At 54.2% G+C, this 57,209-nt stretch carries 51 protein-coding genes, 1 tRNA gene, 2 rRNA genes and 1 pseudogene (1 of these 55 running past the window's edge); 29 read left to right on the plus strand and 26 right to left on the minus strand.

From position 1 onward, the window contains the following. The 4 genes from rrf (BUB06_RS19085) to BUB06_RS19100 all read left to right on the plus strand — a co-directional run. A 5S ribosomal RNA gene (gene rrf / locus BUB06_RS19085) occupies nt 1–90 on the plus strand; the annotation flags it as partial. Between the two features lie 18 nt (nt 91–108). After that, nucleotides 109–184 (plus strand) — tRNA-Thr (locus BUB06_RS19090). 37 nt (nt 185–221) lie between these two features. Further along, a 5S ribosomal RNA gene (gene rrf, locus BUB06_RS19095) occupies nt 222–337 on the plus strand. A gap of 301 nt (nt 338–638) precedes the next feature. Further along, complete coding sequence (locus BUB06_RS19100) at nt 639–1,919, plus strand: MFS transporter (protein WP_010305392.1); 1,281 nt, start codon at nt 639–641, stop codon at nt 1,917–1,919. Between the two features lie 108 nt (nt 1,920–2,027). Here the strand turns inward: BUB06_RS19100 and pssA are convergent, their stop codons facing one another. The 4 genes from pssA to trxC form a co-directional block, all read right to left on the minus strand. Then, the gene (pssA, locus tag BUB06_RS19105) at nt 2,028–3,383 is read right to left on the minus strand and encodes a CDP-diacylglycerol--serine O-phosphatidyltransferase (RefSeq protein WP_039475530.1); all 1,356 of its coding nucleotides are present in this window, start codon (nt 3,381–3,383) and stop codon (nt 2,028–2,030) included. 200 nt (nt 3,384–3,583) lie between these two features. Then, on the minus strand, nt 3,584–6,232 hold the full coding sequence (locus tag BUB06_RS19110) for a bifunctional acetate--CoA ligase family protein/GNAT family N-acetyltransferase (protein WP_039475529.1): 2,649 nt from the start codon (nt 6,230–6,232) through the stop codon (nt 3,584–3,586). A 32-nt stretch (nt 6,233–6,264) separates the two neighbouring features. Then, nucleotides 6,265–6,978 carry a tRNA-uridine aminocarboxypropyltransferase gene (locus BUB06_RS19115; protein ID WP_039475527.1) on the minus strand — a complete coding sequence of 238 codons (714 nt, stop codon included), beginning with the start codon at nt 6,976–6,978 and terminating at the stop codon, nt 6,265–6,267. A gap of 182 nt (nt 6,979–7,160) precedes the next feature. Further along, on the minus strand, nt 7,161–7,580 hold the full coding sequence (gene trxC / locus BUB06_RS19120; RefSeq protein ID WP_010305384.1) for a thioredoxin TrxC: 420 nt from the start codon (nt 7,578–7,580) through the stop codon (nt 7,161–7,163). Between the two features lie 249 nt (nt 7,581–7,829). Here trxC and BUB06_RS19125 point away from each other — a divergent pair, with 249 nt between their 5' ends. After that, nucleotides 7,830–8,981, plus strand: coding sequence for a tRNA/rRNA methyltransferase (locus BUB06_RS19125; RefSeq protein WP_039475525.1), 1,152 nt, complete (start codon nt 7,830–7,832; stop codon nt 8,979–8,981). Nucleotides 8,982–9,050: 69 nt separating this feature from the next. After that, a complete protein-coding gene (locus BUB06_RS19130) occupies nt 9,051–9,485 on the plus strand; it encodes a DUF3574 domain-containing protein (RefSeq protein ID WP_039475523.1) in 435 nt (144 codons plus the stop codon). 50 nt (nt 9,486–9,535) lie between these two features. Here BUB06_RS19130 and BUB06_RS19135 read toward each other — a convergent pair whose 3' ends face one another. The 7 genes from BUB06_RS19135 to BUB06_RS19165 form a co-directional block, all read right to left on the minus strand. Continuing rightward, on the minus strand, nt 9,536–10,720 hold the full coding sequence (locus BUB06_RS19135; RefSeq protein WP_039475519.1) for a NupC/NupG family nucleoside CNT transporter: 1,185 nt from the start codon (nt 10,718–10,720) through the stop codon (nt 9,536–9,538). A gap of 206 nt (nt 10,721–10,926) precedes the next feature. Next, nucleotides 10,927–12,462, minus strand: coding sequence for a multidrug efflux MFS transporter permease subunit EmrB (gene emrB, locus BUB06_RS19140; RefSeq protein ID WP_039475518.1), 1,536 nt, complete (start codon nt 12,460–12,462; stop codon nt 10,927–10,929). 17 nt (nt 12,463–12,479) lie between these two features. Further along, nucleotides 12,480–13,655: a multidrug efflux MFS transporter periplasmic adaptor subunit EmrA gene (emrA, locus tag BUB06_RS19145; RefSeq protein WP_010282662.1), complete on the minus strand. Its 1,176-nt coding sequence runs from the start codon at nt 13,653–13,655 to the stop codon at nt 12,480–12,482. 274 nt (nt 13,656–13,929) lie between these two features. Beyond that, on the minus strand, nt 13,930–14,445 hold the full coding sequence (gene mprA / locus BUB06_RS19150) for a transcriptional repressor MprA (protein ID WP_010305362.1): 516 nt from the start codon (nt 14,443–14,445) through the stop codon (nt 13,930–13,932). Between the two features lie 189 nt (nt 14,446–14,634). After that, the gene (gene ygaH, locus BUB06_RS19155) at nt 14,635–14,964 is read right to left on the minus strand and encodes an L-valine transporter subunit YgaH (protein WP_039475517.1); all 330 of its coding nucleotides are present in this window, start codon (nt 14,962–14,964) and stop codon (nt 14,635–14,637) included. Next, complete coding sequence (locus tag BUB06_RS19160; RefSeq protein WP_039475516.1) at nt 14,961–15,701, minus strand: AzlC family ABC transporter permease; 741 nt, start codon at nt 15,699–15,701, stop codon at nt 14,961–14,963. The genes ygaH and BUB06_RS19160 overlap by 4 nt, the downstream gene beginning before the upstream one ends. A 183-nt stretch (nt 15,702–15,884) precedes the next feature. Continuing rightward, nucleotides 15,885–17,105 (minus strand): MFS transporter, encoded by a 1,221-nt coding sequence (locus BUB06_RS19165; RefSeq protein ID WP_039475514.1) that lies wholly within the window; start codon nt 17,103–17,105, stop codon nt 15,885–15,887. Nucleotides 17,106–17,263: 158 nt separating this feature from the next. On the opposite strand from BUB06_RS19165, the gene BUB06_RS19170 reads away from it, so the two are divergent. After that, a complete protein-coding gene (locus tag BUB06_RS19170; protein ID WP_039475513.1) occupies nt 17,264–18,421 on the plus strand; it encodes a lactonase family protein in 1,158 nt (385 codons plus the stop codon). 60 nt (nt 18,422–18,481) lie between these two features. Here the strand turns inward: BUB06_RS19170 and proX are convergent, their stop codons facing one another. The 3 genes from proX to proV all read right to left on the minus strand — a co-directional run bounded on the left by proX (nt 18,482) and on the right by proV (nt 22,187). Beyond that, a complete protein-coding gene (proX, locus tag BUB06_RS19175; RefSeq protein ID WP_039475512.1) occupies nt 18,482–19,486 on the minus strand; it encodes a glycine betaine/L-proline ABC transporter substrate-binding protein ProX in 1,005 nt (334 codons plus the stop codon). Nucleotides 19,487–19,723: 237 nt separating this feature from the next. Further along, complete coding sequence (gene proW / locus BUB06_RS19185) at nt 19,724–20,992, minus strand: glycine betaine/L-proline ABC transporter permease ProW (RefSeq protein WP_039475510.1); 1,269 nt, start codon at nt 20,990–20,992, stop codon at nt 19,724–19,726. Continuing rightward, nucleotides 20,985–22,187 (minus strand): glycine betaine/L-proline ABC transporter ATP-binding protein ProV, encoded by a 1,203-nt coding sequence (gene proV / locus BUB06_RS19190; protein ID WP_039475499.1) that lies wholly within the window; start codon nt 22,185–22,187, stop codon nt 20,985–20,987. The genes proW and proV overlap by 8 nt, the downstream gene beginning before the upstream one ends. A 657-nt stretch (nt 22,188–22,844) precedes the next feature. Here proV and BUB06_RS19195 point away from each other — a divergent pair. Continuing rightward, on the plus strand, nt 22,845–23,429 hold the full coding sequence (locus BUB06_RS19195; RefSeq protein WP_039475492.1) for a hypothetical protein: 585 nt from the start codon (nt 22,845–22,847) through the stop codon (nt 23,427–23,429). 149 nt (nt 23,430–23,578) lie between these two features. On the opposite strand, the gene hpxZ is transcribed toward BUB06_RS19195, so the two are convergent. The 4 genes from hpxZ to BUB06_RS19215 are packed head-to-tail and all read right to left on the minus strand — an operon-like array spanning nt 23,579 to nt 27,194. Continuing rightward, nucleotides 23,579–23,962 carry an oxalurate catabolism protein HpxZ gene (gene hpxZ, locus BUB06_RS19200; RefSeq protein WP_039475489.1) on the minus strand — a complete coding sequence of 128 codons (384 nt, stop codon included), beginning with the start codon at nt 23,960–23,962 and terminating at the stop codon, nt 23,579–23,581. Beyond that, the gene (locus BUB06_RS19205) at nt 23,952–25,370 is read right to left on the minus strand and encodes an AtzE family amidohydrolase (RefSeq protein WP_039475485.1); all 1,419 of its coding nucleotides are present in this window, start codon (nt 25,368–25,370) and stop codon (nt 23,952–23,954) included. Before BUB06_RS19205 ends, hpxZ begins: the two co-directional genes overlap by 11 nt. Beyond that, on the minus strand, nt 25,367–25,564 hold the full coding sequence (gene hpxX, locus BUB06_RS19210; RefSeq protein WP_039475484.1) for an oxalurate catabolism protein HpxX: 198 nt from the start codon (nt 25,562–25,564) through the stop codon (nt 25,367–25,369). The genes BUB06_RS19205 and hpxX overlap by 4 nt, the downstream gene beginning before the upstream one ends. A 25-nt stretch (nt 25,565–25,589) precedes the next feature. Then, complete coding sequence (locus BUB06_RS19215) at nt 25,590–27,194, minus strand: gamma-glutamyltransferase family protein (protein WP_039475482.1); 1,605 nt, start codon at nt 27,192–27,194, stop codon at nt 25,590–25,592. 197 nt (nt 27,195–27,391) lie between these two features. Between BUB06_RS19215 and BUB06_RS19220 the strand changes: the two genes are divergently transcribed. The 7 genes from BUB06_RS19220 (at nt 27,392) to hpxK (ending at nt 34,311) form a co-directional block, all read left to right on the plus strand. Next, on the plus strand, nt 27,392–28,231 hold the full coding sequence (locus tag BUB06_RS19220; protein WP_039475480.1) for a MurR/RpiR family transcriptional regulator: 840 nt from the start codon (nt 27,392–27,394) through the stop codon (nt 28,229–28,231). A 642-nt stretch (nt 28,232–28,873) separates the two neighbouring features. After that, entirely contained in the window at nt 28,874–29,659 is a 786-nt protein-coding gene (locus tag BUB06_RS19225; protein ID WP_039475547.1) for a transporter substrate-binding domain-containing protein, read from the plus strand. Nucleotides 29,660–29,671: 12 nt separating this feature from the next. Continuing rightward, the gene (locus BUB06_RS19230) at nt 29,672–30,337 is read left to right on the plus strand and encodes an amino acid ABC transporter permease (protein ID WP_010306971.1); all 666 of its coding nucleotides are present in this window, start codon (nt 29,672–29,674) and stop codon (nt 30,335–30,337) included. Beyond that, complete coding sequence (locus BUB06_RS19235; RefSeq protein ID WP_029368898.1) at nt 30,337–30,990, plus strand: amino acid ABC transporter permease; 654 nt, start codon at nt 30,337–30,339, stop codon at nt 30,988–30,990. Before BUB06_RS19230 ends, BUB06_RS19235 begins: the two co-directional genes overlap by 1 nt. Further along, a complete protein-coding gene (locus BUB06_RS19240) occupies nt 30,971–31,714 on the plus strand; it encodes an amino acid ABC transporter ATP-binding protein (RefSeq protein WP_010306965.1) in 744 nt (247 codons plus the stop codon). The genes BUB06_RS19235 and BUB06_RS19240 overlap by 20 nt, the downstream gene beginning before the upstream one ends. A 93-nt stretch (nt 31,715–31,807) precedes the next feature. Next, nucleotides 31,808–33,052: a pyridoxal-phosphate-dependent aminotransferase family protein gene (locus tag BUB06_RS19245; RefSeq protein ID WP_039475478.1), complete on the plus strand. Its 1,245-nt coding sequence runs from the start codon at nt 31,808–31,810 to the stop codon at nt 33,050–33,052. Further along, nucleotides 33,049–34,311: an allantoate amidohydrolase gene (gene hpxK / locus BUB06_RS19250; protein ID WP_039475472.1), complete on the plus strand. Its 1,263-nt coding sequence runs from the start codon at nt 33,049–33,051 to the stop codon at nt 34,309–34,311. Before BUB06_RS19245 ends, hpxK begins: the two co-directional genes overlap by 4 nt. 35 nt (nt 34,312–34,346) lie before the next feature. On the opposite strand, the gene BUB06_RS19255 is transcribed toward hpxK, so the two are convergent. Beyond that, nucleotides 34,347–35,114, minus strand: coding sequence for an amidohydrolase (locus tag BUB06_RS19255; RefSeq protein ID WP_039475469.1), 768 nt, complete (start codon nt 35,112–35,114; stop codon nt 34,347–34,349). Further along, nucleotides 35,102–36,259, minus strand: coding sequence for a pyridoxal phosphate-dependent aminotransferase (locus BUB06_RS19260; protein ID WP_039475467.1), 1,158 nt, complete (start codon nt 36,257–36,259; stop codon nt 35,102–35,104). The genes BUB06_RS19255 and BUB06_RS19260 overlap by 13 nt, the downstream gene beginning before the upstream one ends. A 190-nt stretch (nt 36,260–36,449) precedes the next feature. Here BUB06_RS19260 and BUB06_RS19265 point away from each other — a divergent pair, with 190 nt between their 5' ends. The 9 genes from BUB06_RS19265 to BUB06_RS19305 all read left to right on the plus strand — a co-directional run bounded on the left by BUB06_RS19265 (nt 36,450) and on the right by BUB06_RS19305 (nt 44,762). Beyond that, a complete protein-coding gene (locus BUB06_RS19265) occupies nt 36,450–37,067 on the plus strand; it encodes a methylthioribulose 1-phosphate dehydratase (protein WP_039475464.1) in 618 nt (205 codons plus the stop codon). Continuing rightward, complete coding sequence (mtnC, locus tag BUB06_RS19270) at nt 37,064–37,753, plus strand: acireductone synthase (protein ID WP_039475461.1); 690 nt, start codon at nt 37,064–37,066, stop codon at nt 37,751–37,753. The genes BUB06_RS19265 and mtnC overlap by 4 nt, the downstream gene beginning before the upstream one ends. Next, nucleotides 37,750–38,295: a 1,2-dihydroxy-3-keto-5-methylthiopentene dioxygenase gene (locus tag BUB06_RS19275; RefSeq protein ID WP_039475458.1), complete on the plus strand. Its 546-nt coding sequence runs from the start codon at nt 37,750–37,752 to the stop codon at nt 38,293–38,295. The genes mtnC and BUB06_RS19275 overlap by 4 nt, the downstream gene beginning before the upstream one ends. A gap of 520 nt (nt 38,296–38,815) precedes the next feature. Beyond that, the gene (locus tag BUB06_RS19280) at nt 38,816–40,843 is read left to right on the plus strand and encodes a type VI secretion system Vgr family protein (protein WP_039475456.1); all 2,028 of its coding nucleotides are present in this window, start codon (nt 38,816–38,818) and stop codon (nt 40,841–40,843) included. Nucleotide 40,844: 1 nt separating this feature from the next. Beyond that, nucleotides 40,845–41,570 carry a DUF4123 domain-containing protein gene (locus tag BUB06_RS19285; RefSeq protein WP_039475453.1) on the plus strand — a complete coding sequence of 242 codons (726 nt, stop codon included), beginning with the start codon at nt 40,845–40,847 and terminating at the stop codon, nt 41,568–41,570. Continuing rightward, entirely contained in the window at nt 41,567–42,085 is a 519-nt protein-coding gene (locus BUB06_RS19290) for a membrane protein (protein ID WP_039475452.1), read from the plus strand. The genes BUB06_RS19285 and BUB06_RS19290 overlap by 4 nt, the downstream gene beginning before the upstream one ends. Before the next feature lie 117 nt (nt 42,086–42,202). After that, the gene (locus BUB06_RS19295) at nt 42,203–42,724 is read left to right on the plus strand and encodes a membrane protein (protein ID WP_039475544.1); all 522 of its coding nucleotides are present in this window, start codon (nt 42,203–42,205) and stop codon (nt 42,722–42,724) included. Next, nucleotides 42,721–44,436, plus strand: coding sequence for a DUF2235 domain-containing protein (locus BUB06_RS19300; RefSeq protein ID WP_039475450.1), 1,716 nt, complete (start codon nt 42,721–42,723; stop codon nt 44,434–44,436). The genes BUB06_RS19295 and BUB06_RS19300 overlap by 4 nt, the downstream gene beginning before the upstream one ends. A 59-nt stretch (nt 44,437–44,495) precedes the next feature. Further along, the gene (locus tag BUB06_RS19305; protein WP_039475447.1) at nt 44,496–44,762 is read left to right on the plus strand and encodes a type VI secretion system PAAR protein; all 267 of its coding nucleotides are present in this window, start codon (nt 44,496–44,498) and stop codon (nt 44,760–44,762) included. A gap of 59 nt (nt 44,763–44,821) precedes the next feature. Here BUB06_RS19305 and mtnA read toward each other — a convergent pair whose 3' ends face one another. Then, on the minus strand, nt 44,822–45,850 hold the full coding sequence (mtnA, locus tag BUB06_RS19310; protein ID WP_039475444.1) for an S-methyl-5-thioribose-1-phosphate isomerase: 1,029 nt from the start codon (nt 45,848–45,850) through the stop codon (nt 44,822–44,824). A gap of 136 nt (nt 45,851–45,986) precedes the next feature. Here mtnA and mtnK point away from each other — a divergent pair, with 136 nt between their 5' ends. Further along, complete coding sequence (gene mtnK / locus BUB06_RS19315; RefSeq protein WP_039475442.1) at nt 45,987–47,189, plus strand: S-methyl-5-thioribose kinase; 1,203 nt, start codon at nt 45,987–45,989, stop codon at nt 47,187–47,189. A 61-nt stretch (nt 47,190–47,250) separates the two neighbouring features. On the opposite strand, the gene yajD is transcribed toward mtnK, so the two are convergent. Together yajD and fadE are read right to left on the minus strand one after the other, a co-directional pair. Continuing rightward, the gene (gene yajD / locus BUB06_RS19320; RefSeq protein WP_010282592.1) at nt 47,251–47,601 is read right to left on the minus strand and encodes an HNH nuclease YajD; all 351 of its coding nucleotides are present in this window, start codon (nt 47,599–47,601) and stop codon (nt 47,251–47,253) included. A 96-nt stretch (nt 47,602–47,697) separates the two neighbouring features. Then, on the minus strand, nt 47,698–50,145 hold the full coding sequence (gene fadE / locus BUB06_RS19325) for an acyl-CoA dehydrogenase FadE (protein WP_039475439.1): 2,448 nt from the start codon (nt 50,143–50,145) through the stop codon (nt 47,698–47,700). A gap of 349 nt (nt 50,146–50,494) precedes the next feature. On the opposite strand from fadE, the gene lpcA reads away from it, so the two are divergent. Both lpcA and BUB06_RS19340 read left to right on the plus strand, forming a co-directional pair. Next, nucleotides 50,495–51,076, plus strand: a complete 582-nt coding sequence (gene lpcA / locus BUB06_RS19330) for a D-sedoheptulose 7-phosphate isomerase (protein ID WP_005975726.1) — start codon at nt 50,495–50,497, stop codon at nt 51,074–51,076. A gap of 233 nt (nt 51,077–51,309) precedes the next feature. Next, nucleotides 51,310–52,077, plus strand: coding sequence for a class II glutamine amidotransferase (locus tag BUB06_RS19340; protein ID WP_010306060.1), 768 nt, complete (start codon nt 51,310–51,312; stop codon nt 52,075–52,077). Here the strand turns inward: BUB06_RS19340 and dpaA are convergent. Both dpaA and BUB06_RS19350 read right to left on the minus strand, forming a co-directional pair. Continuing rightward, entirely contained in the window at nt 52,048–52,782 is a 735-nt protein-coding gene (gene dpaA / locus BUB06_RS19345; RefSeq protein WP_014916404.1) for a peptidoglycan meso-diaminopimelic acid protein amidase, read from the minus strand. The two genes, BUB06_RS19340 and dpaA, sit on opposite strands and share 30 nt — an antisense overlap. A 256-nt stretch (nt 52,783–53,038) precedes the next feature. Then, a pseudogene (locus BUB06_RS19350) lies at nt 53,039–53,821 on the minus strand (class I SAM-dependent methyltransferase); the annotation flags it as partial. 220 nt (nt 53,822–54,041) lie between these two features. Between BUB06_RS19350 and BUB06_RS19355 the strand changes: the two are divergent. Then, on the plus strand, nt 54,042–54,842 hold the full coding sequence (locus BUB06_RS19355) for a helix-turn-helix transcriptional regulator (RefSeq protein ID WP_039475436.1): 801 nt from the start codon (nt 54,042–54,044) through the stop codon (nt 54,840–54,842). Nucleotides 54,843–54,917: 75 nt separating this feature from the next. Next, nucleotides 54,918–55,976, plus strand: a complete 1,059-nt coding sequence (gene dinB / locus BUB06_RS19360; protein ID WP_039475433.1) for a DNA polymerase IV — start codon at nt 54,918–54,920, stop codon at nt 55,974–55,976. A gap of 66 nt (nt 55,977–56,042) precedes the next feature. Here the strand turns inward: dinB and pepD are convergent, their stop codons facing one another. After that, a protein-coding gene (gene pepD, locus BUB06_RS19365) for a beta-Ala-His dipeptidase (RefSeq protein ID WP_039475431.1) crosses the window boundary here: on the minus strand, nt 56,043–57,209 show its 3' portion. The gene runs 294 nt beyond the window's last position; only the last 1,167 of its 1,461 coding nucleotides appear in the window; the start codon falls outside the window, past its right edge — the gene reads right to left on this strand; its stop codon occupies nt 56,043–56,045.

Genomic DNA, 57,209 nt, shown 5'->3' on the forward strand with positions numbered 1-57,209 from the left:
ACCTGACCCCATGCCGAACTCAGAAGTGAAACGCCGTAGCGCCGATGGTAGTGTGGGGCTTCCCCATGTGAGAGTAGGGAACTGCCAGGCATCAATTTATACAGGTGCGCTGATATGGCTCAGTTGGTAGAGCGCACCCTTGGTAAGGGTGAGGTCCCCAGTTCGACTCTGGGTATCAGCACCAGTTATTTGGGTTAATGTTCGGCTTAAAAAAGAATTTACCTGGCGGCGATAGCGCGGTGGTCCCACCTGACCCCATGCCGAACTCAGAAGTGAAACGCCGTAGCGCCGATGGTAGTGTGGGGCTTCCCCATGTGAGAGTAGGGAACTGCCAGGTTTCAATTAAAACAAAAGGCCATCCTTAATAGGATGGCCTTTTGTTTATTTGTATTTCAGGATAGTAAATTCTTCCTTTTACCTGAATAGACTCGCTTATCTTCTTATTAACCCATCTCATAATAACGTCCTGTTTGTTACTGCTTTATTTATCCGTGTTTCTGTTGAGGGTAATAAGGCACAGCTTGCGTTGTTACATTAATAAATTATTACAATCAGGAACTTTTTGCCTCAGGGTTTAAGTGCTGCTTTACTATAGCGGGCATCGTTTTATGCCCGGAAAAACAGGAGAATAAAATAGGATGACTGATCTAACGGAAAATGCGAAAGATACGCGTCAGCGTATCCGAGCTATAGTTGGCGCTTCATCGGGTAATTTGGTTGAGTGGTTTGATTTTTATGTTTATTCCTTTTGCTCAATCTATTTTGCCCATATCTTTTTCCCTTCGGGAAATACCACCACTCAATTACTACAAACCGCAGGGGTTTTTGCAGCAGGCTTTTTAATGAGACCGATAGGCGGTTGGCTTTTCGGTTACATTGCAGACAAGCATGGTCGTAAAAATTCAATGCTAATTTCAGTCTGTATGATGTGTTTTGGATCTCTGGTTATTGCATGTCTACCGGGATATGAAACCATTGGCACCTGGGCTCCCTTTTTGCTGTTATTAGCCCGTTTATTTCAGGGACTTTCTGTCGGTGGAGAATACGGCACTAGCGCAACGTATATGAGTGAAGTTGCCGTTGAGGGAAGAAAGGGATTCTATGCTTCTTTCCAGTATGTCACGCTGATTGGCGGTCAACTGCTGGCGCTGTTAGTCGTTGTGATATTACAACAGATTCTGAGTGATGAAGATTTGCGGGCGTGGGGATGGCGTATTCCTTTTGCTCTCGGCGCTATTTTGGCGATTGTTGCGCTTTATTTACGTCGCTCTTTGAATGAAACGTCTGATAAAACGACTCGCGGACATAAAGATGCTGGCTCACTTGCGGGTTTATGGAAACATCGCCGCGCTTTTATTACCGTACTGGGTTTTACGGCCGGGGGCTCTTTAGCTTTTTATACGTTTACCACTTACATGCAAAAGTATCTGGTGAATACGGCAGGAATGGATGCGAAAACGGCTAGCGGGTTAATGACCCTCGCACTGTTTATTTTTATGCTGCTACAGCCGTTCTTTGGTGCGATGTCGGATAAGATTGGCCGTCGTAGCTCAATGCTCTGTTTCGGCGGACTTGCAGCATTGCTGACAGTTCCCATTCTGATGGTACTGCAGAGTGTGACGAGCCCTGTCATTGCCTTCTCATTGGTGATGCTTTCACTGATTATTGTCAGTTTCTACACGTCTATCAGCGGCATTTTAAAAGCAGAAATGTTCCCACCTGAAGTCCGGGCATTGGGCGTAGGCTTATCTTATGCGGTTGCTAATGCGTTGTTTGGTGGTTCGGCTGAGTATGTTGCACTTTCGCTGAAATCATTTGGTATGGAAACGGCTTTCTTCTGGTACGTATCAGTGATGGGGGCGATTGCGTTTATTGTGTCATTGACGCTGCACCGCAGAGGCAAGGGGATGAAGCTTTAGTTTTCAGACAATTGCCATAACGCATAGCCGGTGGTTGCACCGGCTAGGTTCCAAAATGACAATAAAAAAACCTCGGAAGCCGAGGTTTTTCAAAGTATAACGTGAGTCTTAAAGAATACGACTGATGAGTCGATCGATACGGATACGGCGCAGACGTCGTATCAGCTTGCGGACTTTCACTGGATATTGCGCAATGCTCTCCAGTTCCATATAGCTTTTTACGGCGTGAGTATGCGTCCTGATCGTGTCCAGCTCGTCCAGACGTTGCTGCAATAGAACCTTCTGAGGATCGTGAACCAGGATGGCATTTTCCAGATCCAGACGCCATGCGCGCGGGTTAAGGTTATTCCCCGTCAACAGCTGCCACTTGTCATCTACCCACATACCTTTCAGGTGGAAGCTGTTGTCACCGTCTTTCCATAGCCGCACAACAAGCTGCTGATTCTCAATGTAGCGCTCCAGACGACTCAGAAAACGGCGAAGGTTGATCTCATAGAGATACGGTAACGCGCCGATGATTTTGAAAGGCTGGTCTTCTGGAATATAGAAATCGTTAGCGGTCTTATCGCCGATAATAATTTCTACTTTTTTACCGTCTCGCAATAGCCGAATGATATTTCTCACCAGCAGCGCTGGCAGGTTGAAATAGGGGGTACAGATAACCAAATGCTCATCAGCGCAATACATTAGGTGATGTATGGTCTTATTCAGCGGGCTTTGTTTTCCTAACCCAACCAGTGGCGTGACGCTTAATTCGTTTGCATCCGCGCTGTGTTCTGGTAGCTGATAACTGGCGGTACGCAGCGTTTGACGGAACTGCTTGATATCATTTTTGATTTCCAGACTTTTCGGGCGATCGGTATGATCCAACCGCTGCACTGCCGGGGCCGACAGCATTGTCTGGATATATTGCACCATCGTATCGGCTAATACTGGATTATGAATCAGCTGGTAGCGGTCATAACGGTATTTCTGATGTTGGTGCAGATAAACATCATTCAGGCTGGCCCCGCTGTAGATGACGGTGTCATCGACAATGAACCCTTTCAGGTGCAGTACGCCCAACGCTTCGCGTGTGTTGACAGGAATGCCATAGATAGGGAAATGCGTATCTGGATGTTTTTTCGCCATGTCGCAATACCAATCGGCATTGGTATTTTCTGCCGCTGCGCCGATCCTGCCGCGCTGAGCACGATGCCAGTCTACCAGAACGCGGACATCCAGCTCTGGGCACTGCCGTTTGGCTTCATAAATTGCGGATAGAATCCCCATGCCGCCATCATCGCGCTCAAGATACAACGCCACGATATAGATGCGCTTTTTAGCACTCAGAATGGCGTTAATCAGCGTCGTGCGGAAAAGCTCAGGCGAATGCAACGTCTGAACATCATCTGCGTTCTGAGGAATTCTGGGCAGTTGTGCAAGGTGCTGTTGGTATTTATTGCGTTTAAAATTTGACAGCATCACAGCGCGTTTCTTCTCTCATCAGTTTATACCCACCATACTTCGAGCTGTATTAGGGTATATGACCTTCTGGTCATTATCAAAAGTTAAGGAGTAGCCGAATGGGCGATAATACCATTACTTTCCGGCTGTTGTGAGTCTGTTTTGTCATTGAATCGGTATCACAATTCCCGTTGCAAGAGCTATGTCACGTCTTGCTATCAATTCTTCAGCGGCAATTCCAGTGTCACAATTCCCTCTTCTAATTGTACGTCGATGTGAAAACCGAGCTTTTTGGACAGCTGGATCATGCCTTGATTATGCGGCATGGTGATGCCAGTCAAGCGGGAGAGACCATGCGCTTTGGCGTAATCAATCAGCTTTTCCAACAGGCGTCTACCAAGGCCCAGCCCTTTTAGATCAGATCGCACCAGCACGGCAAATTCTGCATCCGTATTATCCGGATCGGAAATCGCACGCGTCACGCCAATAATCTCCGTCTCCTCACCGAGCTGGCGCACGGCAACGAATGCCATCTCACGATCGTAGTCAATTTGTGTCATATTGGCTAAGTCTTCGTGAGTAAATTCATTAATTTCGCTGAAATAACGGTAATACAGGTCTTCTTTCGTCACTCTTGCGATGAACGAACTGAGCAGCGGTTCATCTTCCGGCAAAATTGGCCGGAACAGACAGCTATCACCATTTTTGAGGGTGACCGTTTCTTCCAACTCGTGTGGATAAGGGCGGATTGCCAGCCTTGACTGCGGATCGCCACTGAACGGCGTCAGATGTAGCGTGACGTCCAGCAGCGTAAACGTGTCCCCAGATGCCAGCAGAGGATGAATGTCTAGCCGGGAAATTTCAGGGCAGTCGAGAATCAGGTTGGAAACCTGAACCAGCAAGCGGCTGAGCGCGGGAATGTCCAGCGGACGCAGCGCGCTGTACTCCCGAATTTTGCCGCCTTTCACCGCTTGCAGCACCAAATAGCGGGCTAGCGTCATATTCAGCGGAGGCAGGGCGACGGCAGCCTGTTTTTCTCGCCACTCAACGCCACCTTCCCCTAGCATAATCAGTGGGCCGAAAACGGGGTCTTGCTCGACGGCAATCCTGAGCTCCTGTGCACCAGCGCGATTTGCCATGCTCTGTACCAGTAGGCCGTAAATGCGCGCCTGTGGATAGGTGCGCTTCACCCGGTCAAGAATGGCATCTGCCGCCTGCTGGACTTCTCTGGCGGTTCGCAGGTATAGCATGACGCCCTGAACTTCCGATTTATGCGGAATATCCGGCGATCTCAGCTTAATCGCGACCGGATAGCCAATTTGCTCGGCGATATGGACGGCTTCTGCGCTGTCGCCAGCAATCCAGGTCGGTAACGTGTCCAAACCGTAGGCTTGCAGGATCGGCTGAACTTCATGCGTGTCGAGCTGTGTCACGCCATCTGACAGTGCCTGATGAATCAGCGCATGTGCCTGACTGGCGTTAATGCCTAAATTCAGCGGCAGCGCTGGGGTTTCCTTTAGCTGCTTCTGATTACGTCGATATTCAACGATATGCATAAATGCCGTAACCGCGCCTTCTGGGGTGCGATAGGTCGGAATACCTGCATCGTTAAACAAGCGTCGCGCTTCCTGCGAGGAGAATTCACCGCACCAGTTGGTCAGCAACGTAATTCTTTTCCCACGCGGATGCTGTTGAAAGAGCGTAATCAATTGCGCAGCGCTATCGGTGCTAGGCGCGGCGGCGCTGGGTGCGTGAATGATTAAGAGTGCATCGATTTCATCGCTGTCCAGTAATACCGAAACCGCTGCCTGATAACGAGCCGCGGTCGCGTCATCACGCAGATCGAGCGGATTGCCGATAGTGACGGTTGGCGGCAGCGTTTCCTGTAGTGTTTGTCGTGTCGCATCGCTGAGCTGTGCTAGCTTGCCTTGTCGACTGAGGAGCTGATCCAGCGCCTGTGCGGCGGGCGATGCGCCATTACTCACCAGCATCAAGCGTTCACCACGCAGCGGCCGCAGGTGGCTTAAGGTTTCCACCGCGGAAAAAAGCTCATGCGTATCCCGTACCCGCAGTAAGCCTGCGCGTTGAATTGCTGCGTCATAGGCGGCATCCAGACCGTGGCGCTGGTCATTCAGCAACTGCTGTGCCTGCTGGCTACGCCCGCTTTTGATCACCAGTATCGGTTTGTTACGGGATGCGCTACGAGAAGCGGAAAGAAAACGGCGCGCATCGCTGATGTGTTCCAGATGCAGCAGAATCGCACTGGTTTTGCCATCGCGTGCCAGAAAATCTAACAGGTCGTCGACATCGATATCCAGACTGTCGCCCAGAGCGATGAAATAGGAAAAGCCAATACCGCGCTGTTGCGCCCAGTCCAGTATCGTGTTGGACACGGCGGCCGACTGCGAAATGAATGCCAGTTTGCCTTTCATAATCGGGACAGGGGAGAAACTGGCATTCAGGCCTTGCCAGGGCGCGAGTAGCCCGAGGCTATTAGGGCCAAGCAGACGCATGTGGTAGCGTGCAGCGCAGGCCTTTAATTCGCTGAATTGGGTCGGCGGTGCGGAGAGGATGATGACCGTTTTGCAGCCTTTCTGTCCCAGATCGTCTAACAGCGTCAGATTACGGCTGGCGTTGGTGCAAATCACGGCAAGATCGGGCGTCATGGGCAGGCTGGCGACCGTCGGGTAGGCCAGCACGCCGCAGACGGCACGATATTTCGGTGTAACAGGCAGCACGGGGCCGCTGAAATGGCCATCCAGTAAGTTTTTCATCATCAGAAAACCGGCTCTTCCCGGTTTTTCGGACGCGCCGAGAACGGCGATAGACTTAGGGCGTAACAGTGCTTCCAATCCGCGCTGGCTCATGCGTCACTCCTTTAGATCAATCCCTTTTGATACTAAACGCTTTCTGCCGCTTGTGCTGTGACGATGGGTAAATTTTCCCGCAAGCTGTGGTGTGATTTCCCTGCCAGATAGTGTCGTCGGAAACGGTCAAAATGCTGTGATAGCGCGTCGGCCGCGACGATATCCCCCGCCTGTGCGAGCAGGGCGATGGCAATCTCGGCGGTACAGTGCTGTCCTGCGCTGCTGGCTTCACGCAGTTGATAGCGGGAAAGTGCCTCTACATTCAGCGACAGGATCGGCAGGTTGTCCAGATAAGGGCTTTTACGGAACATTTTACGCGCTTCCGGCCACGTTCCATCGAGTAAGACAAATAGCGCAGGCTTTTCCGTTACGGGAAGTTGGTGAAACACCTGACGTCCTTCTTCCGCTGCATCGGCAAGGAAAACCAGATACGGCTGAACGTCCGGGTTTTGCAGAGTAGCCAGCAATTCGGGATCGGGCTCGGTGCGTGACCAGCGAAACGCCTGCGTCTCAGGGAGAATATCGGCGATAAGACGTCCGGTATTGCTCGGCTTTAACGGTTCGGTATCAAACATTACCAGACAGACGCGGCTGCGGGACTCCTGCGCCTGAATGGTGTGACACAGGCAGTTGGTTGCGGGTAATAAACACTGCTGGCAGCGTACTACGCGGCAGCCACGGGCGCGAAACGGTTTGGTTGACTGCTCAAGACGTTGCTGGCGCAGACGGAGTACGGCATTGCCCATAAGGGGACGGTTGACCATTAAAGGATGGTTGAGCATGAAATAGATGGCGCCATGAGATTCTGCAACGAACCTGCTTCGTTTTCATCATTGAGAAGCTGATTCAGAAAGGCGACATTCTAATCGACAGGCGAGTTGACCAAAAGGGTAGGAGACAATAATACCTACGCTCCTACCCTAATTCTCTATAGTGATTCGTCCAGCCAGCTCTCGAACTGTGCTTTTGGCAGCGCGCCGTTAAGGATGTCGACCATCTGGCCCTGTTTAAAGATCATGAGGGTTGGAATGCTGCGGATACGGAAACGTGCGCTGAGTGCCGGTTCGGCTTCGGTATTGACCTTAATGAAGCGGATTTTCCCGCTACGCTCTTGCGCGACATTTTCAAACACCGGGGCGAAGTTGACGCAGGGGCCACACCAAGGGGCCCAGAAATCGATCACAACGGGAAGATCGTCCTGTAACAGCTTATCGAGCGTCGCTTCTGTGGCATTGGTAACGTCACCGCTGAATAAGGTTTCTCCGCAACGACCACACTTTGCATGGTCATCAACACGCTCTTCTGGCAGGCGATTGGTTGTTTGGCAAGATCCACATACCGTATTCATAACAGGGCCTCAGATAAAAGGGCTAAAATAAAGATGTCGCTGATAAAATGCGCGCAATACGGCATTGGAAAGTCAGCGGTATGTTGCTTAAGCGTGAATAAATTATGGTGGGGAGACATTATGGCAACAACGTGGTTTGCCCAATAGCTACAATAGCTTCTGACTGTTAGCGCTCTTTTACCACAAGCGTGTGGCTAAGCGGGTGTACATAAGGTAATCTTCGCGCCCAGCGCGTAGGTGGAGAGAACAATGAGCGATTCATTCAATAGTAAAAGCGGCAAAGTCCGTGTGATGTACGTCCGCAGTGATGATGAGGGCGAGAAAGAGAATAAAAACAAGCGCCCTGCTGAAAGAGATCGCCGTGGCGATCGGCGTGATGGCGGCGGCTCTCGCGATCAACGCGAAAAGCCGAAGCATCCACGTGATGTTAACCCGCGCTATGCCCGGGAAAATCCGTCCCGTGACGGCGATAGCAATGCGAAATCGCCGTGGGGCAATAAAGATCGTAATGAACGCAGCGGTGATAAGCCTCGCCGGCCGCGCGGTGACGATACCGGTGGCTATGAATCACCGTGGAAAACCGTGTCTCGTGCGCCAGGCGATAGCGAAACGCCGGACCATGGCGGTATCACAGGCAAGAGCCATATCGATCCTGAGCAACTGCGTCGCCAGCGTCAGGAAGAAACACGTGTCTACGGTGAAAATGCCTGTCAGGCGCTGTTTAAAAACCGTTCTGAAGTGATCGTTCGTGCCTGGTTCCTGCAAGAAGTAACGCCGCGTTTCCGCGATGCACTGCGCTGGATGGCGGCAAACCGCAAGGCGTACCACGTTGTGGAAGAGGACGAGCTGATTAAGGCTTCCGGCACCGAGCACCACGGCGGCGTGTGTTTCCTGATTAAAAAGCGTCAGGGAATGGATGTGCGTGAGTACCTGAAAACGGCTGGTGAGCACGACTGCGTACTGGCGCTGGAAGATGTGGGTAACCCGCACAACCTCGGCGGCATTATGCGCAGCTGCGCGCATTTCGGCGTGAAAGGCGTGCTGGTGCAGGATGCGGCGCTGCTGGAATCCGGTGCAGCCGTACGCACGGCAGAAGGCGGTGCGGAACACGTTAAAGCGATCAATGCTGACGATTTCCTGTCCGTGTTGACGGAATTCCGTAACGCAGGCTACACCATCGTGACCACCTCCAGCCATAAAGGTACGGTATTGTCGAAAGCGACGCTTCCGGCGAAAACCGTGATCGTGCTGGGTCAGGAAGGTGATGGTCTGTCGGATAGCGCCTGGCAGCAGGGAGACGTGAAAGTCTCTATCGGCGGTACCGGTAAGGTTGAAAGTCTGAATATTTCAGTCGCTACGGGCATTTTGCTGTCCGAGTGGTGGCGACAGAATCAGGCCTGATAGTACGCGTCGACGCTCAGGGAGAATGGGCTCCCTGAGTAGGTGTCACCACGGATGAGAGAACGATTGATGAAGCAGAAAATTATCGCGGTATCGTTACTGTTGGGTACATTGCTGGTAAGCGGTTGCAACTCGTTGCCGCGCTCGTCCGTTGCTGCTGCGCCAGCCACTGATGCGTGTCAGATTGGCGATAAGCAGGTGCAGACCACACTTTATTTTGGTTTGAATCGTCCTGCTGGCCCGGCGATTTCAGATGCCGAGTGGAAAGCCTTTTTGGACAGTGACGTTACGCCACGCTTTAAAGAAGGGCTGACGGTGTTTGATGCCAAAGGACAATGGCTAGGGAATGATGGCGTGGTTGCCCGGGAGAACAGCAAGGCGCTGATGTTGATTCACGGCCCCGATCGGGAGCGTGATATTGAAGCGCTGCGCACTACCTACAAATCACGTTTCGCGCAGGAATCCGTCATGCGGATTGATGCTCCTGTCTGCGTCGCGTTCTGATTTTTTCATCAGCCCCTTTTCAGGGGCTGATGATTTTCATCTCACACGTATTACAGCACCAGCCCCGCGACTGCCGCAGACAGTAAACTCACCAGCGTAGAACCATAAACCAGCTTCAGACCGAAGCGCGATACCACGTTGCCCTGTGCTTCATTCAGCCCTTTGATGGCACCCGCGATAATGCCGATTGACGCGAAGTTAGCGAAGGAAATCAGGAACACGGACAAAATGCCCAGTCCGCGTGGCGACATCTCTGCTGCGATCTTCTTCAATTCGATCATGGCAACGAATTCATTCGCCACCAGCTTGGTCGCCATGATGCTGCCCGCGTTCAGAATATCGGAAGACGGAATGCCGATAAGCCACGCCAGCGGTGAAAAGACATAGCCCATAATCGCCTGGAAGCTAATGCCGAAGACAGTGCTGAACAGTGCATTCACGGCGGCAATTAACGCCACGAAGCCGATCAGCATCGCCATAATAATCATCGCCACTTTAAAACCGGCAAGAATGTATTCCCCCAGCATTTCAAAGAAGCTTTGGTCTTCATGCAGCTTTTCCAGTTTCAGTTCTGGTTCGTCGTCAGGCTGATAAGGGTTAATAATCGACAGAATGATAAAGGTGCTGAACATATTCAGAATCAGCGCCGCAACGACGTATTTAGCGTCCAGCATGGTCATGTAGGCGCTGATAATCGACATGGATACGGTCGACATTGCTGTTGCCGCCATCGTGTACATCCGGCGTGGCGACATGTCGGCAATGATGCCCTTATAGACGATAAAATTCTCTGACTGCCCGAGCATCAGCGTACTCACGGCGTTAAACGACTCCAGTTTCCCCATCCCGTTTACTTTGGACAGCAGCGTGCCGATGCCTTTGATAATCAGCGGTAAAATGCGCCAGTGCTGCAAAATGCCGATCAGCGCAGAAATAAAGACGATAGGGCAGAGCACGTTGAGGAAGATAAAGGAAAGTCCCTGCGCGTTCATTCCACCAAACACAAAGTCCGTTCCTTGATTAGCAAAAGATAATAGCTTTTCAAACAAACCGGCAAAGGTGCTAATCGCGTTAAGCCCGATGCTGGAATGTAGAAGGAAATAGGCCAGCAAAATTTCAATCACCAGCAGTTGCACAATAAAGCGCAGTCGGATGCGTTTTCTGTCGTGACTGACGAGCAGTGCCAGCAAAAAGATTGCCGCCGTTGCCAAAATGAAATGTAAAACCTGTGACATAGAAGAACCACTTAATCCCCGAATAAAAGAGGCGCATTGTAATCGGAATGTGAAAATATGTTTATCCCGAATCTGTAAATCCTTATTCGCTACAGCGCTATAAGAAGGGGGGATGTATTCGAGTCATCAGGGGACGGTGGGAAGGGGAAAAGAGGGTTCCCCTTCGGCCAGTTGCTGGCGGAAGGGGACAGAAAGCTTACGGCGAGTTAGTGCGCGCCACCGCCTCCACCACCAGTGGTAAAGGGCGGTTTAGCGAACCAGACCAGCACCAGCAGGACCAGAAATACGGCCGCTGCGGCCCAGAAGATTTCGTTGGCGGAAATAATCAGCCCTTGTGCGGTAATCTGCTCTGCGATGTAGGCTGAAGCCTGCGTTTGGCTCATTCCCATCGCCTGAAGCTGCTGGTACGTTTCCTGCGCGATCGGATTATACGGCGTGATAGATTCCGTCAGGTGCGCATGGTGCAGCGATTCGCGCTGTGTCCAGAGTGTGGTGGTAATCGACGTCCCGATCGATCCCGCCAGCGTTCGGGTAAAGTTCGACAGACTTGATGCTGCTGCCAAACGCTCCGGTGGAAGACCCGACAGCGTGATGGTGGTCAGCGGCATGAAGAAGCAGGCGACGGCAAACCCCTGAACGAACTGCGGCCAGGCCGATGCGCCGAAATCCATGTCCGGCTCAAAGGTGTACGCGCGCCAGTAAAAACAGACGGCATACATGATGAAGCTGAACGTCACCAGTTTGCGCATGTCCAGACGCGGCGCGAATCGACCGATAATCGGCGACAGTAACACTGGCATCAGCCCAACCGGTGCGGATGCGAGCCCGGCCCAGGTGGCGGTATAGCCATACACCTCCTGCAACAACTGCGGCAAGAGCACGATCGCCCCGAAGTAAAACATGTAGGCGAGGCTGATACACAGACAGCCAATGGTGAAGTTGCGCGATTTAAACAGCGACAAGTCCACCACCGGGTGGTCGTCCGTCAGTTCCCAGACAATCAGGAAGGCGATCGCAATCACTGCCACCACGGTCAGGGTGATGATTTCTGTCGAGTTAAACCAGTCCAGCTCTTTGCCCCGGTCGAGCATCATCTGGAGGCTGCCTATGCCGACAACCAACAATGCCAGCCCGATGGTGTCGATGGGCTTGATCTCGGTTTTGGTTTCCCGCCCGCGTAGCGTTTGCATGGCAATAAACACCACGGCGATGCCCAACGGAACGTTGATGAAGAATATCCAGCCCCAGTGATAGTTGTCGCTAATCCAGCCGCCCAGAATCGGGCCACAGATCGGCGCGACGACCACGGTCATCGACCACAGCGCCAGAGCGATGCTGCGTTTGGCGGGGGGATAATTGCTGAGCAACAGACTCTGTGACAGCGGGATCAGCGGCCCGGCGACAATCCCCTGCAAGACGCGGGAGAAAATCAGCATTTCCAGGCTGGTGGACATTCCGCACAGCCAGGATGTCAGGGCGAAGAGTGCCGTTGACCATAAAAACAGGCGGACTTCCCCAAACCGTTTGGCCAGCCAGCCGGTAATAGGGATAGAGATGGCATTAGCGACCCCGAACGATGTGATGACCCACGTTCCCTGTGAGTTGGACGCACCCAGATTACCGGCGATAGTCGGAATAGCGACGTTGGCGATGGTGGAGTCCAGCACCTGCATAAACGTTGCCAGCGACAGAGCAACGGTCATCCAGGCCAGACTGGCACCTTTAAGCGGTTCTCTCTGCACGTTTCTCTCCTGCCCGATTAACCGGCGTTCGCCTGAATAATGGCGCTGATTTCCTGATTAACAGGCGTGAGATCCAACGTCAGAGCATCACTTTGGTAGGCTGGCGTGGTGCGTGAGGTTTCTGCTAACGCGCTGCCTTCCGTATTGGCGGTATCGACATTAACCAGTGCGGACAGACCGATACGCAACGGATGTTCGGCGACCTGCTTCGGATCGATCTCAATACGTACGGGCAGGCGCTGAACGACCTTGATCCAGTTGCCAGTCGCGTTTTGGGCGGGCAGCAGAGAGAACGCGCTACCAGTACCCATATCAAGGCCGACTACTTTTCCTTGGTACACGACATCGTCACCGTAGATATCCGCAATCACGGTAGCCGGTTGGCCGATGCGCATATTGGCTAACTGCGTCTCTTTGAAGTTCGCATCGACCCACAGGTGATTGGCAGGAACGACGGCCATCAGCGCTGAAGTCGAAGAGATACGCGCGCCAATTTGCACGCTACGGCGTGAGACATAGCCGTCAATCGGGCTGACGATTTTGGTGCGCTGTAGCGCCAGCCAGGCATCGCGCATTTCTACGGAGGCTTGCTGTATGGCGGGTTGCTTCTCAAGCGGCGTATCCAGAATCATTGCCTGATTCGCCTGATATTGCTGTCTGGCGACTTCCAGTGCGGCTTTGGCGGTTGCGACGGCATCGCGAGCATGCTGCACTTCTTCACGCCCAATAGCATTGGCGCTGCCCAGCGCTTCCCGGCGGCTCAAGTCACTTTGTGCCTTGTTCAGCTCGGTTTGGCGCAACTCAATATTGGCCTGATACTGCTTACTGTTGATGATCAACTGGTGCGTCTGGCGGACGCTGTTGGCCAGCCCGGTTTTCGCGCGTTCGAACGCCTGTTGGGCATCGGTCGGATCTAACTCCACCAGCACCTGTCCCTGCTTAACAAAATCGGTATTGTCGACGTTAACATGGGTAACGCTGCCGCTGACCTGCGCCATGATCTGAATCTGATTGCCTGCGACGTAGGCGTCATCGGTGCTTTGGTGGTGTCTGAGCACCAGGAACCAGTAAACCAGCCAGGCACAGCCCAGCACGACGAAAATAAACGTCAGCAGTGATAACACGCGTTTGCGCTGCTGTTTTTTGTTTTTCTGTGGCGTCTGCGGCACCTGATTTTCCACACTTTCACTCATGCTGTTCTCTCTCTTTTTATTTTCTTTGTATCGGCTATCGCACCAGACAGAGCAGTCTGGCGATAGTCGCAATGAATTCATTTTGCTGTGCGGCACGGGGGGCTTAAGGTTGCCCGCCCGGCGCGTGAAATTGCCGTTTTGCTAAGTCGCATACCGCGGTTGCGGAGAAGTCATGCCTATTTTTTGCAGCAAAACGCCTCCGCCCGATACATAAGCATCGGGTCATTCCGGGTGGAAAGGTGCTGACTATTGTTTTTTGTTGTTGTTTTTTCTGTTATTGGTTGACTGACTCGTCCATCTCATCCAGCCGGACTAATAGCTTTCTCATCAGGCTTTCGAGCTGCTTTTGCTCACCAGATTCAAGCACGGAGCAAAGCACATGGAGGCTATGGTGCTGCGGTGGAATCAGTTGACCAAGAAATGCTTTACCTTCTTCTGTCAGATGCAAATGCAGGCAGCGTCTGTCGCTGCTGCTCTCGCGTCGTTCAATCCAGCCTCTCTTTTCCAGATCGTCGGCAATGCGCGTCGCATTGGTGCGTGACGATCCCAGTGCGGCACTGAGTTCAGAGGGCTGAATGCTATAAGACTCTTGAGATTCCAGCGTCAGCAATGCCATGAAGAGGGTTTCATTGATGCCCTGTTCTTTCAGAATTCGGTTTCTGTGTTCCAGGATTTTGCCCTGTACGTGCATGAATAAACGCAGCAATAGCACTTCCTGACGCGGGAAGTCGGGCTTACGCGAAGCACGCAGGTCGAGCATTTGTTCTATAGGAGTGAATGAACTGTCCATTTTTTATATAAACCTCATTAATCACGGAGTGCATAGTAACTAATGTTACTAACTGGGTAAACGGCATTAAGGTGGGAAATTGTGCTTATTTCTGTGACAGAAAGTAAGCGGAGAATCGCTTAAAATGAAGATTATTCGCCGCTTACTTTATTTAAATCAAAATGTTAGTTGATAATTATCTCTGCGGATTCAAAGCAGTTTAAAGGCTACCCCGTAGCAGAGTGCGCCCAGTAACGTTGATAAGACGATACTGCGGGTTTTATAAAAACAGGCGGTCAGCGTAATAAAGCCGACCAGCGTTGGTAGCAGCTTTTCGTGATGCGCGAGGATATCCGGCACGCTGGAAACAATCAGCAGTGCACAGATAGAAGCAATGCCGATGCTATCAAGCAATAGCGCTTTTTTACCGCGTTGCAGCGAACCGGAAGCGCGTGACGCGCTCAGCCGCAGGGGAAGATAGCGGAAGAGGTAGTTCACCAGCCCGACAATCAGCCCGATAAGAATGACTTCTGTACTCATGCGTTCACCTGTGGCGTGGCAGGATTAACCAGCGAAGCCAGGCAGCCACTGAGAATGCCGAACAGTATTGCGGCCGGGATGGAAGAAAGCAGCAGACCAAGCAGCGCGCCGCCGAGTGCGCAGGCGACGACCAGACTCTGTTTCCGCCTGAAGGACGCGAGTAAAAAGCTCAGGAACAGTGCGGGCAGCATGAAAGACAGCGCCGCTTCAACGGCTGGGTAATCATTCAGCGGGCCGTTACCGAACACGGCTCCGATCACCGTGCCGAGCACCCATGAAAGCCACGCTAGCAGCGACACACCCATCATCCACTCTTCTGACCAGCGTCGGTTATCTTTCGCGAGTCGGGTGGCAGCGGCGGCAAAAACTTCATCCGTCAGGCCGAACGCCCACAGCGCGGTTTTTCGCGTCGGCAGCCGTTGTGCAATGCGATGTCGTAACGCAGGTCCATACAGCACATGGCGGACATCCATCGCCATGACGGTCAATGCCGCCACCCAGATGGACATGCCCGCGCTGAGCAGGGCGGTGATGACGAACTGGCTGGCGCCGGCGTAAATGATGCAGGAAAGGAAAATGCCTTCCAGCGGGGTAAACCCTAGCTTGACGGCGTTCATGCCAAATGCGAATGCCACGGGCATGTAGCCGATAACAATCGGCAGACTGTCAAATACGCCTTCGCTAAAAGACGCAGATTTTGTCGGTATAGGTGATGCGGGTGTAGTTGGTGTCTTCACTGGCTTGATGTTTTTTGTACTTAAAGGGAATTAACCGGTAACACTAGCAAAGCGTTACCGGAATTTCACGTTATTACGGAACAGGCGTGATAGTCTCTGGCGGAATCTTCTCATGAGAAACTGTCTCACATGAGAGGGTCTCAACCGTGATAATTAAAAATGCGATAGTTGCAATGCGAAGGTCTACAGCGCCGCCATCGCTTCCTGCGTTTCGTGATGATGGCTTCGCCACCACACCAGCAGGTTCAACAGACTGATAATACCGCCAGCGGCACAGACGCCCAGCCAGCCCCACTGCTGGTAAGCCGAGGCTGAAAGGAGCGATCCCAGTGCGCCGCCGATAAAATAGCTGGTCATATAGCCTGCCGTCAGGCGATTACGTGCTTCGGGCATCATACGGTAGATCACGCTCTGGTTGGTCACGTGTACGCCCTGAACCGCCAGATCCAGCACGATAATACCAATGAGCAGCGCTGCTACGGAATGAATACCGAGCGCGATAAAGCCCCATGATAGCAAAAGCAGGATAATCCCTACGCTGGTGGTCGGCTTGGCCTTGCCCTGATCGACTAAACGCCCAGCGCGTGATGCTGCTAAGGCTCCGGCCGCACCGACCAGTCCAAACAGGCCGATAACGCCTTCGGAATAGCCGTATGGCGGAGAGGCCAGCAGGAAGGCCATTGACGTCCATAGCATGCTGAAATTGGCAAAGGACAGACAGCCCAGAATGGCACGCGTGCGCAGCAGCGGTGTGGCAGAGAACAGGCGGAAGATTGAGACGAGCAACTGCGGATAGTTCAGCGTGTTTTGCTGAGGAATGCGCGGCAATGCCCGCCACAGAACCAGCGCCATGATGACCATCAGCGTGCTGGCAACCCAGTACACGGTGCGCCAGTCGCCGAGTGAAGCAAGCGCCCCCGCGACGGTACGCGCCAGCAGAATCCCCAGCAGCAGACCACTCATAATCGTGCCAACGACTTTACCGCGCGTTTCCGGCGTCGCCAGCGTCGCTGCGAGAGGCACCAAGAGCTGTGCGACAACGGAGAACAGCCCGGTTAATGCCGTACCGGCAATCATGATCCAGAGCGTGGGGGCAGAGGCGGTGATCAGCATCCCACCCGCGGCGAGTAGCGTCATGCCGACAATCAGCGTTCGGCGTTCAAACATATCCCCCAGCGGCACTAAAAATAGCAGGCCGACGGCATAACCCAGTTGTGCGGCGGTGACAATAAACCCTGCCTGATTAACGGAAAGCGCAAAGACTCTGGCAATGGTCTCCAGCAGCGGCTGGGCATAATAGTTACTGGCGACGGCAAGGCCGGTCGCGACAGACATAATCAAGGTCAAAGACAGGCTAAGCCCCGGTTGCGGCTGGGGTGATACAGATTGTTGCTGAAGAGACATAGTGTGAACGTTAATATGATGTTAAAAGCAGAAGGTATAGTATCCGGCAGAGCCTAATGAGATACCAGAATATCTTTACGCTTCTTAAGTTTGTTTTGTTTTTCCTGAGATTGATTTAGCTTATCGCCAGCGTCATAACATTATCGACAGGGGACATTATGTTTAAGCATTATCAGATATTTAAGAAAAAAAGCGTTGCAGTGTTAATGGGATGTGCGTTTCTTCCAGCGGCACTGTGGTCGATGGGCGCGCAGGCGGTCACGGCTGTCTACGTTTCTGCTGCTACTGACGGCGTAATTGATGCCTACACACTCAATACGCAAAGCGGTGAATTAACCGCTATTGGGAAAGCAGCCGCTGGCGCGAAAGTGATGCCGATGGCCGTTAGCCCGGATAAATCCTTCCTCTATGCCGCCACACGCGGTATTCCTTACTCGGCGGTTAGCTATAAAATCGATCCTAAAAGCGGGGCGCTGAGTCCGTTAGGCAAAGCGGAATTGCCCGACAGCATGGCTTATATCTCGACGGACCGCACCGGAAAGTGGCTGTTCAGCGCCTCGTACGGCGGTAATAAAGTTGCGGTTAATGGCATTGATAAAGATGGCAAAGTGAACGCGAGCGCGGTCACCGTGGTGCCAACAGGTGAAAAGGCACACAGTATTATTGCCGATCGCAAAAATAAGTTCGTCTTTGCTAGCAACCTGGGCAGCGACCAAATCGTACAGTTCCGGTTTGATGCGAAAACTGGCACGCTGACGCCGAATGAACCGGCAGAAATTATGCTGCCTAAAGGAAACGGGCCGCGCCATCTGGTGTTATCACCAGATAATAAAACGCTCTATGTGAGCAATGAGCTGTCCGGCAAAGTTGCGCGTCTGGCGTTGAATGAAAATACAGGGCAGCTCACGCTGTTGGATTACACGGACACCGTGCCAGCCGATGCGGGGATGCGAGCGGGAACCATTACGCCGGATAAAAATAGCACTGACAGCCGCCCACAGATATGGAGCGCCGATTTACGTCTGACGCCAAATGGAAAATTCCTGTACGTATCGGAACGCACCAAAAGCACGATTACTCTGCTGCGGGTAGAACCGAAAACCGGACAGCTGCAATACATTACGCGCTACCCGACAGAAACGCAGCCGCGCGGCATTCAGATCGATCCAAGCGGGAAATTCCTGATCGCCAGCGGTGAAAAATCGACGTCGCTGTCGGTGTACCGCATCAATCAGGATAACGGGGATTTAGTGCGAGTCGGGCAATACCCGACTGGAAAAGGCGCGAACTGGGTCGAAATCGTCAAACTGCCGTAATTATCGCCCATCAATGAAAAACGCCCCTTTCCTGTGAAAGGGGCGTTCGTCTGCCGGTGATTATTTCGCGGCATCGGCAGCGGTTTTCACCCAGCCGTCAAACAGCTGCTGGTGGGCTTTGATCCAGCCATCAACATGACGTTCGATATCCTTCTGTGAACCCTGACCTTCGTGCATACGTAGGTTCTGCGCATTCACATCCGCAATCGGCAGCTTCATGATAGCGAACAGCTTCGCCGCTGCTGGGTTTTTCTCGGCCCAGGCTTTATTCGCGGCAATCTTCATCGTGTTAACGGGGAAGCCATAGTCGGCACCGTTTGGCAGCTTGGTGCTGACATCTTTCATTTCACCCGGTTGAGAAGAGAAAGGCACCTGCAACCAGACTACGTCACGTCCCGGAACCAGCACATCACTCACCCAGTACGGCGTCCAGGTGTAGTACAGAATCGGCTTGCCTTCTTTGTAGCGGGTGATGGTATCAGCGATCATCGCCGCATAGTTCCCCTGATTATGTTCTACCGTGTTGGTTAAGCCATAGGCAGGAAGATGGTGGTTGATGGCAGCTTCACATCCCCAGCCCGGCGTACAGCCAGTCAGGTCGGCTTTACCGTCGCCGTTGGTATCAAACAGCTTGGCGATTTTCGGATCTTTTAGCTGCGCAATATTGGTGATTTTGTATTTATCAGCGGTTTTCTTGTCGATCAGGTAACCCTGAGCGGCACCGGAGACATATTCACCCTGACGGTAGAATTTCGCATCCCCGCCAGCGGCTTTGTACTGATCGGCGTGCAGCGGGTCCCAGTTAACCGCGATAAACGTTGCATCGCCGGAGGCAATTGAGGTGTAGGCCACGTTGTAGTCCACTTCACGGGGAGGCTGTACGTCATAGCCTAGCTTTTCCAACGCGCGGCTGACCAGCAGCGTCTGGAACGTTTCCTCGGAGATGGTGCTTTGCACCGGAATAACGGAAATACCTTTACCAGGTTGCGCAGTGTCTGCGGCGTAAACCTGCGTACTCAACAGGGCGGTAGTCAGGGCGGTGGCCCAAAGTGTGGTGTTACGCATCATGATTCCCTCTGTTTTTATACCCGTCATACTTCAAGTTGCATGTGCGTTGGCTGCGCTCAGTCACCCGAATCACTTACCTATGTAAGCTCATCGGGACTCCTTCCCTTGCCGCCTGCCTGAAACTCGAATTATTTAGGGTATATTGTTGCGTCGCTAATAAAATGAATATTGCTGATAAAACGAATAGTGAATGTCGCCGCTTGTCTGACGTGTGCCAGACAAGCGGGACGAGCGTTATTGCTTGATGAAAGGACGGGTCAGCAGGCCAATCGGGCCGCTGGCGTACCAGCTTTTGTTGCCTTTGCTGCGGCGATCGCGTCCCAGAGACTGGGTAAGGCGGTCAAGAATAATGGCCAGAATGACGATCCCGACACCACCGACGGCAGCCAGACCCATATCCAGACGACCAATACCGCGCAGTACCATCTGGCCCAGACCGCCTACGGCGATCATCGAGGCGATAACCACCATCGACAGCGCCAGCATCAGCGTCTGGTTAACGCCTGCCATGATGGTTGGCATGGCCAGCGGGAGCTGAACTTTAAACAGCATCTGGCGCGGGCTGGCACCGAATGACTCGGCGGCTTCAATCAGGTCGGCTGGCACCTGACGAATACCCAGAATCGTTAAGCGAATAATCGGCGGCAGGGCAAAGATAATGGTCACCACGACGCCCGGTACATTACCGATACCGAACAGCATGACGATAGGCACCAAATAAACGAACGCGGGCGTCGTCTGCATGGCATCCAACAGCGGCCGGATGAACTTCGCAGCCCGTTCGCTACGTGCCAGCCAGATCCCGACGGGGAGCCCGATGAGCACGCAGAAGAACAGCGCAGTCAGTACCAGCGCTAACGTGATCATAGCCTGCGACCAGGCACCAATCGCGCCAATGGCGATCAGAGACAACAGGGTAGCCACGCCCATGCCGAGGCTGGACATCTGCCAGGCAATCAGCGAAAACACCAGAATGGCAATCGGCGCTGGCATACCCAGCAGGAATTGTTGAAAACCGCCCAGAATAAAATCAACCGGGACGCGAACGCCCTGAAAGACCGGTCTGAAGTGCAGCACAACCCAATCGATCCCGTGGGTGACCCAGCTGTCCAGCGGGATCAGCGTGTCTTTAAACGGATCGAGCAGGTTGAAATGCTCGGGCGTCGCCGGGGCGGAGCTGTTTAACCAGTCACTGCCGGATTGCGTAGCCTGATGCGCGGCATCGACAGAACCATCGGGTGCCGGTGAGGTGCTCCACGCATCGCCGCCGTTGGCGGGGGCATCCTGAGCAGGCGCGCCAGTGGACCAAGGATCGCTCTGTGTTGCACTGTCAGGCGTAGCACCATCATTTGCTGGTGCAGAATCGGCTGGAGCGTTTTGCGAGCTGGCCGCCCACGGATCGTTTTGCTGTGCGCCATTAGCCTGCTCAGGGGTTGTACCTTGATCGGCCGTCTGGTTTTGTGCCGTGGTTGCATCCCACGGATTCGATGTTGATTTACTCATTGGTCACTCCTTCCTTATCCAGTGCCTGTAGCAGCATTCCTTTGGAAATGATGCCTATGTACTCATGGTTCTCGCCGACGACAGGGACGGCACAGGGAGCCTGTGCGACCTGAGAAATCAGCTCGTTGAGTGACATATCTGCGGGCACGGGAACAGGTTCGGGCAGTAACGCCTGTTCCAGCGGCTGCTGTTCTTTCAGCGCCAGCTTCAGTGAATCAATAGACACGATGCCAATGAAACGTTTCCCACCTTCCAGCACGTAGCCGTAATCACGGTCTTCATCCTGAAGGATCTTCAGAGCGGAACGCGGCCCCACGCCGGGGGTTTTACGAATCAAGGTGACCGGGCGACGACGGGCGATATCTTTGGCGCTAAACACGTGGCTGATATCGACGCCGCGGAAAAAGGTGCGCACATAGTCATTGGCGGGGTTATTCAGGATTTCATCGGGTGTACCAACCTGAATCACTTCACCGCCGTGCATGATGGCAATCCGGTCACCGATGCGCATCGCTTCATCCAGATCGTGCGAGATGAAGACGATAGTGCGTTGATGACGAGACTGGAGTTTGATCAACTCATCCTGCATTTCAGTACGGATCAGCGGATCGAGCGCGGAGAACGCTTCATCCATCAGCAGGATATCGGGGTCGTTTGCTAACGCACGCGCCAGACCGACACGCTGTCGCATCCCACCGGACAGCTCATCTGGGTAAGACGCCGCGTAGGCTTCAAGCCCTACCTGTTGCAAGGCATCCAACGCTTTTTGCTCACGTTCCGCTTTCGGTACGCCAGCCAGTTCCATACCAAATGCGGTATTGTTGAGGATGTTCAGATGCGGCATGAGCGCAAAGGATTGGAAAACCATACTGATCTTCTTGCGGCGCACGTCGCGCAGCGCGGTATCGGATATCCTGGAGATATCCTCACCGTCGATCAGCACCTGACCCCGAGTGGGTTCGATCAGACGATTGAGAAGGCGTACCATGGTTGATTTGCCGGAACCGGATAATCCCATGATGACAAATATCTCGCCTTCTTCAATGGCCAGACTGGCATCTTTTACCCCGACAGTAAGCCCTGTTTTTTCAAATACCTGATCTTTGCTCAGGCCTTTATCAATCAGTTTGAATGCTCTGTCTGGGTGCTCGCCAAATATCTTATAAAGATTCTTTACTTCAAGTTTAATTGCCATGAAATTATTGTTTTCCTGTGTCGTTTATAATTCTATAACGTAACCCTGATAATGATTAAACATAATCTACCCTACCATACTCAGATTCTGAGACAACCCTTTATTGCCTCAGCGATGTCTCTCATTAGGTCAATATAAGCGAGAGTGACAACACGATTATCGCTACGTTATCTTCATGATTTATGTGATCTTTATGATTTTTTATTTGAAAGGTAATTCTTTTTATAACAGTGCGTTACCTGTTAGTTCTTACGTATTGGATTAGTGGCTGATATAACCTTTTCTGATTGTGAATACATCACTATTTATAGTGAATTCCACTAATCGAATAATAGGGTAAATAAATCACGATTTTTGTCTTATAGACACCCGAATAGGCCGACGTAAGTACATTTTTTACTTATGCTATCTGTCGGTATTTTATACAGTATAGCAAAGATATAGTGGGTTAAATGATTGCATTAATTCCCACCAATAAATGAGAGTGTTCCGAATAATATATTTGTCATATTTAGAGGATAACGCTATCGGCAAGTGGGGATTTTTGAGTGTTTTTAAAAATTGCGAAGCAAAACCAGAAAGAGAAATAAGGACATTGTCACAAGAAAGGTATTTTGGTTATCTGCTCATCTGATTTCTGCTAAGGAAAAGCTAAAAGTGGTCACTTGGGAATACCATGATTTCGAAGACTATACAGGGAATGGTGAGTTGCTTATGCGTCAGTTTATCGTTGGTGGCATGGTATATGCCATTGGTTTCCAAAAACTCCAGTCAGCGGAGGAATTGCTTAATAAAGGGATTGATGAGAAACATAACATACCTGGTTTTCAAATGCCCCAGTCGGGTCTTTGGACGGTTGCTTTTGATAAAGTTGAGAATCAAGAGCGTTTGGAAGCTTATCGGCATGTTGAGCTCAATTCTGGGCAAATTCTAAAGGTGATTACGTCGGTTGCTAGAGCGATTTTTGACCACTACAATGTTTCCCGATCGGGGGCTTACTATTGGTGCGCAGCCCCCGACCTTTCAGGGAAAAGGAAAATCGATCTCGCGGATTTATATGATGGTTTACTGGGGTTAGCAGGGAAAAGCAGATTTAACATTCGTATCCCAGGTATGCAGTCATTTAATCGACTTGGTTCAGATAGGAGAAGCTATGTCATCCTCACACGATATTACGACGTTAAGTCTTCAGGAACAGGCATTTTTCGCCTTGGGGAAAAAGCTGCAAATGGCGGCGCGTGATGTGATAAAGCGTAAGCTGGCTTCTGGTGAATATGTGCTTATTGATGGCAAATATTATCTAGCCTCAGATGCGCCTAATTTGGCGGATAAGTAGATTAGTGGGAACTGAAACAAGCGCATAGTGATGGCGCTTGTTTCCTCCATTGTTACTAACTCATCAGGCTGACGTGGGCGGCGACAATGCGCCAGCCTTCGGGCATTTTTATCCAGGTTTGCATTTGGCGACCGATCTTCGTACTGCCTGCGCGGGTGAATTCCGTGCTGGCGACGGCCATATCATGACCATAAGCGGTGATGACCGTATTACGCAGCGTTCTGTCCAAACCGGCAGAAGGGCGAGCTAGGCGAAAGGCGCGGATTTCCTCTATCCCGTACAGATTTTCTCCCGCACCGTAGCGCACCGTTTTTTCATCGTGCCAGAACAGTTCATCCAGCACCGCAATGTCATTACCCGTTAAGGCCTTCTCATAGCGATAGAACGCGTCAGTCACGTCAGCCAGTACATCCGGCTGATTGATATCGTCAGGCAACATATTTTCTTTCCTCTACGGTATAAGTTAGTCCCTGCTGCTCCAGCGCCCACGCCGTCCGCAGGCAAAGATCCTCGCGCCACGGTGCGGCAATAATCTGCACGCCTATCGGCAGGCCGCTCGCGGTCGCCATCGGTACCGTCACGACGGGCAGACCGACAAAAGATATCGGCTGCGTTAGCATGCCCATACTGGCGCGTACGGGCAGGTCGGTATCATTGATGCGCATGGTTTCCTGCCCGATAAGCGTGGCAGAGCAGGGCGTCGCGGGGGCGATCAGCAGGTCGGTGTGCTCAAACAGCGCCAGCGTCTGTTGACGGAAATAATTACGGAAGCGCTGGGCCTGTACATACCAGGCGGCGGGGATCATGGCGCCAGCCAGCAGGCGCTCGCGTGACAGGGGCTCGAAGCGCTCAGGCTGCGAGCGTAAGGCTGGCAAATACTGGTTGCCCCCTTCGCTGGCCGACAGAATAAAGGCGGCGCTACGTGCTAGTGCGGCATCGGTTAACGTCAGGCTGTCCTGCGCGCACAGTGCCTGTGCGATCTGACGAACGGCGGTGTTGGCTTCCTCGCTGGCCCACGTGGAGAAATAGCCCTCAAGCACCGCGTAGCGTAATCCGTCACTGCCCGCTTCCAACTGTGCGGCGGTATGCTGCGTTTCTCGCTTGGCCTGAAAACGATCGTGTTCATCGCGACCTTGTAAGGCATCGAACACTAAGGCCAGATCGTCTGCACTACGCGCCAGCGGGCCGATATGGTCGAGGCTGGCGACAAACGGGTGGCTGCCGTGGCGTGATAAACGGCCAAACGTCGGCTTTAGCCCGAAAATGCCGCATAGCGACGACGGCACGCGGATCGAGCCATTGGTGTCGCTGCCGAGTGTGAAGTTAACCAAGCCTGCTGCGACGGCGGCGGCTGACCCGCCAGACGACCCACCCGCGATGCGCTGTGTATCGAGCGGGTTGCGCGTGGGGCCGTAATGGCTGTTTTCGGTGGTAAAGCCGTAAGCATAGGCATCCATATTCAACATGCCGGACAGCAGTGCGCCCTGACTGGCAAGCTGGCGAATGGCAAAGGCATCCTGTGCCGCGGGTGGTCGCTGGCTGAAAAGCTCGGCACCTGCCAACGTGGTTTCTCCGCTGACGTCAAACAGGTTCTTGACGGCGTAAGGCACGCCGGCCAGCGCGGGTAAGGTTTCCCCGCGTTGACGGCTTGAGTCGATGCGCCCAGCCTCTGCCAACATGCGTGTACTGGTAACGTGGGTATAGGCATTAATCGTAGGGTTGGTCTGCTCAATGGCGCCCAGCGCCTGCTGTGCAAGCTCCTTGGCGGAAAACGTGCCAGCCTGCAAACCTTGCTGAATCTGTCGGATGGATAACGATGAGGGGGCGCTTCTGGCGTGTGAACTCATAGCGTATAAACCCCGGCAATTTCCTGATGCTCATCAAGAGGAAAATCCATCAGCGGCTGCGCCATGGCGTTGATGCGGCTGAACTGTACTAATAGCTCCTGACGCCGCTCCTGACTCAGTTGCAGCGCCAGCAGTGTTTCCATGTGTTGAAGATAAGCGGCCAGCGTGTCGCTATCGATTGAGTGGGTCGTCATGCATATTCTCCCGGTTGATTCATGATTAGAAGCCAGCCGCGCTGCCGTTGCTGCGCGGATCGAAGGCACCTTCCAGCATGCCGTTGGTGTGGCGTACGATGGCACCCGCATGGCCGACCGTTTCGCTAAAGCTGCTCAACAGCTCGACGTCGTGACCGAGCTGGCGCAGGGCATCCACGGTCGCGGGTTTAAAGCGATCTTCGATTTTCAGCGTATCGGAAGCTTGTCCCCAGGTACGGCCCAGCAGCCAGCGCGGGGCGGTAATCGCCTGTTGCAGCGGTAGCCCTTGCTGGATATGACGGATAAAGATGGCCGCCTGCGTCTGTGGTTGTCCGTCTCCGCCCATCGAGCCGTAGACCATGGTTCGCCCATCAGATAAACGTGCAGCGGCAGGATTTAAGGTATGAAACGGCTGTTTACCGGGCTCTAACGCCAGTAAGTGTGCCGGATCGAGGCTGAACGAGGCACCGCGGTTCTGCCAGAGCACGCCGGTTCCCGGCAAGACCACGCCGCTGCCAAACTCGTGGTAAATACTTTGAATGAAAGACACGCACAGACCGCTGCTGTCGCAGACGCCCATCCAGACGGTGTCGCCGGGGCCTTTCCCTTCTCCCCACGGTGCGGCTTTTCGAGTATCGACCTGACGAGCCAGCACGCCGAGCGCATCGTTTTCCAGCAACGCCTGCACGTCCTGCGTCATTTGCTTAGGATCGGTAATGAAGCGGTCACGCAGGCCAAACGCCAGTTTGGTCGATTCGACAATGCGATGGATCGTCTGGCTATCGTTCAGATCTTCCATGTCTAAATGATCGGTCAGGCCGAGAATCGCGAGCGACACCAGTCCCTGCGTCGGCGGCGCGAGGTTATAGATATCGCCTTTACTGTGCTTCAGCACCAGCGGCGTGGTTCGTTTGGCGCGGTAATTTGCCAGATCGTCTGCCGTCAGCGGCATCCCGAGCTGCGCCATCTGTGCCGACAGCCGGGCGGCGACGGAGCCGCGATAAAAGCTGTCCAGCCCTTCAAGGCTCAGCGTTGTCAGGGTATCGGCTAAATCCGGCTGCGTGAAACGGCTGCCTGCGCGCGGGATATTCCCCTGCGGCATAAACAGCTGGCTAAAGGCCGGAAAATCGCTCAGCTCATGGTAGCGCTGGGTGAGCGCATCCTCCTGAGACTGTGTGACGGGAATGCCGTCAGCCGCATAGCGAATCGCGTCAGATAACAGGCGAGCCAGCGGCATCGGCGTGCCGTCTATTTCTTGTGAATAGGCCAGTTCTTGCGAATAGGTTAGCGCTTCCTGCCAGCCGCCGACGGTGCCCGCGACCGTCAGCGCCGCTTTGGGGCCTCGGTGTGGAATGCGACTTTCACCTTGATACCACTCACGGCAGGCCAGCGACCCCGCTGCCCCGCTGGCATCAATAGCAACCGGTTCGCCGTGTGGGGGCACAATCAGCCAGAAACCGTCGCCGCCGATCCCGTTCATATGCGGATACACCACGGCAATGGTTGCCGCCGCCGCGACCATGGCTTCAATGGCGTTTCCACCTTCACGCAGAACGGCCAACGCGCTGGCACTGGCTAAATGATGAGGTGCTACCGCCATACCCAGCGGGGCGGTGTTGCTTTGCATCATTTCAGGATTCCTTTTTTAAATATTATGTAGGGTAAGAGTTATTAACCTTAGCTATAAGCAAATGGCGTTCCAGTTTTTCGGTGCGGTGGAAAGTCTGTATTCGGTGCCGGAAGGGGTATCTATATCATCCTGACAATCCTGTGCTATGTTCTGCGACATGAAACAAACGTTACAGCAAGCGCAACGAGTGAGAGACGATGATGCAAATAGATGAACGATTACGGGATCGCTACAGCGAGCTTTCACCGCAGGAACAGCGCGTCGCAGATTTCATCTTCGATCACTTTGACGATTTAATTAGCTACAACAGCGCCGAGCTGGCGCGGCTGAGCGGCGTTTCCAAAGCGACCGTCAGCCGGTTGTTCAAACGGCTGGGCTACCCCAGCTACCGTGACATGCGCGATGAGCTCAGAACGCTGCGCCAAAGCGGGATGCCGCTGGCGGATAACCGGGATGCCGTGCAGGGGAACACACTGCTGGCGCGGCATTACAAGCAGGAAATGGCGAACCTGACGCAGTGGATAAATCAGATTGACCCTGTGCAGTTTGGCGCAGTGATTCAGGCGCTGATGCAGGCGCAGCGCCTATGTCTGATTGGGCTGCGCAATAGCTATCCGGTGGCGCTGCACCTGCGCCAACAGTTGCTCCAGATCCGCCAACAGGTCACGCTGCTGACGCAGCCAGGGCAGACTTTATCCGAAGAGCTGGTGGATCTCACCGCACAAGATGTCGTGATTGTGGTGGCGTTTCGCCGCCGTCCGCGCCTGATTCAGCCGCTGCTGGCACAATTGCAAAAGCGCGGCGTACCCGTGCTGCTGCTATGCGAACCACAGGCCAGTACACTAATGTCGCTGGCAACCTGGTCGCTATGCGTCCCTCTGGACAGCGTCTCGGCGTTTGACAGTTATTCGTCTGCGATGAGTTTGGTGAATGTGATCAGCAATGCGCTGCTACATGAAATGCTGCGTGACGGACGCCAACGCATCCACCAGATCGTGGATCTTTATGGTGAACTGGATGAGCTTGAGCAACGCTAATGGTGCGTTGGGATGGTGCTTTTGCACTAATGTGGTGCGATGCGGTTGATGTTTGGTGCTATTCTGATGCCCTTATGTGTCATGCCGTCATGTGGATCTGTCATATAGTCATGCAGATCGTTTCGGGCGTGATAGCACCGGATTATTTTTGTGACGCAGCGCCACGCCCGACATAGGGCAGCTCAAACGCCGCTTGCCCTATGAACCCAGGCTTTTTGCGAGGAATCACGCCGCTTCGCGGTACCTTCGGCGTTCATGCCCGCAACCCGGACCGTCAGCGACGCGTTCCCGACGCGGCGCTGACTTTCGCGGCGTCCATGCCGCTCATCCGGCGGTCATGCTCACCTCAGCGTAATTCTTGACGTGAATAAAACATAAAAACCAAAAGGTTAACTTCTGAGTACCACGCCCGAAACCTTTCACAGATATTACATACCCATACCATAATCATCTCCATCGCTATCCCATGTTTTAGCCGAACTTTCTGACCCCCCGTACTCAATAGCACAGAAGGCGTTAATCTAATCTGGCACAGTCCTTGCTTAATTCCTGCAACGATGGTTTCAATTTTTGTTTTTAAAGAATCTTTCGTTTCAATTATACTAACCGGGGGCAGAGACGATGTTGATCAATAAACTGGGCATCAAAAAAGGGTTACTGGCGGTGATGGGCGCGGCAATGTTACTGGTTCAAGCCGGTAGCGCGATGGCCGATCAGTTGCAGGATATCGAGAAGCGCGGTGTGCTGCGTGTCGCGGTCCCGCAGGATTTCCCGCCGTTTGGATCGGTGGGCACGGATCTGCAGCCGCAGGGGTATGACATCGATATCGCTCGCTATCTGGCGAAAGAGATGAAACTAAAGTTGCAGTTGGTTCCGGTAACCAGTGCTAACCGCGTACCGTATCTGCAAACCAACAAAGTTGATCTGGTGATCTCCAGTCTGGGCAAAAATGCCGAGCGTGAAAAAGTGATCGATTTCAGCCGCGCCTACGCGCCGTTTTTCCTCGGCGTATTTGGGCCGAAAGACAGCACGCTGACATCGTCTGAAGCGCTGGAAGGCAAGAGTATCGGCGTCACGCGCGGTGCGGTAGAAGACATGGTGCTGACGGATATCGCGCCGAAGGCCGCACAGATTAAGCGCTACGAAGATAACAACACCACGCTGTCGGCGTACCTGTCCGGGCAGGTGGAATATGTTGCAACGGGTAACCTGGTTGTAGCCGCTATCGCCGAGCAGAACCCGACGAAAGCACCGGTAGCGAAGTTTATGCTGAAAGATTCGCCGTGCTACATCGGGCTGAAAAAAGATGAGCCCGCGCTGAAAGCGAAAGTCGATGCGTTGATTGAGCAAGCACTGAAAGACAACACGCTCAATAGCCTGTCGGAAAAATGGCTGAAAGCGCCGCTGCCGGCCAGCATCAAGGCTTAACGGGAGCTCGCCATGACCTATCAGCTTAATTTTTCCGCGCTATTTCCGTTCTGGCCTGAGTTGCTGGAGGGGTTGTGGGTCACCATTGAGCTGACGGTCATGGCAACCCTCGGCGGCATTGCCATTGGCATCTTCGGTGCGGCCTTGCGCAGCGGCAAGCCCACCCTGCTGAGTCGGCTATGGGGTGTCTACGTCGAGTTGATCCGCAATACGCCGTTTGTGGTTCAGCTGTTCTTCATCGTCTTCGGCTTGCCGAGTCTGGGCTTGAAGCTCACCGCCGGACAGGCCGCGCTGTTGGCGATGCTGATTAATCTGGGGGCGTACAGCACCGAGATTATCCGCGCGGGGATTCAGGTGACGCCGAAAGGCCAGTGGGAAGCCGCTCGCGTGTTGGGGCTGACGCGGATGCAGACCTTCCTGCGTGTGATTCTGCCGCCCGCGCTCCAGCGGATTTATCCGGCGCTGGTTAGCCAATGCATCATCGTCATGCTGGGATCGTCAGTGGTGTCGCAGGTGTCTTACGAAGAACTGACTTTTGCTGCCAACCTGATTCAGTCCCGTACGTTTTTGAGCTTTGAAGTGTATCTGGCAACCACGCTGTGTTACCTGATGCTGTCTGTTCTGATGCGACAACTCTTACTGCTGGCGGGTCGGCGCTTTCTGGGGAATCAGTCATGATGACATTTACCGACTGGGATATTGTGCGCAACCTGCTGCTGGCGGCACGTTGGACGCTACTGCTGTCGCTGACGGCTTTCATTGGCGGCGCGATAGTGACCTTTCCGCTGATGCTGCTGCGGTTGACTAAACGCAAATGGCCGACGCGCCTTGTCCATTTGTATTCCGAGCTGTTTCAGGGGACACCGCTGCTGATGCAGCTGTTTCTCGCCTTTTTCGGGCTGGCGCTGTTCGGTATTGATGTGAGCCCGTGGACGGCGGCAGCCCTGGCGCTGACGCTCTTTACCAGCGCCTTTCTGGTGGATATCTGGTGCGGCAGCGTGGAAGCCTTGCCGAAAGGGCAGTGGGAAGCGTCGCGCTGTCTCGGACTGGATTTCGGCCAGACGCTCTATCGGGTGATTGCACCACAGGCGATGCGTATCGCCATCGCGCCTACCGTGGGGTTTTCCGTGCAGGTGATTAAAGGTACCGCGCTGGCGTCGATCATCGGATTTATCGAGCTGACCAAGGCGGGAACCATGTTGAATAACGTGACCTATCAGCCGTTTAAAGTGTTCGGATTGGTGGCGCTGGGCTATTTCCTGATGTGCTATCCGCTCTCTTACTACAGCCGCTATCTGGAGAAGAAATTCAATGCCGCTCATCACCATTAATCAGGTTCAAAAATATTACGGCCAGAACCACGTCCTGAAAGGTGTGGATCTGGATATCGAAATGGGTGAGGTCATTTCGATCATCGGGCGCAGCGGCTCCGGTAAGAGCACGCTCTTGCGCTGCATGAACGGTCTGGAAGGCTATCAGGACGGCAGCATCAAGCTGGGCGGGATGACCGTTACCGACAGGGATTCGCAGGCGCGGGAAATCAGCCGCTCGGTCGGGATGGTGTTCCAGAACTTCAATCTGTTTCCGCACATGACGGCGCTGGAAAACGTGATGCTGGCACCGCGACGCGTGCTGGGTAAAAGCGCGGCGGAGTGCCGTGAGCTGGGTGAACAGATGCTCAATAAGGTCGGGCTGGGTGAGCGCCTTCACTACTATCCTGCCAATCTGTCGGGCGGCCAGCAGCAGCGTGTCGCGATTGCCCGCGCGCTGGCGATGAGCCCAAAAGTCCTGCTGTGCGACGAAATTACCTCGGCACTCGATCCTGAATTAGTCGGTGAAGTGCTGAAGGTACTGGAACAGCTGGCTGCCGAAGGCATGACGCTGATTCTGGTGACGCATGAAATGAATTTTGCCCGTGAAGTGGGCGACCGCGTGGTGTTTATGCATCAGGGCACGGTCTGGGAGCAGGGCGACAGCAAAACGCTGTTTGCTAACCCGCAGACCCGCGAACTGAAACAGTTTATCGCCTCCGTCCGGGGACTATCGGAAGCGTAAGGCTTCCCTCTTTTGAGCTAATCACGCACGGAAACGCGCATCAAATCATTCGATTAGCAGACCAGTAACGTAAAGAATCTGGAGCACATAACCATGAACAGCGAACTGTACGCGCAAATCAATCCCCCTCATCGCCTGCTGATGGGGCCGGGGCCGATCAATGCCGATCCGCGCGTATTACGGGCAATGGCCAGCCAGCTGGTGGGGCAATATGACCCCGCGATGACCAACTACATGAATCAGGTCATGGCGCTCTACCGTCAGCTTTTCCGTACGGAAAACCGCTGGACGATGCTGGTAGACGGCACCTCGCGGGCGGGGATCGAAGCGATCCTGCTGTCGGCGATCCGCCCCGGTGACAAGGTGCTGGTGCCGGTATTTGGCCGTTTTGGTCATCTGCTGTGCGAGATTGCCCGCCGCTGTCGTGCTGACGTTCATACCATCGAAGTGCCGTGGGGCGAGGTGTTTTCACCAGACCAGATCGAAGATGCGATCAAAGCGGTACGCCCGCGTTTACTGCTGACGGTGCAGGGCGATACATCGACCACCATGCTGCAACCGCTGGAGGAACTGGGCGAGATTTGCCGCCGTCACGGCGTGCTGTTCTATACCGATGCTACCGCCTCTTTTGGCGGCAACCCGCTGGAAACGGATAAATGGGGACTGGATGCGGTTTCCGCAGGGTTGCAGAAATGCCTCGGCGGGCCGTCCGGCAGTTCACCGATCACGCTCAGTTCGCAGATGGAAGCGGTGATCCGCCGGCGTAAATGCGTCGAACAGGGGATCCGAACGGACGCGCATCAGGACGGCGACGACGAGATGATCTATTCCAACTATTTCGATCTGGGCATGGTGATGGATTACTGGGGGCCGGAGCGCCTGAACCACCATACCGAGGCGACGAGCATGCTGTTCGCCGCACGCGAATGTGCCCGAACGATCCTCGAAGAAGGGCTGGATCGCAGTATTGCTCGCCATGCGCTGCACGGTAGTGCGCTGGTGGCGGGGATTCAGGGAATGGGTCTGGACACCTTTGGTTCGCTGACCCACAAAATGAATAACGTACTGGGCGTGGTGATTCCTGACGGCGTTCACGGCGAGCAGGTGCGTAAGCTGCTGCTGGAAGATTTCGCCATTGAGATCGGCACCTCGTTTGGCCCGCTTCAGGGCAAGATCTGGCGCATCGGTACGATGGGCTACAACGCGCGTAAAGACTGCGTGATGCAAACGCTGACGGCGCTGGAGGCGGTGCTGAATCGCCTGGGCTTCCGTACCGTGCAGGGCGAAGCCTTGCAGGCCGCCTGGAATTGCTACGCGGCAGATGAGGGACGTGCATGAGTGAAATGTTGATGTTGCCCGCTGCCGCACAGGCCGCCGCTGAGCAGATTATGTCGCGCTGCGATACGCTGGCTGAAATAAGCGAAACGCCCGGCCAGCTGACCCGCGTTTATCTGTCGCTGGAACACCTGCGTGCCAATGCGCAGGTGGGGGAATGGATGCGCGAAGCGGGCATGAATGTCTGGCAGGATAGCGTTGGCAACATTTGTGGTCGTTATGAAGGATTAACACCGGATGCGCCAGCGCTGCTGCTCGGTTCGCATCTGGATACGGTGCGCAATGCTGGACGGTATGACGGCATGCTGGGCGTATTGACGGCGATTGAAGTCGTGCGTGCCTTCCATCAGCAGGGGACGCGTTTGCCCGTGGCGCTGGAAATCATCGGTTTCGGCGATGAGGAAGGTACGCGTTTTGGCATTACGCTGCTGGGCAGTCGAGGGTTAACGGGCACCTGGCCGGAGAACTGGCTGGATTGTCAGGATGCAGAAGGCACCAGCGTGGCGCAGGCGTTGACCATTGCGGGGCTAGATCCGCTTGAGGTGGCACTGGCTGCGCGTCCGGTCAGCGATATCACCGCCTATCTGGAATTGCACATCGAACAAGGGCCGTGTCTGGAACAGCAGGACCTGGCGCTGGGCGTGGTCACCGCGATTAACGGGGCGCGGCGGCTCAACTGTACATTCCTCGGGCTGGCGGGGCATGCGGGCACGGTACCGATGACGCAGCGGCAGGATGCGCTGGCGGCTGCGGCTGACTGGATGGCGCAGGCAGAACGAGTAACGCGAGAAAGCGATCCTCATCTGGTCGCTACGTTTGGTACGTTGCAGTGTTTACCGGGCGCGGCGAATGTCATCCCCGGCGAGGTGAAGATGACGCTGGATATTCGCGGGCCGGAGGATGCGCCGCTGGATGCGTTGCTACAAAAACTCCTGACGCTAGGGCAGGCTATCGCACACCAACGCGGCTGCCAGTTCAGCGCCGAAGAGTATTATCGTATTGCGGCAACCCGCTGCGATCCCGCGTTGCAGTCGGTATTAAACGAAGCGGTGACGCAGGTTCAGGGGAAAACGCTGATGCTGCCAAGCGGGGCGGGGCACGACGCCATCGCCATCGCTGAACGCTGGCCAGTAGCGATGCTATTCGTCCGCTGTCGCGGCGGCATCAGCCACCATCCCGATGAATCAGTTACCACGGCAGATGTGGCGTTGGCGCTAGCGGCATTCTATCAGGCGGTGTTCTACCGCGCCTCTGCACAGTAACGACAGCTACATCTATTACAGCTACAGCACAACCACTACAGCGTAAAGCGATCGGCATCGCGCCAGGCGGGGAAGGATTCCCGGTAGCTTTGCAACGCTTCCAGCGACAGTTCGGCGTCCAGACGGGCAGGCTGATTGGGGGCGGCAGAGGCCAGAATTTCCCCTTGAGCATTAATAATCAGGCTATCGCCACGGTAGCTGTGGCCGTTGCCGTCAGTACCAACACGGTTACAGCCTGCAACGTACGCCTGATTCTCAATGGCACGCGCTGCTAGCAGCGTCTGCCAGTGTGCCGCGCGAGGCGCAGGCCAGTTGGCGACATACAGTGCCAGATCGTAATCCTGTCGATTGCGCGACCACACGGGGAAACGCAGGTCGTAGCAGATCATCGGGCAGATACGCCAGCCGCGCCATTCAATGGTGACTCGCTCTGTTCCTGCCTGATAATGGTGGTGTTCATCCGCCATGCGGAACAGGTGACGTTTATCGTAGTGATACACCTCGCCGTGCGGATCGACCAGCAGGAAACGGTTTACCGCGCCTTTTGGCGTGTTCACGGCGACACTGCCGCCGATCAGCGCATTCGTCTTCTGCGCCCACTGGTGCAGCCACGCTTCTACGACTGATTGATCCAGACTGCCTTTGGCGGCTTCCATCGCAAAGCCGGTGGTGAACATCTCCGGCAGCACAATCACATCACGCCCGCTCATCTCCGCTAATAAGGTATCGAAGTGGCGCAGGTTGGCTTCGCCATCGCGCCAGACCAGAGGCTGTTGCAGTAATGAAATCTTTAAAGTCGACATAAACGCTCCGCAGCGGCATCCAACGTCGCTTCCTGTTTAGCAAAGCATAGTCGAATCAGCGTATGTGGGAACGGATCGGCACAAAAGACGGACAGAGGAATGGCGGCAACGCCAACGTGCTCGGTCAGCCAGCGGCAGAAACTGACATCGTCCAGGTCGGAAATCGCCCGATAGTCCGCCAGCAGGAAGTAGGTGCCTTCGCAGGGGAGAATTTCAAAACGGCTGCCCGCCAGCGCCTTGATGAAACGATCGCGCTTGGCACGGTAAAAATCGGGTAGTTCGCGCCAGTGTTGCGGCTGTTCACGCAGCATATCGGCGATGGCGAACTGCGCAGGCGTGTTCACGGAGAACGTCAGATACTGGTGAACCTTACGGACTTCCGCACTCAATGCGGCTGGCGCGACGCAGTAGCCGACTTTCCAACCGGTCATGTGGAACGTTTTGCCAAACGATGAAACGGCGATAGCGCGTTGACGCAGCGACGGGTGTGCCAGCACGCTAGCGTGTCCTTCACTGTCGAAGCAGATGTGTTCGTAGACTTCATCGCTCAGTACGAAGATGTTACGTGCGGCAATTGCCTGCCACAGTTGCTCAAAATCGGCCTTCTGCCAGACGGTAGCGGACGGGTTGTGCGGTGTATTCAGGATGACCAAACGAGTACGGTCGCTTAGCAAACTGGCAAAATGCGACCAGTCCACGCGAAATGCAGGTGGCTGCAAGGCGATGCGTTTGAGTACGCCGCCAGCCAACGTCACAGCGGGCGCATAGCTGTCATAGCTGGGATCGAAACAAATCACTTCGTCGCCGGGGCGCACTAGTGCCGCAATGGCGGCAAACAGCGCTTCTGTCGCGCCCGCCGTGACGGTGACTTCGCTATCGGCATCCGGTCGCCAGCCGTACAGCTCTGCGGTTTTTTCAGCAATCACCTGACGCAGCGGCGCAACACCGGTCATCGGCGCATATTGGTTTGCGCCCTGACTGACATGATACGCAAGCCGCTGTTGTAAATAATCCGGGCCGTCAAAATCAGGGAAACCTTGTGATAGATTGATGGCCTGATGCTGTTGGGCCAGTGCACTCATCTGGGTAAAGATGGTGGTGCCCAGCGAAGGCAGTTTACTGTCGGGGATCAGAGCGGCGCTCATAGCGGGGTGGAACTCCTGCAAGCCTGTATTGCTTGGTAATATAACATGCTGTTAGTATTTGGCAATCAAGACGCTTGGACGTTTAAACGGCTAAATGCCATTGTGTACTAAGACATAACGAAAGCGTCTAAATTTCCAAAAAGTATCCAGAAAAAGTTGTTAGAAAAATGGACCAAAAACGGGAAGCCTCATGACTGAAAATCAACAATTGACGGCGCTGCTTGCGGCCTGCCGCTGGATAGGCGAGAAGGGCTGGTGTCCAGCGACGGGCGGCAATATGTCCGTACGCCTTGATGAAGCGCAGTGCCTGATTACCGAATCGGGTAAAGATAAAGGCAGTCTTCAGGCAGAGGATTTCCTGCTGGTGGAGATTGCCACTAACCATGTGCCGAGCGGCCGTACGCCGTCGGCGGAAACGGGGCTGCATACGCTGCTGTATCGCCGTGAGCCGACTATCGGCGCGGTGTTGCATACGCACTCGGTGAACGCGACGGTGCTGTCTCGGGTAGAGAAGGGCGCTGAACTGGTGTTGCACGGCTACGAAATGCAAAAGTCGCTGGCGGGGCAAACCACCCATTTGGATCGCGTGGCGATCCCGATTTTCGATAACGATCAGGATATTCCGGCGCTGGCGCAGCGGGTAACCGAGTACGCCAGCCACACGCCGCTTCGCTATGGCTTTCTGGTGCGCGGCCACGGCCTTTACTGCTGGGGCGCGACGGTGAAAGAAGCACGTCGTCATCTGGAAGGGCTAGAGTTCCTGTTCCAATGTGAATTGCAGCGTCGACTGCTGGAGGCGAAAGCATGATTAACGCGATCGTGACCGACATTGAAGGCACTACCAGCGACATCCGTTTTGTTCACACCGTGTTGTTCCCTTATGCCCGTGAACGACTGGCCGACACGGTGCGGCAGCATGGTAGCGATCCTGAGATCGCGCGGGCGCTGGATGCGTTGCGTCAGGAGCTGGGTCAGCCCGATGCGGATAATGATGCATTGATTACCGCACTGAACCAGTTTATGGATGAAGATCGCAAATCCACCGCGCTGAAGCAGCTGCAAGGCATTATCTGGCGCGCGGGCTACCGTAACGGCGATTTTCAGGGACATCTGTACCCTGAAGTGGCGGCGCAACTCGCCGCATGGCAGCAACAGGGCCTGCGCCTGTATGTATACTCGTCAGGTTCGGTAGAAGCGCAGCAGTTGCTGTTCGGCTACAGCAACGCGGGTGACCTGCGTCCGCTGTTCAGCGATTATTTTGATACTCGCGTCGGGGCGAAGCGGGAGACCGACTCTTATCGCACGATTGCGCAAGCCATCGGGCTGCCTGCCGAGCAACTGTTGTTTCTGTCGGACATTCGTCAGGAACTGGATGCCGCACAGGAGGCTGGCTGGCACACCTGCCAGCTTATCCGTGATGATGCGGATAGCGTAAGCCGTCACCGTCAGGTGGCACGTTTTGACCAGATCGACTTACCGGAGTACGCCCAATGAGTGGATTAACCATTTTTAGCGACAGCGATGCAAGCCAGCCGATTTGGCAAAGTCAGGATGCCGATGCGATTCAGAAGCAGTTGAACGAGATCGGCGTACGTTTTGAACGCTGGGAAGCCAGCCAGAAGCTGAGCGACGCGCCATCGTCTGAAGAAGTGCTGGCGGCCTACCAGCATGAAATCGATAAGCTGGTAGCAGAAAAAGGCTATCAGAGCTGGGACGTCATCAGCATGCGTTCTGATAATCCGCAGCGTGCGGAACTACGCACCAAGTTTTTATCCGAGCATGTCCACCATGAAGACGAAGTGCGCTTTTTCGTGGAAGGCGCGGGGCTGTTCTGCCTGCATCTGAACGGCAAGATTTACCAGATCCTGTGTGAGAAAAACGATCTGCTGTCCGTACCCGCAGGCACGGCACACTGGTTTGATATGGGACCAGAGCCGCACTTCACCGCCATCCGCCTGTTCGATAACCCGGAAGGGTGGATAGCGCATTTCACCGGCGATAAGATCGCGGACGCGTATCCGAAATTGGAACGATAGCTCATAGGGCTGTATGTCCTTATTCCACGGACGAAAATGGTTTATCAATAGTCTAAGAACAGGGTAGATGCTCTGTTCTTAGATGATGATTGAGTTTTTTAGTTAGTTATCTAATTTATTCTTAATAATATTATTTCAATATTAATCAATGGACTTGCTTCGTTTTAGTCCTTTTTTTGTGCTATTGGCTCTGCGAACATCTTGTTATTCTTTACGCGTATTTTTTTAAAAGGAATAGCGTCAAGGATGCCACATGGAACGTTTTCATTACTCATACCGCTTCAACCCTGCGATTTTCTTGTCTCCCACGACGTGAACACACCGAACCTCTATTCACCCTAAATTTTCTGCGTTTTTCTCTAGCGTGATGTTTTTATCAATCTGAACTGTGGTGTGAGCAGACTCAGACCACAGCTTGAGTATTTTACTTTTCATCAGGGTAGCAACGGAACGCATCGGGCAGATCGGCGTGTGTGGTAGCCGTAGCAGCAGGACAAGAATAACAATAAGGAGAAAGCAGGTGGCAAACAGTACAGGATTACAGTTCACCGTGAAGGTTGGCGCCCTGGAGGCAGGCACATTTGCGGTGGTGGATTTCAGGCTGGATGAAGGACTGAACCGGCCTTTCAGCCTGTCGCTGAGTCTGGCGAGCGCGTTGCCGGATGTCGATTTTGGCGCGGTGCTGGATCAGCCGTGCGAGCTGATGATTTGGTATGAAGGCGAACTGAAACGTCGGGTCAGCGGGATTGTCAGTGGCTTCACGCAGGGCGACACCGGATTTCGGCGCACGCGCTATCAGATGGAAGTCCGTCCGGCTCTGTGGCGGCTGGGATTACGCACCAACGCCCGTATCTTTCAGGCACAAAAGCCGGAAGCGATTATCGGTGCGCTGCTGGAAGAAGCCGGTATTACCGACTACGCCTTTGCGCTGCGTAACGAGCACGCGGTGCGAGAATATTGCGTGCAGTATCGGGAAAGCGATTTAGCCTTTATCACCCGGCTGGCCGCTGAGGAGGGAATGTACTTCTTCCACGAATACGAAGAGGGAAAACACCGTGTGGTGTTTGCCGACGATGCGGGGGCGCTGACTAAAGGCCCCGAGCTGTTCTTCAATCTGGCGACGCAGGGACTGAGTGAAGGCGAATATGTCCGGCGTTTCCACTACGCGGAGCGGGTGAGCACATCGGACGTGGAGCTGAAGGACTACAGCTTCAAAACACCGGCTTACGGGCTGTCGCACAAGAAGATGAGCGGCGAGCTGGCGCACCAGCGCGAAAGCTATCAGCACTACGACTATCCGGGGCGCTATAAGCAAGACCCGAGTGGCAAGGCGTTCAGCGGTTACCGACTGGATGCGCTGCGCTCAGGGGCGGTGACGAGCGAAGGGGAATCCAACTGCGCGGGGCTGATGCCGGGCAACACATTTACCCTGACGGAGCACCCGAATGCGACGCTGAACGCGGTGTGGCAGACGGTGAGCGTAACGCATGTCGGGCAGCAGCCGCAGGCGCTGGAAGAGGAAAGCGGCGGCGAACCGACGACTATGAGCAACAGTTTTGCCGTGGTGAAAGGCACGACGACATGGCGCGCAGCCATGCCCTACAAACCGATGGTGGATGGCCCGCAAATCGCCACCGTCGTCGGCCCGACTGGGGAAGAAATCTACTGTGATCAGTTCGGTCGGGTGAAACTGCAATTCCCGTGGGATCGCTACGGCGTGAGCAATGACCAGAGTTCCTGCTGGGTGCGTGTCAGTCAGGGCTGGGCGGGCGGCCAGTACGGGATGATCGCCATCCCGCGTATCGGCCATGAAGTGATCGTCAGCTTCCTTGAAGGCGATCCGGATCAGCCGATTATCACCGGGCGAACCTTCCACGCGACCAATCCCTCGCCGTACCCGCTGCCTGCCCATAAGACACGAACTGTACTGCGTACGAAGACGCATCAGGGAGAAGGGTTTAACGAGCTGCGCTTTGAAGATCAGGCCGGACAGGAGGAAATTTACCTTCACGGTCAGAAGGATCTCAACGCGCTCGTTGAGAATGACGTCGTCTGGCATATCAAACATGATGCCCACACGGAGATTGATAATGAACGCATCACCCGCATTAAAGCTAACGACCACCTGACGGTCGAGAGCGAGAAGCGTGACCATATTACAGGGGGCTACTCACTGACTGTTGATGCCTCAATGCACCAGAAACTGGGGCAGGCATTACTGGCTGAGGCCGGACAAGAGATTCATCTTAAATCCGGCAACAAGATAGTGCTGGAAGCCGGGGCTGAACTGACGCTCAAAGTGGGTGGCAGCTTCGTGAAGATTGACCCCAGCGGTGTGACGCTAGTCGGTCCCAGCATCAAGATGAATTCAGGTGGCAGCCCGGGCTTTGGCTCTGATTGGGCGGGCCACATGCCCACCTTACCGGGAGAAGTTGAGATTGTTGCTCCACCCAAATTGCCCAAAATACCGCCTCTTGAAAAGCCGATCTGTATTCCTTGTCTGCTGCGTGCCATGGCGCAGGGCGATGCGTTGATACAGGGAGAATAAGATGCTACCCGAATCAATCTGGCATCAGGGTGCCTGTATCGTCCTGTTGGAAGGGGCTTACCTCACCACTGAACAGCGTGAACGGTTGAGCGAAAGGCCGTTTTTGCCGCTCTATTTTCATGATGACTTGTTTGAACTGATTAATCTCGGCCCCTGGCTCTGGCTGTGTCCGCATGAGGAAGAAAGATTATTGGCTACGCTCGTTCAGCAAGGGCATGTGGTTGGCCTGCTTGAGAGCAGCCAACCTCTTAGCGCCTTGCAAAAGCAGTTGGCTTTGGGGGTGAGGGTGATTGAGCCCGAAGGGCAATTTAGCCAACTGCTGCGATTCTATACCCCCCACGCGCTGCCTCTGCTTGTCGAACAACACGATGCCCCGTGGTTCGGTGGGCTTTTTGGGGGAATCGAGCGCTGGTGGTTGCGAGAATGCGACGGCAGTTGGCGCGAACTGAGCCTATCGATCCCCCCAGATGACCCTGTTCCGGTGAAACTGACACCTGAGTTATACCGGGCGTTGCAAGGTTCACCTGATGAACATCGCGTACTGGCCCTTTGGCAAGAGGGAGAGCGCTGTGGGCATTTCCCGCCCTGTGAAAGGATGAGTATGGTTCGCAAAGCGCTGAGAAAAGCCGATCAGGCCGGCGCGATAGAGTCTCAAAGACGGTTGTGGGCATTAGCTTATCTGGAAGGTGGTCGTCAGGCTTTAGAAGAACAAAAGGGACAAGCATGAGCGCGGCAAGCGGTTTGACGAGAGCAATCTCGGGGCTGATCACGGCGGTATGGCAGATATTGCCGCGCTGGGGACGGTGGGTGGCAAGCATTCTTCTGGTGCTCTGGCTGGGTTGGACATTCCTGATACAGGAACGGCATGGCGGGGCGTCATTGGTTGTTATGTCAGTAATGGATCGACCCATTGGTTATGCCTATGTCAACGGGAATATGGGGGGAAACACAGATGCATTTGACGGACGGAATGCGGGAGGGAAAACCGCAGGCCCCTACCGTATAGATGGGGATACGGCCAATATTAAATGGCTACTGAGTACAACCCTAAAGCAACAAGAAGAACAGGGATTTCGTCCAGAGAAAAATAGCATCATCCTACCGATGCCGAAGCGTGAGAAGGGGCAAGATGATTTTTGTGTACTGTTCTTGCCAGATAACAAGCCGATGATACGTTGGGCCTATCGCTGTCACCTTGATATGCAGGATGTAATAAACACTTATCGGACGAGGAAATTGTGATGGTTGATTGGGATGATATGGAGTGTCGCGTTGCGCGCGAAGAGAGCCGTCATCAGGCACGATAGCGACCCAGCGTGTGGCAAAGGAATTGAATCAGCAAGAGAAAAAGGGACGAACATGAGCGTGGCAAGTGGTTTAACAAGAGCAATTTCGGGGCTGATCACGGCGATATGGCAGATCTTGCCGCGCTGGGGGCGGTGGACGGCAAGCATTCTGCTGGTGCTCTGGCTGGTCTGGACGTTCCTGATTCAGGAACGGCATGGCGGGGCGTCAATCGTTGTCCATTCGGTGATCGATCGCCCCATTAGCTATGTGTACGTCAACGGTAATATGGGGGGGAATACCTTTGCGTTTGATGGGCTTAATACCAGTGGTGGTACAGCAGGTCCCTACCGTATAGACGGGGATACGGTCAATATTAAATGGCTACTGAGTGCAACCCTAAAGCAACAAGAAGAACAGGGACTTCGTCCAGAGAAAAATAGTATCACCCTACCGATGCCAAAGCGTGAGAAGGGGCAAGATGATTTTTGTGTGCTTTTTTTACCTGATAACAAACTGGTCGTGCGTTGGGTTCGCAGTTGCTATCTTGATATGGATGATGTTATTGCCCCTTATCGCACAAGGAGAGGACGATGATCGACAGGGACGATATGGAGTGTCGCGTTGCGCGTGAGGAAAGCCGTCATCAGGCGGGGATAGGAACTTGTTCACTGGCGTTACAGATAGGTTTCTTCTTTGATGGTCTGAAGCGAAATATCAATATGGACGAAGATAGCCAGCGGCTGACTAACATTGGGCGTTTGTTTCGCGCCCATCCTGAAATAATTTTGGCTGAACTCACCTCTTCATATTCGTATTCCAAAGTCTATATCCCCGGTTTAGGTTCCCCCCTAGAAGATACACCGTCTGAAAGACTGGACAGTATTATGGATGCCAGACAGAAGGCACTGCCAGAGGATTATGCCGATGCGCTGGTCGAGCAGGGTAAAGAAACGGCGGTCGATACTGTCAAGGGTGTTTTCAAGGGGGACTGGAGTCAGGTGCTCTCCAATCAACTGGACGACCTTCGGACCATGAAGAGTGGCCTCGACGCGGCAGCGTCTGCTGCCAAAAAGGCGGCGACCCGTGCTTTGCTCGAAGCTGCAGAACCTATTCGAGATAACCCGATAGTGGCTGAGTTGCTCATGACCGGCGTCGATGCGCGGGTAGACCTGGCTAAAAATAAGTTCAAAAAAAACCTGGCGGATATCAAAAAAGCAAATCAACTGCCCATCAAGCTAATCCAAGTTTCCGTTTTTGGTGCCGATCTAGGAGCTGCGTTGGCTCGGCGCTTTATCGACGAACTGCTGGAGTCGGTCTGTACCAAAGTGGAAAACGAATACCGTTATGAGGACAGTAAAGTCGAGGTCATTTTTGCTGGCCTGTTCGACTGTACGCGCCGCAGCTCGCTGGACATGGGGGATACCGTGGCAACCGTCTCTGACGGGGCCGGACTGGTTGCCCGGCATCCTGTTGTTGGTATGATCACCACGGCCTTTGGCGCGAAAGTGATTGAGTTCGATAAGCCTCTCCACACCGCGGTCAAAAACGCCCTGCACCTGATAGCGGCGCACGAGCGGCGCGAATCCCGCCCTCTGTTGCCTCTGGGGCCGCTCAAATCAGGCTGGCGTGAAGTGCTTTGCCCCGGTATCAGTGAAGACGTGACGGGAGGACTGCTACCCAACGAACAGCGCCCCAGTGCCGAGCTGTGCCGGGTGCCGTTGCGACAGATGTTCGAAACGGCGCGCAGAGCGCAGGTGCCTTTTCCCAACTTTAAAACGCTTAATCAGAAAGACCCTTACGTGGCAAGCTACTTCATCATGCAGGACAGCAGGCTGGGCTACTCGGCGAAGGCATACAGTGAGTTCTACAGCAAATGGGTGGGGAAAATGAACCCGACACCGGAAGCGTTCGAGCTGCACATGCTCCACTATTGCGTTTGGCTGGGGGAAAAATTGCATGATTACAAGATACTTCGCCAAAACGCGACAGGAAGTGAGCGGGATAAGCTGAACGCGCAGTGGGGCTGGTTGATACAGGTCGGACGCGATGCGGAGAACGTGTTGAGAAGCAGGGGGCTGCGTCGGCAGATGTATCAGGGAGCCAATTTGGTGAAATTTTTTGATGAAACTAAGCGGGTGCCTCATGAGGCGGATATTTTCTTCAATTATTTTATGCACGACTTCGCATCAGAGGAACTCAAGTTCGCTACGCTGAAAGATCAGGCGGGTACGATGTTGAGGAACAATAATTTCTTCGTCCCACGTGGAATAGAGGTAATCGCTGCCGATGACGAAGCTGCCGCATGATCGTTGCAACAAGACTGACTATTTAGTTAAAAGGACTAATCAGCTAAAAGGACTAAAAAATGGGTAATGCCGTTAAATTAGGCGATAGCGATACCGGGCACGGTAGCCATCCGCCGACGCCCGTTGCGGCGGGTTCATCAACGGTTAAGGTTGACGGCCTACCATTGGCCCGACAAGGCGATCCGCTGGCTCCTCACGGCCATGACCGGAGCATTAGCAGCGGTTCATCCAGCGTACTCGTTGACGGTAAACCCGCGGTACGCTCGGGTGATGCAGTGAGCTGCGGTGGCGTGTTGATTGGCGGGGGAACGGTCACCATTGGGTGATGGCTTCGCCGCGTCCGTGCGGCGTATCCTGAGGCTCTTGGAAATTTTTGGGTTTGTTATCAATTCAACGCTGTCTGAAATATCCCTTCTTTGACGTCCTGTGGCGTGACCACGCCGGTGTCGAGTACCCAGCCGCTGATTAAGGCGGCGGGAGTGACGTCGAATGCCGGGTTGTAGACGGCGGCGTTCTGCGGTGCCCACTGGCAGTGGCCGAAGCTGCCGGAGACACCAGTGACTTCGGCGGCGGCACGCTGTTCGATAGGGATGGCTCGACCGTCTGGGCACGCGGGATCGTGCGTGGTGTGCGGTGCCGCGACGTAAAACGGAATCTGGTGATAGTGCGCCAGTACCGCGAGGCTGTAAGTGCCGATTTTATTGGCGACGTCGCCATTAGCCGCAATGCGGTCTGCACCGACCCAAATTGCATCGACCTGACCCTGCGCCATCAGGCTGGCGGCCATCGAATCACAAATCAGTTGATAAGGGATGCTCAGCTCGCCCAGTTCCCACGCCGTGAGGCGTCCGCCCTGCAAAAGTGGACGTGTTTCATCGACCCACACCTGCGCGACTTTCCCCTGCTGATGTGCGCGCAGCAGCACGCCGATAGCGGTGCCGATGCCTGCCGTTGCCAGCCCGCCGGTGTTGCAGTGGGTCAGTAAGCGGCTGTTGGGTTGTACCAGCGCAGCGCCGCGATCGGCAATGCATTCACACAGGGCGCGATCTTCTTCTACCAGGCGCAGGGCTTCTTGCACCAGCGCATCGACAAACTGCGTCTGTGCCAGCGCCAGCTTCATGCGATCCAGATTGTTCATTAGGTTCACGGCGGTAGGACGCGATGCCCGCAGCGTCTCCAGCGCCTGCGCCAGTTCGGCCTGTGATAACCCTTTCTCGGCCAGCAGCGCGAGCAGCAGACTGGCGGACAGGCCAATGAGCGGTGCGCCGCGTACTCGCAGCGTCTGGATATGCTCAACCAGTGACGCGACATCTGGACACGGGCTCCAGCGTTTTTCTTGCGGTAGCGCCTGCTGGTCGAGGATCCACAGTTGGTTATCAACAATTTTCAGGCTGGTTGTGTTAAGTGTCTGCATAGGTCGTTAAATCCATGTTGCATCGATATTCTTATTCTGCCAAGATGCCTGATAGATGTATAGACGTCCGAACGTTTTTATGTCCATATCTCTAATTTAAGAACAGTTTTTGATTACAGAATAGCGAGGAGTTGGAATGTCACTTTACCGCACTTTTACGGCGGATGACGCTGTTGAATATGCCCGCCAGTACGGTGGTGTCAGTCAGCCGCAAACGCTGGTAGCCGCAGAAGAGATCGGCGATGGCAATCTGAATCTGGTGTTTAAAATTAAAGATGAAGCGGGCGTCAGTCGGGTAATCGTTAAACAGGCGCTGCCCTACGTGCGCTGCGTCGGGGAATCCTGGCCGCTGACACTTGACCGCGCCCGCATTGAAGCCGAAACGTTGCTGACGCATGCGCGTTTTTGTCCGCAGCATACCGTGACCGTGTTATATCACGATCCCGAACTGGCAGTGATGGTGCAGGAAGATCTCTCCGATCATCGTATCTGGCGCAGCGAGCTGGTTAACGGCGCGGATTATCCTCAGGCGGCGGCACAGCTGGGGGAATACCTGGCGCAGACGTTATTCCATACCTCTGATTTCTATCAGCACCCGCATGAGAAGAAAGCGGCGGTAAGCCAGTTCACTAACCCTGAACTGTGTCAGATTACCGAAGATCTTTTCTTTACAGACCCCTATATCGATCACGAAAGAAACCAATTTGATGCTGCGCTGACGCCGGATGTGCTGGCCTTGCGTGACGATCGGGCGCTGAAGCTGGCGGTTGCCGGACTGAAGCATGGCTTCCTGAGCAAAGCGGAGGCGCTGCTGCACGGCGATATCCACAGTGGATCGATCTTTGTGGCAGAAGGGCGCTTAAAGGCGATTGATGCTGAATTCGGTTTCTACGGGCCGATTGGCTTTGATGTCGGCACCGCAGTCGGCAATCTGCTGCTGAATTATTGCGGACTGCCGGGGCTGCTGGCACCGCGCGAGGCGGCGGCGGGGCGTGAACGACGTCTGGAAGATATCCGTACGCTGTGGCAGACCTTTTCCGCCCGTTTTCTGGCATTGAGCGAAAGCGAAAGCCGCGATCCAGCGCTGGCGGAATCGGGCTATGCCGCGCTGTTTTTACAGCAGGTTTGGCGGGATGCTGTTGGTTACTGCGGCACCGAACTGATTCGCCGCACGATTGGGCTGGCGCACGTCGCCGATCTGGACAGCATTCAGGAGACGGAAGCGCGTTTAGCGTGCCAACGGCATGCTATTTCGCTGGGCAGAACGTTAGTGCTGGCGGCTCCGCATATTGCTGATGTGGATGCGCTGCTGGCGCGTGTGCGACAGAGTGGCGCCTAACTCGTTAATCACGTCTGCGATAACCGCTCCCGCTAACGAATCGGTGGGAGCGGCAAACCGATTATTTCTTCCCTTTATTCATCATGGCCTGCAAATTCGCGAAAGGATTATGGGTGGCAACACCGACATCCTTCTGCGCATCTTCACCTGCAACGACGGTCGAACCGTACATATCCGCATCGGTATATTTTGAATGCTCATGGTCGTGGCAGTAGAGGCACAGCATTTCCCAATTACTGCCATCTTCCGGATTATTGCTGTGATCGTGATCGATGTGGTGAACGGTTAATTCACGCAGGTTGGAATAGACGAATTCGCGTGAACAGCGACCACATACCCACGGGAAAAGTTTGAGCGCTTTTTCGCGGTAGCCGCTTTCAAGTCTGGCATAGTTCTTGGGGATGTAAGCCATGTGTCGGGTTTCATTCAGAAGGAAAGATGGTGTGGATTTTACAACTGATGTGCCTTTAAAGGAAAGAACAGGCCGGTATAACCGGCCTGTTTCTGTTTATGCTGCTTCGGTTTTTCTTTCCGGCTGCGGTACGGGCGCGGGCTTGTTGGCGGCCAGTGCATCGAATGCAAAGTCATCGACGTTGATTGAGCGTAAGCGACTGGCTTCCGCTTTGGTCAGAATATCCGCTTCTTCTGCGGTAATCTGACTTTCGATCAGCGCCTGCTCTGCCAACTGATCCAATCGCATGAACGGCAGCGGTTTGTCGCTGGCCTTCGACAGGCGTTGGTAAATCGGCTCGGCGGCCATGATATCCAGCAGTGCCTCTTCCAGCAGCCCAATAGGGTTGTGTTCGCTGGCAACCAGATATTGACCGCGTCCCAAACGGCTGCGCGTTTCTGACGGCGTTTGCAGAATCTTCGCGACCTCATGGTCGAGGCGGTCAGACGGCGCAGCGCAGCGCAGACCCAGCGGGAAGATAATAAAGGTCAGCAGCCCCGCTACAGCACGATTCGGGAAGTTACGCAGCAGATCGTCCAGCGCCTGCTCAGCCTGATGCAGACTGTCCTGCACGCCCCAGTGCACCAGCGGTAAATCTGCTTTCTGACGCCCTTCGTCCTCATAGCGTTTCAGCGTCGCAGAAGCCAGATAAAGCTGGCTGAGAATATCCCCTAGACGCGCGGAGATACGCTCACGACGTTTCAGGCTACCGCCCAATACCGCCATCGACACATCCGCCAGCAGCGCCAGGTTCGCGCTGAGCCGGTTGAGCTGCTGATAGTAGCGACGTGTTTTGTCATTGACTGGTGCACTGCTCAGGCGGCCGTTGGTCAACCCAAGCCAGAAGCTGCGTACTTTGTTACTACCGACGTGGCCGATGTGACCAACCAGCGAACGGTCAAAGCGTGAGACGTCGTTCTCCTGCGCGGCTGCCATCTCTTCCAGCACATAAGGGTGACAGCGGATGGCACCTTGCCCGAAGATGATCATACTGCGCGTCAGAATATTCGCCCCTTCCACGGTGATCGCAATCGGTGCGCCCTGATAGCTGCGCGCCAGGAAGTTGGACGGGCCAAGACAGATGCCTTTACCGCCGGCGATATCCATCGCATCCATCACGCTGCGCTGACCGCGGTGGGTACAGTGATATTTGACGATAGCGGAGAGCACCGCCGGTTTTTCACCCTGCATGATACCGCTGGTAATCAGCGTCGCGGCGGCGTCCATCACGTAAGCGTTACCCGCAATGCGTGCCAGCGGTTCTTCGATGCCTTCCATCTTACCGATGGAGATTTTGAACTGGCGGCGAATGTGGGCGTAAGCACCGATGCCGAGGGCAATCGACTTCAGCCCGCCGGTAGAGTTGGACGGCAGCGTAATGCCGCGCCCGACTGACAGGCACTCCATCAGCATACGCCAGCCCTGACCCGCCATTTTCGCGCCGCCGATGATGTAATCCAGCGGAACAAAAATATTCTCACCCTGCGTTGGCCCGTTCTGGAACGGCACGTTCAGTGGGAAATGGCGGCGGCCGATTTTAACGCCATCGGTGTCCGTCGGAATCAATGCACAGGTAATGCCTACATCGTCTTGATCGCCTAACAGATGGTCGGGATCGTACAGCTTAAAGGCCAGCCCCAGCACGGTGGCGACGGGGGCGAGTGTGATATAGCGTTTATTCCAGGTCAGGCGCATGCCCACGACCTGTTCGCCGTGCCAGTTGCCGTAGCAGACTATGCCAGTATCGGGAATCGAGCCTGCATCAGAGCCCGCTTCCGGGCTGGTTAGCGCAAAGCAGGGGACTTCCTGACCGCGTGCCAGACGTGGCAGATAGTGATCTTTTTGCGCATCCGTACCGTAATGTTGCAGCAGTTCACCGGGGCCGAGTGAGTTAGGCACGCCGACGGTGATTGCCACAATGCTGGAAACGCCCGCCAGTTTTTGCAGCACCTGTGCCTGTGCATAGGCCGAGAATTCCAGCCCGCCGTACTGCTTCTTGATGATCATGGCAAAGAAGCGGTGTTCTTTTAAATATTCCCACAGTTCTGGCGGGATATCGGCGCGTTCGTGGGTGATTTCAAAGTCGTTTGCCATTCGGCAGGCTTCAGCAACTGGCCCGTCGATAAACGCCTGCTCTTCGGCGGTCAACTGCGGACGTGGATAGTTATGCAACTTTTTCCAGTCCGGCGCGCCGCGAAACAGGTCGCCTTCCCACCAGGTCGTCCCGGCATCAATCGCTTCTTTCTCCGTGTTCGACATCGGCGGCATCACTTTCTGGAACATGCGCAGCGCGGAAGCGGAAACCAACTTTTGACGCAGAGAGGGAACAGTAATCGGAATCAGCAGAATCACGAGCGGGATCATCAGCCAGACGGGCCACAGCAACATGGCGGACATGGCTGCGAAGTAGGCCAGCAGGATGGCGCTGCCAAGCAGCAGGCTGAGCCGATGATAAAACATCGCGCCGATGATAATCAGTAGGAGGAGGATACTGACAGCAACCATAACGTGTCTCCAGCATTGTGATCGAATTGAGGGTTTTCAGCTTTCCACCGAGCGTTGTGTGGCAGTAGAAAGCGAGAACCGTGTTATCAGTGAAATAAGGCTTAGTAGGTCAATGTCATAAGAGGTCTGACCTGTTGCTTATATTCGTTGTAGTTTATCTGATTATTTTTATCAATTCGTTTACATCATAATTACAACTCACTTCACAAACCGAGCGGCAGTCGTGTGTTTTCTGACGGGCATCAGCGATCCTCTCAATCCCGTGATTACGCGCTTCTCGCTGTTGGCACGATCCGCTACACTGCTGAACAGAAAAGAATGTTGTCACCAGACAAAATGAGAGGATTCCATGTATCAGGATTTAATCCGTAGTGAACTGAAAGAAGCGGCAGAAACACTGAATAATTTCTTGAGTGATGATGCGAACATTCAGTCGATTCAAAATGCTGCGGTGCTGCTGGCTAACGCGTTTAAAGCGGGCGGTAAAGTGATCTCCTGCGGTAACGGTGGCTCACACTGTGATGCCATGCACTTTGCCGAAGAGTTGACGGGTCGCTACCGGGAGAACCGTCCGGGCTATCCGGCCATTGCAATTTCCGATCCGAGCCACCTGTCCTGCGTCAGCAACGATTTTGGCTATGACTTTGTCTTCTCTCGCTATGTTGAATCGCTGGGGCGTGAAGGCGATGTGCTGCTGGGGATTTCCACTTCGGGTAACTCCGGCAACATTATTAAAGCCATTGCGGCGGCAAAAGCGAAAGGCATGAAAGTCATTACGCTGACCGGAAAAGACGGCGGTAAAATGGCAGGTTCGGCCGACGTGGAAATTCGTGTGCCGCACTTCGGTTATGCCGACCGTATTCAGGAAATCCATATCAAAGCGATTCACATCCTGATTCAACTGATTGAAAAAGAGATGGCGGATCAGTAAGCCGCTTAATAATAGACTCTAAATAGTTCGAGTTTCAGGAAGGCGGCAAGGGAAGGAATCCCGATGAGCTTACTCAGGTAAGTGATTCGGGTGAGTGACAACTCTGCCAAAGGCAGATTTGAACGCTGCTGGCGGCGGCCCCAACGGGGCGAGGTACACGTAAGTGTGCTGAGTAACGTAGCCAACGCACATGCAACTTGAAATATGACGAGAAGGGAAGGGTAGGAAGTCAGATGTGTGAATTGCTGGGGATGAGCGCGAATGTGCCGACGGATATCTGCTTTAGCTTTACCGGGCTGATACAGCGCGGTGGGAAAACCGGACCGCATCGGGATGGCTGGGGAATTACCTTTTATGAAGGGAACGGCTGTCGTACGTTCAAAGACCCGCTGCCAAGCTATAATTCGCCGATTGCCCGGCTAGTGCAGGATTATCCTATCAAATCGTGTGCGGTGGTTTCACACATCCGGCAAGCCAATCGCGGTGCGGTGTCGCTGGAAAATACCCATCCCTTTACGCGTGAGCTGTGGGGGCGGAACTGGACGTTCGCCCACAACGGGCAACTGAAAGGCTACCATTCCCTGAAAACGGGCATGTTTCGCCCTGTTGGCCAGACGGACAGCGAATTTGCTTTCTGCTGGCTGCTGTCCCAATTGGCTGAGCGCTACCCGCGTACACCGGGCAACTGGCCAGCGGTATTCCGCTATATTGCCAAACAGGCAGATGTCTTGCGGGAGAAAGGCGTGTTTAACATGCTGCTGTCGGACGGGCGCTTTGTGATGGGGTATTGCTCAACTAAACTCTACTGGATCACTCGCCGCGCGCCGTTTGGTAAAGCGACGCTGTTGGATCAGGATGTGGAGATTGATTTCCAGCAGCAGACGACACCCAATGATGTCGTCACCGTGCTGGCAACGCAGCCGCTAACGGGCAACGAAACCTGGCATCAGATTATGCCAGGTGAATTCGTTCTATTTTGTTTCGGCGAGCGCATACTTTAAGGTCGGCTGGCTGGTCATCAACGGTGGGTTAACGACGTATTGCCCGTTAAACACCGTGACGGCCGGTGGCTGATTGTGCTGATTAAAATAGGCATACCCAGGCTGAAGCTGTTTCCAGAAGCTGGCGTAGGTGGAATTACGGTGGCGCTGCATGTTCTGTTCCGTCATACGGAACGGATAGATGGCGATATCAATCTTCGCCTGCCCGTTGCGTAATGCGGCTTCGGCATAGCGATAAATCTCATCCATATAGGTGTTGGTCATGGCATAGCAGCCAACCGACACACACTCACCGTGGATCATCAAATAGCGACCAGAATATCCCTGTGATTTATCATAGTCGTTGGGGAAGCCGATATTGATCGCGCGGTAATATTGGCTGTCTGGCTTGAGCTGGCGCAGGTCAACCTGATAGAAACCTTCCGGGCTTTTTAAATCGCCTTCAACGCGCTTTGGTCCTAATCCACCCGAATATTTACAGATGGGGTATTGTTCCAATAAACGGTATTCGTTACCGACTTTCGCATAAAGTTCGAATATTCGCTCTTCTTTAAAGATCTGAATATAGATCGGAGAGCCTAATAATTGCTGTTTTAATTCTTTTGCTATCGGCGCTAGCGGCGGTGCGGTCTCGCTGGCTGCGCTGGTAACAACAAGAGAAGGCAAAAAAAACAACATCGCAAACGACAGCGCGATTTTTTGCATTATGGTTCCTGATAATAAAATTGCCTGCTACATGCGGCATCCGCGTCGCGCTACTGGTGTTTTAGCGAAAGCGTTGGGGCTGCCGTTATCGGTATATATTTCGTCGGCGAATAGGCAACGACGAAAACGAAATCACATTATCATTGGTTTCATATTAATCAAGCGTTGAAAAGCGCTAAGAAATAACATTTACAAAAAACGGCCCGAAAGGATGCGGGCCGTTCAAATTTGAGGTCGTTAATTGCGGGAAAGCGCATCAGGCGCGGGTGGCTTCTATCATCATAATGTCGGTGACAAAGGAACCATCAACCTGTACCTCAAAATGCTGTACTACCTCATCCGGCAGCGTTTTTTGCAGTTCACGAATCGCAATAGCGAAATGTTCTGGCGTACGCATACGTGCGATCCAACTGCTGAACTCCAGCGTCAACCTGTCGCTGGTGACGTTACGCACGATAAAGCCAGCGTCGGTAAACAGGCTCAGCCATTCGCCCGGGCCGTAATTGCGCACGTGCGAGGTGTCACGCAGCTTCTCTACCGTCTGCAAATAGCTGTCCAGCAGCGGATGACCGGGCGAAACGACGTCCATCATGATAACGCGCCCACCCGGTTTCAGAACGCGCCGCATTTCCCGTAACGCCTGTCCGACATCATGCCAGTGGTGCGCAGAGTAACGGCTAATGATGATATCTGCGCTGCTATCCTCGAACGGTAAAGATTCGGCTACGCCTTGCTGAACGCGGATATTGTGCAGTCCTTTTTCTGCGGCAGCATGACTCACCACGTCCAGCATTTGGGAAGACAAATCGTAGGCGACAACCTCCGCGACGGCCTGTGCGGCAGTGAAGCTGGCATGGCCGGCACCGCAGCCGACGTCGATCACGCGCGCCTGCGGGAAGGGCGCTAATAAAGCAGCCAGCCGGGTTAAATCTTTGCCCTGTGCATGCACTGCACTGGTCAGGTAGTTCTGCGCCTGTGAGCCGAACTGATGTTCGACGCGATGATTATGGTTCTGTTTTTCTTCCATCATTGCTCTCGCTTTATCTGAATTGCTTTCGTTTCATCATGGGGTAAACGGCGGCGCGCCAGCCACTAAAGAAGACGTCGGTCTGAACACACTATAATGAGGGAAAAATACGGGTACAATATGAGCATTTATACGGGTATAAAATACTCCCTGTTTGATTAACACCTCTTTCACTCATGCTGTTGTCATCACGAACTCGCCTTGACGAGCGGGATGAAAAGGACACCTGACTATGTCTGCACATTCGTTTATGTCTGCCAATTCTCTGAGCGGCCCAAAAGCGCTGGGGGCTTTCTTACGGGCGCTGCGTGAGCGGACTACGCCGGAAATGGTGGGGTTGCCAGCGTCCGGGCGGCGGCGCACCAGTGGGTTACGCCGCGAAGAGCTGGCACAAATCGCCGGAATCAGCACTACCTGGTATACCTGGCTTGAGCAGGGGCGTGATGTGTCCGCTTCGGCATCGGCTTTGCTCCGCGTGTCGCAGGCGTTAAAGCTAGAACCCGCAGAGCACGATTATCTTTTTAGCCTTGCTGGCGTGAAGGATTCTCAGAAGCAGAGTAGGGCAACGCCGCCGGATGCGCAGATTGCCGCCAGCCTGCATCACATCACTTGTCCTGCGTATCTTCTGGATGGTAGCTGGAATATGCTGGCGTGGAATGCACCGTCGGAACAGTTGTTTGCCGGATGGCTGGGACACGATCCCGAGCCAAACCTGCTGCGTTTCATGTTTCTGAATCCGCTAGCTCAATTGCTGGTGGTCAATTGGCCGGAACGAGCGAAGCGGGTAGTGGCGGAGTTTCGCGCGGAATCAAGTCATTACGCGACTACTGACGCCGTTCGGCACATCGTGATGTCGCTGTGTGAAGAAAGCCGTGAGTTCAATCTCTGGTGGTCGCAGCAGGCGGTAACCGCCCGTGAAGGCGGCGAGCGACGTTTCCACCACCCTTTGCTTGGCGATATCGCCTATCATCAACAGACTTTCCATCCAGCCATGCAGGGCGAATTTAAGCTGGTTATGTTGATCGCCCAGTAAACGCCGCAGGCATCGCGCAGCTTGTCTATACTGATTTTGATCTGTATATTTATACAGCATTGTCAGAGGGCCAGTATGCGCAAAATCATTCATGTTGATATGGACTGCTTCTACGCAGCAATTGAGATGCGTGATAACCCGCGCCTGCGCGATATTCCTCTGGCGATTGGTGGAAGTGCCGATCGCCGTGGCGTCATTAGCACCGCGAACTATCCTGCCCGACGCTACGGCGTCCGCAGCGCGATGGCAACGGCAACCGCCTTGCGCCTGTGTCCACACCTCACGTTGTTGCCGGGTCGTATGGAAGTGTATAAGTCCACTTCGCGCCAAATCCGCGAGATCTTTTCCCGCTATACCTCGCTGATAGAACCCCTTTCTCTGGATGAAGCCTATCTGGATGTTACCGATAGCCCACACTGCAACGGTTCGGCGACGCGTATCGCCGAAGAAATCCGTCGAACCATCGCCGATGAACTGAATCTGACGGCCTCGGCAGGGATTGCACCCATCAAGTTTCTGGCGAAGATCGCGTCTGAATTAAATAAGCCGAATGGACAATATGTGATTACACCGGAGCAGGTGGATGATTTCCTGCTGACGCTACCGCTGGAGAAGATACCCGGCGTTGGGAAGGTGACGGCGAAGCGGCTGGAAGAGCGTGGTCTGCATACCTGTGCCGATGTTCGGGTGTATGCGCTGGCGGACCTGCTTAAAGAATTCGGTAAGTTTGGCCGTGTGCTGTGGGAACGATGTCAGGGGATCGATGAGCGACGGATTTCACCCGATCGGCTGAGGAAGTCGGTCGGAGTAGAGAAGACGCTGGCGCAGGATATTCACGACTGGGAACAGTGTGAAAACCTGATCGAACAGCTCTATGAGGAGCTGGAGGTCCGCCTGAAACGGGTGAAGCCCGATCTGCATATTGCGCGTCAGGGCGTCAAACTCAAGTTTGATGATTTTCAGCAAACGACGCAGGAACATGTGTGGCCAGTATTGAATAAACAGGATCTGTTGAAGATTGCGCAGCAAACCTGGCAGGAGCGGCGTAAATCCAGAGGCGTCCGGCTGGTTGGGCTACATGTGACGCTGCTCGACCCGCAAATTGAGCGACAGCTGGTGTTTGATTGGGGATAAAGCTGTTCAGTTGAGGATAAAAAAGGGCGACGTCTATGCGCCGCCCTGATTTTTACGACTACGCGATTAAGCGCGTGACGGAATCGCTTTCAGCAGCGCTGTCAGCAATTTCCAGTACAGATCGACGCTGCCGATATGCACTTGCTCATCCGGCGAGTGTGGCCCGGTGATGGTCGGCCCGATGGAAACCATATCCATGTCTGGGTACGGTTTCTTGAACAGACCACATTCCAGACCGGCGTGAATCACCATGATGTTCGGCGTCTTGTTGAACAGCTTCTGATACGTTTCACGCACCAGTGCCATGACCGGCGAATGGGCATCCGGCTGCCAGCCAGGGTAGCCACCTTTCGGTGATGTTTTCGCGCCAGCCAACTGGCCCAGCGCCGTCAGCGTACCGACGACGGCGTCTTTACCGCTGTCGATCAGGGAACGAATCAGGCAGATGATTTCTGCGTGGTCGTCTTCCATCGTGACAACGCCGAGGTTCAGTGACGTTTCTACCACGCCTTTGACTTCATCGCTCATGCGGATCACACCGTTCGGCGTGGCGTTGAGCAGTGCCAGCAGGCGATCGCGGCTGTCCTGCGTCAGCGGGTGCTCGTTGCTGTCGCTGGCTTCCACTAGTACGGTCACGTTCTTCTCAACGGCGGACAGTTCATTTTTCAGCACGGCCAGATACTCTTGGCTCAGCGCTTTCAACTGCTCGACGTTAGCGGCAGGCAGTGACAGCGTGGCGAAGGCTTCACGCGGAATCGCGTTACGCAGCGTCCCACCGTTCAGATCGAGAATGCGGATATCCAGCGCTTGCGCCTGCTCGAACAGGAAACGTGCCAGCAGTTTGTTGGCGTTGCCCAGCCCCAAATGGATGTCACCGCCGGAGTGGCCGCCTTTCAGCCCTTTGATCGTCAGCTTCAGCGTGTGGTAACCAGCAGGTGGCAGTTCGCGCACCAGCGGCAGGCGGGTGATGAAATCAATACCGCCGGCACAACCCATGTAGATCTCGCCTTCTTCTTCTGAATCGGTATTGATCAGAATTTCGCCCTGAAGCCAGTTAGGTTGCAGGCCAAACGCGCCATCCATACCGGCTTCTTCTGTCATCGTCAGCAGCACTTCCAGCGGGCCGTGCTCAACGCTTGGATCGGCCAACACTGCCAGAGCAGAAGCCATACCGATACCGTTATCCGCGCCTAGCGTGGTGCCGCGTGCTTTCAGCCACTCACCGTCAACGTA

It is taken from the genome of Pectobacterium carotovorum, from assembly GCF_900129615.1.
Classification (GTDB): domain Bacteria; phylum Pseudomonadota; class Gammaproteobacteria; order Enterobacterales; family Enterobacteriaceae; genus Pectobacterium; species Pectobacterium carotovorum.

What these genes read in the sequence shown, in the direction of transcription:
- BUB06_RS19300 (WP_039475450.1), top strand. Translation starts at nt 42,721, where the DNA reads ATGATCGACAGGGACGATATGGAGTGTCGCGTTGCGCGTGAGGAAAGC.
- mprA (WP_010305362.1), bottom strand. Translation starts at nt 14,445, where the DNA reads ATGGACAGTTCATTCACTCCTATAGAACAAATGCTCGACCTGCGTGCT.
- proV (WP_039475499.1), bottom strand. Translation starts at nt 22,187, where the DNA reads ATGGCAATTAAACTTGAAGTAAAGAATCTTTATAAGATATTTGGCGAG.
- pssA (WP_039475530.1), bottom strand. Translation starts at nt 3,383, where the DNA reads ATGCTGTCAAATTTTAAACGCAATAAATACCAACAGCACCTTGCACAA.
- BUB06_RS19240 (WP_010306965.1), top strand. Translation starts at nt 30,971, where the DNA reads ATGCCGCTCATCACCATTAATCAGGTTCAAAAATATTACGGCCAGAAC.
- ygaH (WP_039475517.1), bottom strand. Translation starts at nt 14,964, where the DNA reads ATGAGTACAGAAGTCATTCTTATCGGGCTGATTGTCGGGCTGGTGAAC.
- BUB06_RS19295 (WP_039475544.1), top strand. Translation starts at nt 42,203, where the DNA reads ATGAGCGTGGCAAGTGGTTTAACAAGAGCAATTTCGGGGCTGATCACG.
- yajD (WP_010282592.1), bottom strand. Translation starts at nt 47,601, where the DNA reads ATGGCTTACATCCCCAAGAACTATGCCAGACTTGAAAGCGGCTACCGC.
- BUB06_RS19220 (WP_039475480.1), top strand. Translation starts at nt 27,392, where the DNA reads ATGATGCAAATAGATGAACGATTACGGGATCGCTACAGCGAGCTTTCA.
- BUB06_RS19355 (WP_039475436.1), top strand. Translation starts at nt 54,042, where the DNA reads ATGTCTGCACATTCGTTTATGTCTGCCAATTCTCTGAGCGGCCCAAAA.
- BUB06_RS19205 (WP_039475485.1), bottom strand. Translation starts at nt 25,370, where the DNA reads ATGAGTTCACACGCCAGAAGCGCCCCCTCATCGTTATCCATCCGACAG.
- BUB06_RS19125 (WP_039475525.1), top strand. Translation starts at nt 7,830, where the DNA reads ATGAGCGATTCATTCAATAGTAAAAGCGGCAAAGTCCGTGTGATGTAC.
- BUB06_RS19100 (WP_010305392.1), top strand. Translation starts at nt 639, where the DNA reads ATGACTGATCTAACGGAAAATGCGAAAGATACGCGTCAGCGTATCCGA.
- mtnA (WP_039475444.1), bottom strand. Translation starts at nt 45,850, where the DNA reads ATGCAGACACTTAACACAACCAGCCTGAAAATTGTTGATAACCAACTG.
- BUB06_RS19135 (WP_039475519.1), bottom strand. Translation starts at nt 10,720, where the DNA reads ATGTCACAGGTTTTACATTTCATTTTGGCAACGGCGGCAATCTTTTTG.
- trxC (WP_010305384.1), bottom strand. Translation starts at nt 7,580, where the DNA reads ATGAATACGGTATGTGGATCTTGCCAAACAACCAATCGCCTGCCAGAA.
- BUB06_RS19245 (WP_039475478.1), top strand. Translation starts at nt 31,808, where the DNA reads ATGAACAGCGAACTGTACGCGCAAATCAATCCCCCTCATCGCCTGCTG.
- BUB06_RS19275 (WP_039475458.1), top strand. Translation starts at nt 37,750, where the DNA reads ATGAGTGGATTAACCATTTTTAGCGACAGCGATGCAAGCCAGCCGATT.
- BUB06_RS19215 (WP_039475482.1), bottom strand. Translation starts at nt 27,194, where the DNA reads ATGATGCAAAGCAACACCGCCCCGCTGGGTATGGCGGTAGCACCTCAT.
- dinB (WP_039475433.1), top strand. Translation starts at nt 54,918, where the DNA reads ATGCGCAAAATCATTCATGTTGATATGGACTGCTTCTACGCAGCAATT.
- hpxK (WP_039475472.1), top strand. Translation starts at nt 33,049, where the DNA reads ATGAGTGAAATGTTGATGTTGCCCGCTGCCGCACAGGCCGCCGCTGAG.
- hpxX (WP_039475484.1), bottom strand. Translation starts at nt 25,564, where the DNA reads ATGACGACCCACTCAATCGATAGCGACACGCTGGCCGCTTATCTTCAA.
- BUB06_RS19110 (WP_039475529.1), bottom strand. Translation starts at nt 6,232, where the DNA reads ATGAGCCAGCGCGGATTGGAAGCACTGTTACGCCCTAAGTCTATCGCC.
- hpxZ (WP_039475489.1), bottom strand. Translation starts at nt 23,962, where the DNA reads ATGTTGCCTGACGATATCAATCAGCCGGATGTACTGGCTGACGTGACT.
- BUB06_RS19230 (WP_010306971.1), top strand. Translation starts at nt 29,672, where the DNA reads ATGACCTATCAGCTTAATTTTTCCGCGCTATTTCCGTTCTGGCCTGAG.
- dpaA (WP_014916404.1), bottom strand. Translation starts at nt 52,782, where the DNA reads ATGCAAAAAATCGCGCTGTCGTTTGCGATGTTGTTTTTTTTGCCTTCT.
- BUB06_RS19165 (WP_039475514.1), bottom strand. Translation starts at nt 17,105, where the DNA reads ATGTCTCTTCAGCAACAATCTGTATCACCCCAGCCGCAACCGGGGCTT.
- BUB06_RS19340 (WP_010306060.1), top strand. Translation starts at nt 51,310, where the DNA reads ATGTGTGAATTGCTGGGGATGAGCGCGAATGTGCCGACGGATATCTGC.
- mtnK (WP_039475442.1), top strand. Translation starts at nt 45,987, where the DNA reads ATGTCACTTTACCGCACTTTTACGGCGGATGACGCTGTTGAATATGCC.
- BUB06_RS19260 (WP_039475467.1), bottom strand. Translation starts at nt 36,259, where the DNA reads ATGAGCGCCGCTCTGATCCCCGACAGTAAACTGCCTTCGCTGGGCACC.
- emrA (WP_010282662.1), bottom strand. Translation starts at nt 13,655, where the DNA reads ATGAGTGAAAGTGTGGAAAATCAGGTGCCGCAGACGCCACAGAAAAAC.
- proX (WP_039475512.1), bottom strand. Translation starts at nt 19,486, where the DNA reads ATGCGTAACACCACACTTTGGGCCACCGCCCTGACTACCGCCCTGTTG.
- BUB06_RS19235 (WP_029368898.1), top strand. Translation starts at nt 30,337, where the DNA reads ATGACATTTACCGACTGGGATATTGTGCGCAACCTGCTGCTGGCGGCA.
- BUB06_RS19255 (WP_039475469.1), bottom strand. Translation starts at nt 35,114, where the DNA reads ATGTCGACTTTAAAGATTTCATTACTGCAACAGCCTCTGGTCTGGCGC.
- proW (WP_039475510.1), bottom strand. Translation starts at nt 20,992, where the DNA reads ATGAGTAAATCAACATCGAATCCGTGGGATGCAACCACGGCACAAAAC.
- BUB06_RS19130 (WP_039475523.1), top strand. Translation starts at nt 9,051, where the DNA reads ATGAAGCAGAAAATTATCGCGGTATCGTTACTGTTGGGTACATTGCTG.
- lpcA (WP_005975726.1), top strand. Translation starts at nt 50,495, where the DNA reads ATGTATCAGGATTTAATCCGTAGTGAACTGAAAGAAGCGGCAGAAACA.
- fadE (WP_039475439.1), bottom strand. Translation starts at nt 50,145, where the DNA reads ATGGTTGCTGTCAGTATCCTCCTCCTACTGATTATCATCGGCGCGATG.
- mtnC (WP_039475461.1), top strand. Translation starts at nt 37,064, where the DNA reads ATGATTAACGCGATCGTGACCGACATTGAAGGCACTACCAGCGACATC.
- BUB06_RS19290 (WP_039475452.1), top strand. Translation starts at nt 41,567, where the DNA reads ATGAGCGCGGCAAGCGGTTTGACGAGAGCAATCTCGGGGCTGATCACG.
- BUB06_RS19265 (WP_039475464.1), top strand. Translation starts at nt 36,450, where the DNA reads ATGACTGAAAATCAACAATTGACGGCGCTGCTTGCGGCCTGCCGCTGG.
- BUB06_RS19170 (WP_039475513.1), top strand. Translation starts at nt 17,264, where the DNA reads ATGTTTAAGCATTATCAGATATTTAAGAAAAAAAGCGTTGCAGTGTTA.
- BUB06_RS19285 (WP_039475453.1), top strand. Translation starts at nt 40,845, where the DNA reads ATGCTACCCGAATCAATCTGGCATCAGGGTGCCTGTATCGTCCTGTTG.
- BUB06_RS19115 (WP_039475527.1), bottom strand. Translation starts at nt 6,978, where the DNA reads ATGGGCAATGCCGTACTCCGTCTGCGCCAGCAACGTCTTGAGCAGTCA.
- BUB06_RS19305 (WP_039475447.1), top strand. Translation starts at nt 44,496, where the DNA reads ATGGGTAATGCCGTTAAATTAGGCGATAGCGATACCGGGCACGGTAGC.